We start from the raw sequence: 55,991 nt of genomic DNA, 5'->3' as shown, positions 1-55,991 counted from the left end.
CCGTGTGCCGGCCCCGTCTTGCCACATGCTTCGCCCCACGCCTATCTCATCCCCGACCAAGTGGTACCTGGCCCGGAATGTTGGGATTGCGCACAGGAGTGCCCACCCGGGTCGAACGTAAGTGAAACTGTAACAAGGCCAGCATGTCATGCTCTGCCGCAGAAGCGCTACCGCAACACCCGCCGAGTCCGGCTGGTGGACTATCCAGGGTTGCTGGACGGACCCGCTCAGCCCTTGTCGTTGTCCTGGCCGGCCAGGTACTGGGAGAAGCGGGCGGCGATCTCATCGGCGCTGGGGACCTCCTCCGCCTCCACCACCGGTGTGCCCAACGCCTCGTCCCCGGTCGCCTCGGCGAAGGAGTCGAACTGTTCTTCCAGCGCCCGGACCACCGCGCCAACCTCCTCGGAGGCACCGACCTGCCGGTCGATCTCGGTCTGGATCCGCACGCCGTCGGCTTCCAGGTCACCGATCGGGAGCCCGAGACCGGTCACCCGGGTGATCTGGCGCACCAGTTCGGCGGCGGCCTGCGGATAGTCGGACTGAGCGAGGTAGTGCGGGACGTGCGCGGCGAAACCGAGGGCGTCGTGGCCGCGCCCACCCAGGCGGAACTCCAGTAGTGCCGACGCCGAACCCGGCACTCGCACCGAACTGATGTAGTCGGGGTAATCGGCCACCAACTCGGGCCGCGTCCCGTGGGCGGTCACGGTGATCGGGCGGGTGTGGGGTACCCCCATCGGGATCCCGTGCACTCCGACGGTGGTGCGCACACCGAACTCCTCGATCAGGCCGGTGATCGCGTCGATGAACAGTTCCCACTTCAGATCCGGCTCCAGGCCGTGCAGCAGCAGCATCGCCTGGCCCTCGTCGTCCCGCAGCAGGTCCAGCGTCAGGACCGGCTCGTCATAGGTGGTCCAGGCCCCGTCCTCGTACGTCATCACCGGCCGGCGGGAACGGTAGTCCAGCAGCGCATCGACATCGAAGGTCGCCACCCGGCGGGTGCTGAGCTTGGCGGTGAGGTGCTCGGCGAGCAGCGCTCCGGCGTGTCCGGCGTCGATCGAGCCCTGCAAGGCGTGCACCAGCACCGCGACCTCGCCCTCGGGCAGGTCGGTTACCTCGGTCTCGCGGGTATACAAATCGCGCGGATCAGCAGCCATGGACGTCCCTTCCTCGTTCACCCCATACTCAACGCTTCCTGCGGTGGTCACATTCCAGCCGGCTCCGCACCGGCAGCAGGGGTGCACCACACCCCAGGGTAGAGGCATAATGAACGGTCGCCCGGTTCCCCACGCCTTCCGAGCCGCTGGGGCCCCGGCGTACCGGCCACGATTACCGCAGCGGAGTACCAACCTATTGTGACCAGCCCTGAAGTCGGCCCACGCAACGCCCTGGAGGTCGAGCAGTCCTACGTCGACCTCGTCTACGCCCGCCTGGACGAACTACGCGCGGGCGCCCGGAAGCGGTTGGCCAAGATCCGCCGTGAGGGACCCAGCGGGTCACCGCAGAACCGGTCCGAACGGGATGCCTTCGCGACCATGTACGAGGACCGGGTGTCCGCGCTGGACGCGGTCGAGGACCGCCTGGTGTTCGGACGGCTGGACCTGCGCGACGGCGATCGGCGGTACGTGGGCCGGATCGGCGTCTCCGACGCCGAGCACTCCCCCGTGCTCACCGACTGGCGGGCACCGGCGGCACGTGCCTTCTACCAGGCCACCGCGCACGCTCCCGGGGAGGTGACGCTGCGCCGGCACCTGCAAACCAGGCATCGCCAGGTGGTGGCGATCGAGGACGACGTGCTCGACCTCGATGCACTTGACCCGGACACCCAGGTGGAACTGGCCGGCGAGGGCGCGCTGATGGCCGCGCTGAAGGCCTCCCGCACCGGACGGATGGGTGACATCGTCGCCACGATCCAGGCCGAGCAGGATGCGATCATCCGCTCCGACCTGGGCGGGGTTTTGGTGGTCCAGGGCGGCCCGGGCACCGGCAAGACCGCTGTGGCCCTGCACCGGGCGGCCTATCTGCTGTACTCCCACCGGGAACGCCTGGAACGCTCCGGCGTGCTGCTCATCGGCCCGAGCCGGGTGTTCCTGCGCTATATCGAACAGGTGCTGCCAGCCCTGGGCGAGACCGGGGTGGTCTCCTCGACGCTGGGTGATCTGATTCCTGGGATCAGCGCCACCGCCATCGAGGAACCGCGGGTCGCCAGGATCAAGGGGCGCCGCGCCTGGGCAGGGATCATCTCCCGGGCGGTCAGGGCCAAGCAGCGGGTGCTGGGGCCCCAGGAACTCAAGGTGGGATCGGTGGTGCTGCAGTTGCGACCGGATGAGGTGCGGGAGGCTCAGGCCCGCGCCCGACGGTCCGGGCACCCGCACAACCGGGCCCGGGTCACGTTCGTCCGCGCGATGCTGACCTCACTGGCTACCCAGTACCTGGAGCAGATCGGCGGCGCCGGGGAGGAACCGGCCGAGGTGGTCGAGGAGATCCGCAGTGCCCGGGACGTGCGGGTGGCGTTGAACCTGTGCTGGCTGCCACTGACGGCTACCGGCCTGGTGGCCGAGTTGTTCGCCAAACCCCACAAACTCGAAGCTGTGGCCGGACGGATGCCGGCGGCCGACCGCGAGGTGCTGGTGCGGCCGGTCGGGTCGGAGTGGACGACGGCGGACATCCCCCTGATCGACGAGGCCGCCGAACTCATCGGTTCCGATGACGAGACCGAGCGCGCCCAGGCGCGCATGGAGGCCGCGCGCCGGGAGCAGGAGGTCGCCTACGCCCGGGAGGTTCTCGCCTCGGTCGGCAGCAGTGACGATCCCGTCGCTGCCCGCGATCTGGTGTCGGCGGAGACCTTCGCTGGACGGTTCGCTGAGGCGGGGCCACGGTTGACCACCGCCGAACGCGCCTACCGGGACCGGTCCTGGACCTACGGGCACGTCGTGGTCGATGAGGCACAGGAGCTCTCGGAGATGGCCTGGCGGGCCCTGCTGCGACGCTGCCCCAGCCGGTCGATGACGGTGGTCGGCGACGTCGCACAGACCTCCTCCCCCGCAGGTACCCGCGAGTGGTCCCAGCGCTTGGACACGATGCTCCGCCGGGACTGGCGGGTCGCCGAACTGACTGTGAACTACCGCACGCCGGCCGCGGTGATGCGGGCGGCCCGGGCTGCTGTGACCGCCGCCGATCCCAAGCACCCGCCCGCACCCCTGCAATCGGCCCGCGAGGTCCCCGACGCACTGGTCCTGACCGCAGCGAACAGCCTCGGTGAGACCGTGGCAGCGGTGCTGGAGGACGAAGTGGCCGCCGTGGGCGAGGGCACCGTGGCCGTCATCACCGCGGCAGCCCGCCAGGATGAACTGAGCAGGGTGCTGGACATCCCGGCCGGCCCGGTGGACCTGACCGCTCAAGTGGTGCTGCTGGATCCGTCCGGGGCCAAGGGACTGGAGTTCGATCGAGTGATCGTGGCCGAGCCCGGGGCGATCCTGGCCGAGGGCGAGCCCGCGGATCTCTACGTGGCGATGACGCGGCCCACCCAGCGTCTGCACGTGGTGCACGCCGAGGAACTGCCGCCCGGTTTCGCAGCCGCAATGGACCAGCCGATGTCCGACAGATGAGACGCCTGGCTACCGGCGAGGAAGAAGAAGGACGATGAGCACTGTGGTCAAGGCACTGCTCCTGGAGAACATCCATCCCCTGGCACTCGATCTACTCGAGGGATCCGGCGCGGACGTCTCCACCGTGCCCGGTTCCCTGGACGAGGACGAACTGATCGAGGCCCTGGCAGGTGTGTCCGTCCTGGGCATTCGGTCCAAGACCAACGTCACCGAACGCGTCCTGTCGCGGAGTCCGGACCTACAGGCGATCGGTGCCTTCTGCATCGGCACCAACCAGATCGATCTGGATGCCGCCGTCCACCACGGGGTGGCCGCCTTCAACGCCCCGTTCTCCAACACCCGCTCGGTCGTGGAACTGGCCCTGGCCGAGATCATCGCGCTCACCAGGCGGTTGACCGAGAAGGACAAGTCACTGCACGCGGGCCTGTGGGACAAGTCCGCCAACGGTGCGCACGAGGTGCGTGGGCGCACCCTGGGCATCGTGGGGTACGGCAACATCGGCACCCAGCTCTCCGTCGTCGCCGAGGCCCTGGGGATGCGGGTGGTCTTCTACGACAGCGCCGAGAAACTCGCCCTCGGCAACGCCCGCCGCATGCCGGACCTGGATTCCCTGCTGGAGGTCTCCGATGTGGTCACCCTGCATGTCGACGGCCGGGCCGGTAACGCCGGGATGTTCGGGCCGGCGCAGTTCGCCAGGATGAAGCACGGTGCCATCTTCCTCAACCTCTCCCGCGGGTTCCTGGTGGACTATGCCCACCTGCGCGATGCGATCAGGGCCGGGGATCTGGCCGGCGCCGCGGTGGATGTCTTCCCCGACGAGCCCAAGCGCAACGGCGACCCGTTCGAATCCGAACTGCGTGGGCTGCCCAACGTGATCCTGACCCCGCACGTGGGCGGCTCCACCGAGGAGGCGCAGCAGGACATCGGGGTGTTCGTGGCCGGAAAACTCCGCGACTACATGCGCTCGGGCTCCACAGCCCTGAGCGTGAACCTGCCCAGGCTCACGTTGGACACGCCCGGGCCGGGTCGCCAGCGCATCGCCCACCTGCACCGGAACGTGCCCGGCGTGCTGGCCGCGGTGAACCAGGCGTTGTCCTCCGGTGGGGCGAACATCGATTCCCAGATGCTCGCCACCACCGGTGACGTGGGTTACTCGGTGACCGACATCAGCGGCACCCTGCCGCGGCAGGCAAGGGACCACCTTCGTGAGATCGAGGGCACCATCAGTGTCCGCGAACTCAACGGGTCGGTCTAGGCACCCTTCGGACCGGGCACCGAGCGAGGAACTCAGCCGGTCTTACGCGGCCGGAACGTCCGTTTGGGCTCGCCGACCACCTCCGGCCCGTGCACCGACCCGGTGTTCCGGACTCCATCTGCGGTGGGGTGCTCACCCGCGTTCTTGCGATCGAGCGCCTCGCGCATCTTCGCCTTGGCATCGGCCATCAGCCGATCGGGGCTTTCGGATCCGTTCTTCTTCGATGACATCAACAGTCCTCCCTGAACTCACCACGGACCGGGACCTCGTCCCGGGGTGGCTCATCCGCAACCTTGCCGGGTCCGGCGCGAACACGCCAGCGGATAAACCCCCGGCCATGCAACCTCAGGCGTACTGCTCCGAGGCAGGATTGCGGTCCAACTTCAACGCGGTGATCGCAGCCTCGAAGTCCTCGAGGGAGGTGAAGTTCTGGTAGACGCTGGCAAAGCGCAGGTACGCCACCTCGTCCAGCGCCCGCAGCGGCCCCAGCGTCGCCAAACCGACCTCGTGGGAGTCGATCTCGGCCACGCCGGTGGCGCGGATGGACTCCTCCACCTGCTGGGCCAGCAGCGCCAGGTCATCGGCGGAGACCGGGCGACCCTGACACGCCTTGCTCACCCCGGCCACGACCTTCTCCCGGCTGAACGGCTCCATCGCCCCCGATCGCTTGATCACCGTGAGGCTGGTGCTCTCCACCGTGGTGAAGCGGCGCGAGCACTCGGGACAGTGCCGCCGGCGGCGGATACTGCCGCCATCGTCGGCGGTGCGGGAGTCCACCACCCGCGAGTCGGGGTTACGGCAGTACGGGCAATGCATCGGCGCGTCCCTTCCCGGCTTGGTGACGGCGTGCTCGGTGCACACACAATGCCACATATGGCTACCGGTGTGGGACGTCGCCCTCCAGCGGGTTCCTCAGCCCTACGGGACGCTCAACTCCTGGCCGGCGTGCACGGTGGAGTGCTCCAGCCCGTTCATGCCGCGGATGGTCTCCACCACCTGGCGCAGGTCCTGCCCCGGATCGGCGATCTCACTCGCGATCACCCACAGGCTCTCGCCCGGCTGGACCACCACGGTGGAGACCTCGGCCGGCGTCTGCGCATCCGGGGCCAGCAGGGTGCCGAGCCCACCGCCCACGGCGATCGCCAGCGCGAAGCCAAGCGCGACCAGTACCCGCCGTCCGCGGGTGGTCAGCCGCAGGGGGGCGTGTTCGCGCGCCCTGGCCGGGCGAACCGGTGCAGCCGGGCGAACCGGTGCCGCCGGGCGAACCGGTGCTGCCACCAGGGGCGTCACGGGACGGGTCCGGCCGACCGAGCCCTCGGTCCGCTGGGGTACGAGGGCACTCAGCCCGTCGCGCTGCGGCGCAGCCTTCGGGGCCTCCGGGGCCGAAGCCGCTCCGGGTGCCGAGGAGACTGCGGGAACCACGCTGAGGTGACAGGTCGAGTTACGTGCAGGTCCGGCGTGCCCGCAGGGGCGCGTCCGCGACCGCCGCAGGGCTGCCCGCCGGGTCGAGGTGCTGGGGTGGATCGCCAGTGCACTCATCGGATTACTCCTCGGGCCACGTCCGGGACTGGCAACCGGCCGATCCTCGAACTGATGTTCTGCGAACACATGTATGGACAGTAACACAGCCGTTCGATAGAGTCGACACGCCAGTCGAACAGATGTTTCCTGTTCGGCGCCGTAACGCCTAGGCTTGGGAACGTCATGGGGAACACCCCACCACCGACCCCTGACATCGCGGTGACGGGACCATGGCAGAGCCGCTCGCAACCGCACCGAACCGCAGGAGGACACGATGGCCGAGGGACCCAAGGACGCCAGCCAGCAGCACCCGGACCAGACCGGCCACTCCCCCGGTCTGACCGCCCGGCAACAGCGGATCATGGACTCGATCCGCACCAATATCGAGACCAAGGGGTACCCGCCGACGATGCGCGAGATCGGCACCGCCGTGGGCCTGGCCAGCCCGTCATCGGTGAAGTACCAGCTCCAGGTCCTGGAGGAGAAGGGGTACCTGCGCCGGGACCCGATCTCCACCCGCGCGATCGAGATCCTGGATCCCCACGGCACGGCTCCGGCGCAAGAGAGCCCGGCACCGGCTTCGGCCCGCGGCCCGAAACAGTTCTTCAGCACCGACTCCGAGGAGCAGGTGGACGCCTCGCCCAGTTACGTCCCGGTGGTCGGGCGGATCGCAGCGGGCGGCCCGGTGCTGGCCGAGCAGTCGGTGGAGGACGTCTTTCCGCTGCCGCGCCAATTGGTCGGCGACGGCGACCTGTTCCTGCTCAAGGTCACCGGCGACTCGATGATCGACGCCGCGATCTGCGACGGCGACTTCGTCGTGGTGCGTCAGCAGCCGGTGGCCGAGAACGGTGAGATCGTCGCGGCGATGATCGACGGTGAGGCCACGGTCAAGACGCTCAAGCGCACCGAGGGCGAGGTCTGGCTGATGCCGGCCAACTCCGCCTACTCCCCGATCGAGGGATCCGACGCCCAGATCCTGGGCCGGGTGGTCAGCGTCCTGCGCTCGGTGTGACCCGCCCGTCCGGTCCGATCCGCAGGCACACCTCGTCGTCGTAGGTGCGTCGCTCGATCCGAAGCACCCGGTAGTGCGAGTCCAGGACCGGGAAGGCGTGGATCGGCTGCAGCGTCAACCGGGCTCCGGTCCCGGTGCGCTCGAGATTGATGTCCAGGTAGCCGTAGTGCTTGCCACCCTCACGCAGCACCGGGTTGCCGTCGCCGGCCACCTCCCAGCGCTCCGGAGCGTCCTGGTCGGCCGTCCAGGCCCGGTGCGGGTTGTACCGCAGGAGCTCCCCATCACCCCCTCGCAGTTCGCCACCCAGGCTGTCCCCGGCCACACCGACGTCGTAGTAGAGCACCCCGGGTGAGCCTTCGTCGCCGTCGGGCACTACCGAGCGCTCGAACAGTTCACTGTGCCCGCAGAGCACCGCGGCCACGCCGAATTCACTGAACATCCGATGGAACCTGCGCATCGGGGTCCCGCCCTGGCCGGTAGAGAACTCGTGATCCATCGGTAGGCCGTGCGCGCCGCTGGAGTAGGGCACGTGGTGGAACTGGACCAGGATGATCCGGCCCTGCGCCCGGGCGTCGGCCAGATTCTCCTCGGCCCAGCGCCACTGCGGCCTGCCGGGGGCGATGTCGTTCAGGTCCGTGCCACCGGCGGCGGTGTACTCCGCTGCGGTGAAGTGGTCCTGGGTATCGGCGCCCGGGCCTCGGTAGGCCCGTCCGGTGAGGGGCTGGGCGTACCGGGACCGATGGTCGTCGGGCTCGCCGTTCGAGGAGTCCAGCGTCAGGATCGTGAGTGGTCCGTGGTCGAGGCGGTAGTAGCCCCGGCCCCTCGCCCCGTCCGGGCCCGGGAAGTGGGCGTGGTACTTGGCCCGGGCCCGCACCACCGGGGAACGGTCCGACGGCGTGCCGTACCGGCCGTTGCGGGCGCCGAAGTTCTCCCAGTTTCCCAGCGCAGGCAGGAGCGGTGCCCGCGAGAGCAGGCCCGAGGGGGCGTTGATCGTGAAGAACTCATCCCAGGCGGGCTGGTAGCCCCCGCCGCCGACCAGGTCACCGGGATGCAGGATCAGGTCCGCCTCCTCCTGGGCGATCATGCTCACCACCGCCCGGTAGCCCTCCGTCTTGGTGAGCGGGTAGCGCAGGACGGGCCGGCCGGCGGTGTGCTCCGCCACGCCGAAGACCTCCCGCCACAAGCCGTGCGGGTCGGGGCGGGACTCCCCGCCGGGGCCGGCCGGCCAGGAGCGATGCGTCACCCGCCCGGCCGGTGCGGTCTCGGAGTCCGAGAGCGCCACCAGGTGAATCTGCTGCCAGGACCCGTCGGTGGGAGCGGTGCGGAAGGCGGCACGGTGCTGCTCGCCGTCCTGGGTGACCGTGTAGGCGTACCGCGTGTGTGGCCGCAATCCGGTCAGGACGACGACGTGGCGGACGTTCCCGTCCGGGTACAGCCAGGAGCCGGGCGCCAGACCCTCGATGAGTTCGGTGCGCTCGGCCTCGGTAGGGCTCAACACGTCGAGGGCCTCGGGCCGGGACGTGACCGGCCCGGGCGCGCCCGGTCCGGTCACAACGACTTCTCCGGGTTCATCGGTGTGGGAGAACCAGATGATCGTCATGCCGGTGCTGCTCGGTGCGTGCAGGTAGGGCCGGACGCGGAAACCGAACGTCATGCCGGTGCCTCCCCACCACCGGACAGCCTGCGCAGCGCGGCCCGGACCAGGTCACCGTCGGTGGTGGGCCACAGCGGCGGGAGCGACTTGGCCAGGAAACTGCCGTAGCGCGCCGTTCGCAGCCGGGGGTCGAGCACAGCCACCACGCCACGATCGGCCACCCCACGCACCAGCCGGCCCGCGCCCTGGGCCAACAGCAGAGCCGCGTGGCTGGCAGCCACCGCCATGAAGCCGTTGCCACCTCCGGCAGCCACCACCTCCTGGCGCGCCTGGCGGATCGGGTCATCGGGGCGCGGGAACGGGATCCGGTCGATGACCACCAGCTGGCAGGCCTCCCCCGGCACGTCGACGCCCTGCCACAGCGACAATGTGCCGAACAGGGAGGTGGCGGGTTCGGCGGAGAACCGGCGCACCAGGGCCGGAATCGAGTCCTCGCCCTGTAACAAGATCTCGGTGTCCAGCCGCTCCCGCAGCGCCTCGGCCGCAGCCTGCGCACCGCGCCGGGAGGAGAACAGCCCGAGGGTGCGCCCGCCGGCGGCCTCGATCAGTCCGGCGAGTTCGTCCAGGGCCTCCTGGGCCGTGCCGTCGCGGCCCGGCGGCGGCAGGTGCGAGGCCACGTAGAGGATGCCCTGCTTGCCATAGTCGAACGGGGAGGACACCTGCACGGCCCGGTGGGGCCCGAAGCCCATCCCGACGCTGCGCACGGCGTGGTCGAAGGTACCACCGAGGGCGAGGGTGGCCGAGGTGAGCACTGCGGCCCGCTCGGCGAAGAGTTCGGAGGCGATCGGGCCGGCCACGTCCAGCGGTGCGATCTTCAGCCGCGAACCCTCCCCCGGTGCGCGCCCGCGCTCGCACCAGAGCACGTCGATCCGCTCCGCCACACTGTCGGAGAGCAGGCGGTCGGCGATCTCGAACAGCACTAGCAGCGCCGACGTCGCCATGGCTCGGCCACCGGCTTCCTCGGCCTTGCCCTGGCCCTGGGTCTGCTCGGTGCGCACCGCCGTCATCGCCTCCCGGCACGCCTCGGCGATGGAGCGCACCGTGGGCACCAGTTCGGCCGGCAGGCCCTGGGGCAGGCGGCCCTCGGGCACCAGACCAAGGTTGGTGCGCAGATGGGTGGCGGCATCCTCCAGGGCGGACAGCGCGATCCCGGCGTGGCGGCGGGCCAGCCGGGCGGTGCGTTCCACGGACGCGGCGGACAACTCCACCGTGGCCTGGGCGGTGACCCGGTCGGCGAGTTCATGCGCCTCGTCCACGATGAGCACCTGGTGTTCGGGCAGCACCTTCGGGGAACCCGAGGCGGCGATCCCCAGCATCGCGTGGTTGGTCACCACCAGGTCCGCCTCACGGGCGGCGCGGCGGGCGTGTTCGGGGAAGCAGTCGGTCAGCAGCGGGCAGCGTTGCCCCAGGCACTCCAGGGAGGTGAGAGAGACCTGCCGCCAGGCCCGGTCGCTGACCCCGGGCACCAGATCGTCGCGGTCCCCGGTGCTGGTCTCCTCGGCCCACCTGCGCAACAACAGCACCTGTCCGCCCAAGGAGTCGTCCTGTCCCTCGGGGTGCTCCTCCGCGGCCGAGGGGGCCGCGGCTGCGGCATCGAAGAGGGTGCCCTCATCGTCGGACGGGTAGCCGCCGGCCACCTTGTGCAGGCACAGGTAGTTGTGCCAGCCCTTCAGCAGCGCCACCTGGGGCTCCCTGGGCAGGTGCCGCCGTAGGGACTCCGCGGCAAGCGGCAGGTCGTGCCCGAGCACCTGGCGCTGCAGGGCCAGGGTGGCGGTGGAGATGATGGTCCGTTCGTCATTGCTGACCGCGTGCAGCAGGGCCGGGATCAGGTACGCCAACGACTTGCCGGTGCCGGTGCCGGCCTGGACGAGGAGGTGCTCGGCGCCAGCCAGCGCGGCGGCCACCTCGGTGGCCATCTGGTGCTGGCCCTCCCGGCGGGCGCCGCCCATCGCGGCGATGACCTCATCGAGCACGGTATCCAGGTGCGATGGCGGATCGGGACGGCTCACGTCGTCGTCGGTTGGAACAGTACCGCCCGCGTCGCGGCCGGCGTCGTCGGGGCTCATCCGCCGACGGCAGCATCCAGGTCTGCCGCCAGCGCCCCGTCGACCCGTGCGTGCAGCCGGGTCCCGTCCTCGGTGTGTTCGGTACTGATCACCTCTCCGGCCACGTGGGCCCGGTGCACCAGATCGCCGCGCTCATAGGGCACCACCACGTCCACCTCCACCGCCGGGCGGGGAAGTTCGGCGGCGATGTGTTCGCGCAGTTCCCCGATGCCCGCGCCGGTGCGCGCGGAGACGGCGACGGCGCCCGGCTCGCGGGTGCGTAGCGCGGCGATGGTCTCGGCATCGGCAAGGTCGGCCTTGTTCAGCGCTACGAGTTCGGGGATCTCCGAACTGCCCTCGATCTCCCGCAGCACGTCGCGCACCGCGGCGATCTGACCGGCGGGATCGGGGTGGGAAGCGTCCACCACGTGCACGATCACGTCGGCCTCGGCAACCTCCTCCAGCGTGGAGCGGAAAGCCTCGACGAGCTGGGTGGGCAGGCTCCGCACGAACCCGACGGTGTCGGCCAGGGTGTAGGTGCGCCCGTCCGGGGTCTCGGTGCGCCGCACGGTGGGGTCCAGGGTGGCGAACAACTGGTTCTGCACCAGCACACCCGCGTCCGTGAGGCGGTTCAGCAACGAGGACTTGCCGGCGTTGGTGTACCCCACGATCGCCACCGAGGGCACCGCACCGGCACGGCGGGAGCGGCGCCGCCCGGCCCGGGCCGGGGCCATCTGGGCGATCTGCCGCCGCAGCCGGGCCATCCGGGTGCGGATCCGCCGACGGTCCAACTCGATCTGGGTCTCCCCGGGTCCGCGCGAGCCGATACCGGCGCCCCCGGCCGTCTGCCCACCGGCCTGCCGGGACATTGACTCACCCCACCCGCGCAGGCGCGGCAGCAGGTACTCCAGTTGGGCCAGTTCCACCTGCGCCTTGCCCTCCCGGGACTTGGCGTGCTGGGCGAAGATGTCCAGGATCAGCGCCGTGCGGTCGATCACCTTGACCTTGACCACGTCCTCCAGGCCCCGGCGCTGGGACGGGCCCAGTTCGGAGTCCACGATCACGGTGTCGGCGCCGGTGGCGTGCACCAGTTCGGCCAGTTCGGCCGCCTTGCCCGAGCCGAGGTAGGTGCCCGGTTCAGGATGACGACGCCGCTGCAGCACTCCGTCGAGCACCTGCGACCCGGCCGTCTCGGCCAGGGCGGCCAACTCCCGCAGCGAGACCTCGGCCTGCTCCACGGTGCCCTCGGACCACAGACCCACCAGGATCACCCGCTCCAGGCGCAGCGAGCGGTACTCCACCTCGGTGACGTCGTCGAGTTCGGTGGACAGCCCTGCTACGCGGTTCAGCGCGGCGCGTTCCTCCGCGTCGAACTGGTCGCCGTCGTATTCGCTGGGCGCGGCGTCGTCGGCCTGGATGGCGGTGCCGTGGCGGGCCAGGATGCGGTTCACCACGGCTTGGGCGCGATCCTCGACGGCATCTGTGGGTGAGCCGTTCGTGGCGTGGGTACGTTCTTCTGCCACTGGCCGGTCCTGCGAGGGGGTGTTGGTCATCGTGTCCTGTCGTCGCGGTCCCGGTTGGCTGGGGAGATCGGGTCGCGCCAGGGCCGGGGAATCTGTCGGTTCCACTTTCCCACGCTCATGCGGGGGTTCCAACCGATTTCGCTGAGCGCGTGTGGTCCGGCGTGGTGGTCCGCGTTGAGCCACGACGCCTCGGCCCGGACACCTGCGCCCTTCATGGTCGCCGACGGGCTAACCGATGACGGCGGTCAGGTGAGGTTCGCTGCGCGCGCCGGGTCCCGGGTCCACTTCGGCGGTGAGGTGACCACAGATCTCCTCCACCTACGAATGGCGTGTCAGTCTGGGGGCCACCCCCGCGCGGCTATCCTCGCGGGGTGGCGCACTACTTCGAGTCCCCGACGGCCGGCCCCGCGCGCCGGCGCACGATCTCGGTGAATCTTCGCGGTGAGCAGGTTGAGGTGCACACCGACCGGGGCGTGTTCTCCGGGGACCGGCTCGATCCTGGTACGGCTGTGCTGCTGCGCACGGTCACCGAGCCGCCGGCGTCCGGGGTTCTGGTGGACCTGGGGTGCGGGTGGGGGCCGATCGCGCTCTCGATGGCGCGCGCCGCGCCCCAGGCGCGGGTGCTGGCCGTGGACGTGAACGAGCGGGCGTTGGAACTGACGGCCGCGAACGCCAGGACGCTCGGGCTGGGCAACGTCGAGACCTTCACGCCCGATGCCTTGCTGACGGCAGAGCCCGATCTGGTGATCGATGAGTTGTGGTCGAACCCGCCGATTCGCGTGGGAAAGGCTGTGCTGCATGGGTTGCTCCGCACGTGGCTGCCTCGGCTGCGGTCCGGCGCGCAGGCGCACCTGGTGGTGCAGAAGAACCTGGGGTCGGACTCGCTCCAGCGTTGGATCGCGGCCGACCTCGGCTTCGAGGTGGAACGCCTGGCCAGTTCGAAGGGATTCCGGGTGCTGACAGTGCGCGGTCGCGGCGCGACCGACGGCGCCTGAGTCGCAGACGCCTTCGGTTCGGAGGCTGCTGCGACCTTCCTACCGGGAGCGGCATATTTCTGCGCTTTCTGGGTTCTGGGTCTGGTGGTTGTCGGTGGCCCACGGTAGACTCGTACACATGTTCGACGTACCGCAAGCGGGGCCCGGCCGGCAGGGGAAGCCGGCCGAGGGCGCTGTGCGTGCTGATGCCGAGCAGGCAACTGAGGTTCACGCGCAGACCGGTGCTCGGCCCGAGCCGGCGCCCGGGTCCGCGCCCGGGTCCGCGCCCGGGTCCGCGCCCACGCCCGGCTCCGCGCCCGGGTCCGCGCCCACGCCCGGCTCCGCGTCGGGGTCGGGGTGCCAGTGTGGAGGTTCGCGGGGGTTGGGGCCGGGCGGGCGGTTGCCGCTGTGGAAGATCCCTCAACCGGCTGATGATGAAGTCTCGCCCGGGCCGGAACTGGAAGCCCGGGGTTGGCGTGAGGTGGTGGCGCCTGGATTCGATGCGCCCGATGAGGTGGTCGCAGCGTTCAACGACCCACCCGCGCATGTGCTGCAGGCATGGGCGCAGGATCCACATTTCCCCGCTGCTGAGAGCGAGTTCGACGAGCAGGCTCCGGACTTGGATGAGGACGAACTGGTCGATGCCAATCTGATCGCTGCGGGGGTTTTCACCCAGGTGTGTGCCGACCCGGATCCAACGGGGGTGTTCCCCTTGCCGGCATGGGGTGAGCGGTTGCCGGTGGGGGTGGCCCCGCGCACGGATGGGCACCTGGCCGATGTGGGGGCTCATGCCCGCCGGCGTGGGGATTGGCAGGCTGTATATGACTTGGAGCGCCTGGATGCCGGTGGGATGGATGCCTACACGTTGATCGAGGCGGTCGCGGCGTGGCGACGAGTGGAAGCCCTGGCCGCTTATCACCAGCGGATCCTGGCCCATGAGTTGTCCTTGCGTCCGGTGCTGGCCCTGGGTAAGGGCCGGGCCGAGGCGCCCTCGCGGGTGTCGGTCGCGGCCGCACAGTTGGGGGCCCGGGTGGGGTTGACCCGTCAGGGCGCGACCAAGCTGGTGGCCGTCGGGGCTGCCATGCGCGCCGGCACCGGGATCGGTGTCGGTCAGGCGCTGCGCGAGGGGGACATCGATGCGGACAAGGCGGACCTGCTGGTCCAGGCCACCAAACACCTGCCCGAAGAGGTGGCGATGCAGGTCCACGACCAGGTGTTACCCGGTGCAGGCTTGAACACTGTGCCCCAGGTCGAGCGGGAGGTGGCCACGGCGGTGGCTGAGGTAGATCCGGAGGATCTCTCCGCCCGTCACGCCCGGGCGCGGGCCGAGCGGCGAGTGGGCGCACCGCGGGTGCGTCCCGATGGGATGGCCACGACCAGCATCTACTGGCCGGCCACCGATGCCATGGCGTTGCACACCGCCCTGGAAGCGGGCGCGCGGACAGCCAAGAACGACGGCGATGAGCGCACCCTCGACCAACTGCGCACAGATGCCCTGGCCACCATGGCCCACACCGCCCTGGCCACCGGACGCATCGGCCCCTGCCCCAGCGCCACCACACCCGGGCGCGCCCAGACCGGTGACGACAGCGCGAGCGCTGGTGACGGGTGCACCTGCCCACCGGTGTTCAGCACCTCCGAGGAGGCACCGGCCAGGGGGCGGGGCCGCCATGATGGCAGTCCGCTGAGCCCTGGTGAGGTGCTGACGCCGTTCACTCTGGACACTGTGGGTGGAGCCCGGGCCCAGATCCGCATCACCGTGCCCCTCTCCACCTTGATGGGCACCAGCAACGACACCGGTGACCTCGAAGGGTACGGACCCGTGCCGGCCGAAGTGGCCCGCGCCTTCGCCGCCGGGGGCACCTGGAAACGCCTCGTCACCGACCCCCTGACCAACCGGGCCCTGGAAGTAACCGCGAAACGTTACGAACCACCACCGTGGCTACGCGAACAAGTCATCACCAACCAGCCCTTCTGCGTGGCCCCGGGTTGCAACGTCCAAGCCCGGCACACCGACCTCGACCACGGCGTGCCCTTCCCTCACGGCCCCACCGCCGAGTGGAACCTGCACCCACTGTGCCGCCACCACCACCGGTTGAAAACGCACGCCGGATTCACCCATCACAGCCCCACCCCGGGCGTGCACGAATGGACCACCCCGACCGGGCACCGCTACCGCACCGACCACGACGGCACTCACCTGCTCCCACCCCCGGGGCAGACATCGCCTTCCTCCTCCGAGTCAGTCAGGCCACTCAGCAGCGCGCCGCCCAGCACCGCGCCACCGAGCACTGCACCGCCCCACGCCTATCCCAGCCGGGACGACCCACCACCCTTCTGAAGTGGCTCAGAACGGGTGAACCTGCGCCACCAGTTCAGCCGGCCCGGCCAGTTCCACGTGTCCGTCCTCAAGCACGCTCACGCGCAGCCGCCCGCCAGGAACCAAGACGTACCAGACGTTCGGGGCCCCCTCCCCGAACCAGGTCCGGACCGCGAGCGCTGCGGCGCAAGCGCCGGTCCCGCACGACTGGGTCTCCCCCACCCCGCGTTCGTGTACTCGCATCTTGACCACCCCGACCGACTCCGCCCCCACCACGTTTCCGGCCTCGTCGACGATGTCCAGATCCTGCTCGCCCAGCGGCACCACGAGTTCAACGTTCGTACCCTGCGCCGGTTCCGGATCGACCACCGGCACCGTACTCAGGTCCGCCAGTTCCAACTCCTCCGGATTGGTCAGAGCGATCACGGTATGCGGATTCGGTACGGACAGCCGCAACCCCGGCCGCGGAGCGCGGAGTCCCGCGACCTCTACCTGCACATCCGACCCGGCTACCAGCGCCTCAGAACCCCCCGGCGCCGACCACGTCCCCATGTCGACCGCGAACTCCTCCCCCTCCCGGCGCACAATCAGCTCCCCCGCACGGGTCGCGATCGGAACGGCTGCACCGTCGGGAAATTCGAGCAGGCCCTCATCGATGAGGTACGCCACGAACACCCGGACGCCGTTGCCGCACACCTCCGCCACCGAGCCGTCGGCATTGCGGTAGTCCATGAACCACTCGGCGTCACGGACCGGCACATCGGCGAGCGCCCCGCCGGCCGAACTGACCAGTACCGCACGGATCACGCCGTCCGCGCCGATCCCGGTGTGCCGGTCCGTCAGGTCCACGACGTACTCGGCGCTCAGCGTGTGCTGGTCATCCGGGTCGGCGAAGAGGAGGAAGTCGTTGCCGGTGCCATGACCTTTGGTGAAGACCGGATGTGGTTCTGGACCCATACGCGGGAGCCTACTGTGCATCGGAACGGGTCTCGAGATGACCCAGCGCCCGGTGCAGCACCCCGGCGCCGGCCCGGAGCCAGTGCACGCGCGGGTCACGCCGGAACCACTTGATCTGCCGGCGGGCCAACTGCCGCGTGGCCAGGCCGGTGTCGGCCACGGCCTGTGCCACATCGCACTCCCCGCGCAGCACGGCCAGGGCCTGGGCGTAACCCACGGCGCGGTTGGCGGTTCGCCCACGCTCCAGCCCGTTGGCGACCAGTGCGCGGGTCTCGTCGATCAGACCCGCCTCGAACATCGACACGGCCCGCGCATCGATCCGCTGGTCGAGCTGGGCCGCTGGCATCTCCAACCCGATCTGCACCGCCGGGATCGCATACCGGTGCTCGGGCAGATTGGCACTGAACGGCTCCCCGGTCAGGCGGATCACCTCCAGCGCCCGCACGATCCGGCGCGCGTTGCGCGAATCGATCCGCGCAGCCGCCACCGGATCCACCCGGACCAACTCTGCGTGCAGCACGCCGGGCCCCTCGGCCTCGGCCCGGGTCTCCAGTTCGGCACGCACATGCGGGTCGGTGCCGGGGAATCTCATCTCGTCCAGCAACGCCCGCACGTACAGCCCCGAACCCCCGACGACGACGGCCCGGCGCCCCCGGGCGGCGATGGCGGCCAGATCCGCTCGGCCGTACTTCTGGTACGCAGCCACCGAGGCTTCCTGGTGCACCTCGAGCACATCCAACTGGTGATGCGGAATCCCCCTACGCTGCGCGACGGGCACCTTCGCCGTGCCGATATCCATGCCCCGGTAGAACTGCATCGCGTCAGCGTTGACGATCTCAGCCCCCAGATGCTCGGCCAGGTCCAGGGCCAGATCAGACTTTCCCGTCGCGGTGGGCCCCACGATGGCGATCACTGACGCAGACACCCTGGCAACCTACCGCTCGCCCCCGGGCTTATGCTGATCGGTGATGAGCAACCCCGACCACGACCCCGACGAGGGCCGATCCTCCGAGGAAGACCAGGCGCCCGCCGAGGAACCCGTGAACGCGGCCGACTTCGAACTGTCGGAGGAAGACATCGCCGCCGCCGAGGTCCATCCGGTCACCCCGGAGCGCATCCGGACCTGGCTGAAGGAGAAGGGGCACAACCACCTCCTCCGCCCCGACGGCCAGCCGGCCGGGATCTGGAACGGCTCCCTGTTCACATTTACCGTGACCCGGCACGTGCTGCAGATCCGGGGCCAATGGAGCCGCACCATCACCATCGAGCGCCGCGCGGAGTTCATGGCGCTGATCAACCACTTCCACACCCGCAACCCCTGGCCCAAGTGCTTGCTCCACGTCATGGACGACGGCTCCATGCGGTTCACCGCAGACCTGGCCACGCCGATCTCGGCGGGGATGTCCGAGCAGCAACTCACCCGGGCAATACGTCTGGGTATCGGCGCCGGCCTGTCCCTCTTCGCCCAGTTGGATAAGCAGTTCCCCGACCCCTTGATGACCACAGGTGCCGCATGATCGACCCCACTGACCTACCCGGCGTCGGCGACTGGCCCGCGCCGGTGACCGTCGAACGCCTTCATCGAATGGTCGAGTCGGCCGGCGTGACCGTGACCCCTGCCGAGAACCAGATCCTGCGCGCCCGGGTCGGTGACAACCTCGTGGAGATCTCGGTGGCCGCGGGCAAGGCCACCGTGCTGCGGGTCCTGGGACTGGCCTCGACCACCCTGCCCAAGGACGCCGAGTCGGCCCTGGCCACCTATGCCAACAACTGGCACCGCGAGAAGGTCTGGCCCACGTTGCTGTGGACCACCAACGCCGAGGGCAACCTGGCGCTGCGCAGCGTCTACACAGTCGACTTCACCGCCGGTGCCACCGACCAGCAACTCACCACCGCGGTCCGGCTGGGTCTCAGCGCCACCGCCAAGGGCCTGGACTCGGCCCTCGAGGCGCTCCGGAACGGCACCACCGAGCCCGAACTGGGCTGACGGGCTCATGATGAGCCACTGTCCGGAACCCGCGGCGCAGGCCGATTTGCGGACACTGCTCGACTCCGCCGACCGGATCGTCGGCTTCACCGGGGCCGGTGTCTCCACCGAGTCGGGCATCCAGGACTTCCGCTCCGCCGGTGGGGTATGGACCACGTACGATCCGGCCACCTTCGACTTCGCCCGGTTCATCACCGATGCACAGGTCCGCGAGCAGAGCTGGCAGATGCGCCGGGAGTTCTTCGACGCCGATGCTCGACCGAACCCGGCCCACCGCGCCCTGGCAGCCCTGGAACATCAGGGCCGCTGTGCCGGGGTGATCACGCAGAACATCGACGGCCTGCATCAGCAGGCGGGGTCGGTCAACGTCCTGGAACTGCACGGCACCGCCCGGGAGGTGCTGTGCATCGGAACCCATCCTGCTCCCGGCAGCCCGCAAGGTTGCGGGTGGCGGGCGCCGCACGAATGGGCGATGGAGCAGGTCGACTCCGGGCATCCCGACCCGCGCTGCCCCGACTGTGCCGGGATGGTGAAATCCGCGACGATCTCGTTCGGCCAACTGCTCGACCCCGACGTGATCGAGGCGGCCCTGGCCCTGGCCCGGTCCGCGGATCTGCTCATCGCCGCGGGCTCCTCGTTGCAGGTGCAGCCGGCTGCGGGCCTCCCGCTGGAGACCCTCGAGGCCGGCGGCCGCCTGGTGATCATCAACGACGAGCCGACCCCGCTGGACCGGTTCGCCGACGTGGTGGTGCGAGGCCGTGCCGGTGAAGTGCTCGGCGCAGCCGTGCCGCTGTAACGCAGCCGTGCCGATGCACCACGGCGTACCCGCCCGGCTCAGGCCTGCGAGCGCACCTTGGGAATCCCCAGCCCCACCGGGACCGGGCCTGCCGGGGCGGTGCCCGCGGCCCTGGCCCGCTGCGCCGCCTCCCACGCATCACCGGAGCGGGTGCGCCGGACCTCGAACGTGCCACCCCGGACACCGGAGTCGGCGATCAGGTGGTGCGGCGCCGAGGATGTCACCCGCGCGGTGACCATGTCGCCCGGGCGAGGTGCGTCGTCGTCGGGCATTGCCTCCGGCAGCCCGAGGTGCACCAGTCGGTTGTCCGCCGCTCGCCCCGAGAGCCGCTGGGTGGCGGCGTCCTTGCGCCCCTCGCTCTCCGCGATGAGCACTTCGACGTCGGTCCCGACCTGCTTGGCGTTCTCCTCGGTGGAGATGCGCTGCTGCAGGTCCACCAAGCGCGCGTACCGCTCGGCAACCACATCGGCCGGCACCTGATCGGGCATGTCCGCGGCCGGGGTTCCCGGACGCGGTGAGTACTGGAAGGTGAAGGCGCTGGAGAAGCGGGAGGCCTCCACCACGTCCAAGGTGGCCTGGAAGTCCTCCTCGGTCTCCCCGGGGAAGCCCACGATGATGTCGGTGGTGATCGCGGCCTCGGGCAGTTGCGCCCGCACCCGGTCCAGGATCCCGAGGAACTTCTCCGACCGGTAGGACCGGCGCATCGCGCGCAGGATCACATCCGACCCGGACTGCAGCGGCATGTGCAGCGAGGGCATCACATTCGGGGTGGCCGCCATGGCATCGATCACGTCATCGGTGAACGCCGCCGGGTGCGGGGAGGTGAACCGGACCCGTTCCAGGCCCTCGATGTGACCGCAGGCGCGCAGCAATTTCGCGAACGCACCCCGGTCCCCGAAACCCACGCCGTAGGAGTTGACGTTCTGGCCCAGCAGGGTCACCTCGATGGCACCCTGATCCACCACGGCGGCGACCTCGGCGAGCACCTCGCCAGGGCGTCGGTCCCGTTCCTTGCCCCGCAGGCTCGGCACGATGCAGAAGGTGCAGGTGTTGTTGCAGCCCACCGAGATCGACACCCACGCCGCATAGGCACTCTCCCGGCGGGTGGGCAGCGTGGAGGGGAAGACCTTCAGCGACTCCTCGATCTCCACCTGCGCCTCGTCGTTGTGGCGGGCCCGTTCCAGCAGCGCCGGCAGCACGTCGAGGTTGTGGGTGCCGAAGACCACGTCCACCCACGGAGCGCGCTCGACGATGCCGGCCCGGTCCTGCTGGGCCAGGCAGCCTCCGACGGCGATCTGGAAGTCGGGGCGGTCCTTCTTCAGGGAGGCGAGTTGGCCGAGGTTCCCGTACAGCCGGTCTGCGGCGTTCTCCCGTACAGCGCAGGTATTGATGACGACGACGTCGGCCCGGGCGGCCTGCTCCAGCAACGGGCCGCCATGGCCGCCGGCATCGATGTAGCCGGCCTGCTCCAACATGCCCGACATCCGCTCGGAATCGTGCACGTTCATCTGGCAGCCCAGGGTGCGCACCATGTACCGGCGCGGGGTTTCAACACTCACAAGGCCCGATTCTACGGTGCTGCAGGCCGGGCGCGAGGAGCCCGGAGGGCAGGGATCGAGTCCAATTCGTGATCTGCGTACCGACCCCCGGATGGGTACGAGGCATTAGGTTGCAGATATGTCAGAAGCGACTCCAGAACCGCCTGCCCTCACGGCGCCGGCCTCGGATATGGCCGCAGCCGCCGGTGAACCGCTCGTGGTGCTCAGCGACGTGCAGAAGTACTTCGGTGAGTTGCACGTGCTCAAGGACATCGACCTCACCGTGCACCGCGGCGAGGTGGTGGTGGTGATCGGGCCCTCCGGTTCGGGCAAGTCCACGCTGTGCCGCACCATCAACCGGTTGGAACCGATCAATTCCGGTTCGATCACCCTGGACGGTCAGGAACTGCCCGCCGAGGGCAAGGCCCTGGCCGCGCTGCGCGCCGATGTGGGCATGGTCTTCCAGGCCTTCAACCTCTTCGCGCACAAGACGGTGCTGGAGAACGTGACGCTGGGGCCGATCAAGGTCAAGAAGATGAAGACCGCCGAGGCCCGCAAGGTCGCGATGGATCTGCTGGACCGGGTCGGCGTGGCCAACCAGGCCGACAAGATGCCGGCCCAACTCTCCGGAGGTCAGCAGCAGCGTGTGGCGATCGCCCGCGCCCTGGCGATGCGGCCCAAGGTCATGCTGTTCGATGAGCCCACCTCAGCGCTGGACCCGGAGATGGTCAACGAGGTCCTCGACGTGATGGTCTCCCTCGCGAAAGAGGGCATGACGATGGTGGTTGTGACACACGAGATGGGCTTCGCGCACAAGGCGGGCGACCGCGTCGTCTTCATGTCCGAGGGCCAGATCGTCGAGGTTGCCGATCCGGACACCTTCTTCGCCGACCCGCAGACCGATCGAGCCCAGGATTTCCTGAGCAAGATCCTCACCCACTAGTCGCCGCCGACCTGAACACCCCATTCCACTCACAGACATGTGCGACCCACAGGAGGAAACCCACGATGAAGAACACCCGTAAGTCATTGATCGCCCTGGCGGCAGCCGGGCTGCTGATGCTCACCGCCTGCAACGGGGACGACGGCGCTCCCGAGGGCGAGCCGGTCGACCCGGCGGAGTTCCCAGAAGGCAGCACGATGCAGCAACTGCACGACCAAGGCTCCATCACCATCGGCACCAAGTTCGACCAGCCCTTGTTCGGGCTGCAGGGACCGGACGGCACACCGGTGGGCTTCGACGTCTCCATCGGCCAACTCGTCGCCGACGCCCTGGGCGTGGAAGCCGAGTTCGTGGAGGCACAGACCCCGCAGCGCGAGAACCTCATCGAGAACGGCTCGGTGGACATCGTCGTGGCCACCTACACCATCAACGACACCCGCAAGGAGGTCGTCGACTTCGCCGGCCCGTACTACATCGCCGGTCAGTCCCTGATGGTGACGATGGACAACGACGAGATCTCCGGCGACGACGACCTCGACGGCAAGCGCGTCTGCTCGGCTGACGGGTCGACCCCGGCGCAGAACATCGCCGAGAACTACCCGGAGGCCGAGCTGGTCACCTACGGCGCCTACACCGACTGTCTGGACCCACTGCGAAGCGGGCAGGTGGACGCCGTGACCACCGACAACGTGATCCTGGCCGGCTACGTGGACGAGAGCCCGGACGACTTCAAGATCGTCGGGGACCTGTTCACCGAAGAGCCCTACGGCATCGGCCTGGCCAAGGGCGACGACGAGTTCCGCGATTTCATCAACGACGTGATCGAGGAATCGTATGAGAACGGCAACTGGGAGGCCGCGTGGGAGAACACCGCCGGCACGGTGCTGGAACTCCCGGAGCCCCCGGCGGTCGACAGGTACTGATCGCTGCCCACGTTGACACACCTTGACGGTCCGGGGCGCGCTTGCGCTCCGGACCGTCAAGGGTCGGATCGGGAGGACAAGGCATGAATGTTGTCCTGGACAACCTGCCGGCGTTCTGGAACGGATTCCTCACCACGCTGTACCTGTCGGTAACGGCGGGGATCATCTCACTGGTCGTGGGAGTCCTGCTTGCCGCGATGCGGGTCTCACCCCTGTCCACCTTGCGCTGGGTCTCGACGGCGTGGGTCGAGGTCATGCGGAACACCCCACTGACGCTGATCTTCGTGTTCATCTCCGCCGTACTCTTGACGATGGACATTCTGATCCCGATCGGACGTACCCAGGCGATCGTGGCGCTGTCGATCTACACCTCCGCGTTCGTGTGCGAGGCGGTGCGCTCCGGGATCAACAGTGTGGGTGTCGGACAGGCCGAGGCGGCCCGTGCGATCGGCCTGACCGGCGGGCAGTCGTTGAACTTGGTCGTGCTCCCCCAGGCGCTGCGGACCGTGGTGCCACCGATCATCAACGTGCTCATCGCGATGATCAAGAACACCTCCATCGCGGCCGGATTCGCCACGGTGGAACTGACCTCCACCGCCCGCACGCTGGCGCTGGGTAACCCCGGACCGGCGGCCCTGTGGATCTTCGTGGGGATCGCCGTGTTCTACCTAGCGCTGACCGTGCCCTCGGGGCTACTCGCCAACTACATCGAGCGGAAGGTGGCCTTCGCGCGATGAGCAACGTCAGTTCAGTTCTCTACGACATTCCCGGACCGGTGACCAAGCGCCGTCAGCGGCGGTGGTCGGTGGTCGCCGGGCTGGCGATCTTCGCGGTCCTCGGTGCGGGCCTGTTCGCGATGTACCGCAACGGGGTCTTCGATGAGCGCTGGATGGTGCTGATCGATCCACCGAACGTTCGGGGGTTGAACAGCACCGCGGCCGATGTGTGGTGGAACTCACTCATCATGACCGGCCTGATCCAGGGGACGCTTGCCGCGGCTGGGCTGGCCATGCCCATTGCCGGGCTCGTCGCGCTGATCCTGGTGGTGCTACGCACCTCGACCAAGAAGGCCGTCAGCGTCCCCGCCAAGGTCCTCATCGAGGTCTCCCGCGGACTCCCGGTGCTGGTCCTGATGCTCTTCGGGCTGTTCGTCTTCAACTTCAGCGCCTACGTCTCTGTGGCATTCGGGCTGATCGTCTATAACGCCGCGATCCTCGCCGAGATCCTGCGGGCCGGACTGGCCTCGATCGCCAAGGGTCAGGGCGAGGCCGGGATGGCCATCGGGCTGAGCTGGTTCCAGAACTTCTTCATCATCACCCTGCCGCAGGCGATCCGGGTCATGATGCCCAGCCTGATCGCGCAACTCGTGGTGTTGCTGAAGGACACCTCGATCGGTTTCATCGTGGGCTACACCGAACTGCTGCGAACCGGCCAGGTCAACTGGAACTTCTTCGGCAACGAAACCCGCCTGCCCTTCTTCGTGGCGGTGCTGGCGATCTACCTGGTGCTGAACTTCTCCCTCACCCGCATCGCCACCTTCGTGGAGAAGCGGCTCCGTGAGCGTGGCCAGCGCGCCACGCTGCCCGGTGGGATCGCCGCCACGCTCAATCCCAGGGACGCCTGAGCAGCTGCCGCCTCCTAGGAGCCCTCGGAGACCACCAGGTCGGCGTAGTCGGGATGACGCTCGATCCAGGCGGCCACGAACGGGCACACCGGATCCACCCGGCGCCCCTCGGCGCGGACCCAGTCCAGCGCCGTGCGCGCCAGGGCCGAACCCACACCGCGGCCCTCCGCGGCCGGCTCCACGACGGTGTGGCGAAGTGCCACCACGTCTGCCCGGCGCTCGTACTCCAGGCGCCCGAGGTGTTCACCACCGGCGGCGGTCGCCACGAACTGCTGCTGGTCGGATGAATGTGAGATCTGCGGATCAGCCATGACTCACCCTAGGCCGATCACGGGCTCTCCAGGAAACTCTCGGCGTTGCCGGCCGGGTCGGAGTTGCCCTGGTCGACGCCGTCCTCGGCCTGCTCATCCTGGAACAGTTCGCTGATCAGCCGGTGTGCCAACCCCGCCGGGTAGCCCTTGCGGGCGAGCATGCCCATCAGACGCCGGCGGCGCCGAGTCGGATCCAGGCCCTGGGAAGACCGGGCCTTGCGGCGCAACAGGGCCCGCGCCGCGGCCTCCTCGTCCTCGGGCTCGATCGAGCTCAACGCAGCCTCGGCATCCTCACTGCCGATGCCCTTGCGTCGCAGCTCGAGCGCCAGCGCCCTGCGGGCGAGCCCCCGCTCGGACTGACGGCTGCGCACCAGCATCTGCGCGTACTCGGCGTCGTTGATCAGGCCCACCTCGGTGAACCGGTCCAGGACCTTGGTGGCCACCGTCTCGGGGACGTCCTTCTTGGCCATCGCCTCGGCCAGTTGCGAACGGGAACGCGGGGAGTGGGTCAGCAGGCGCAGCGCGATCGCGCGCGCCACCGACTCCGCTTCCGGTTCGGAATCAACCGCCGCCGCGCCCGTGGCCGGGGGTTCACTCACCCGGCCACGGGAGGTACGCGTACCGCGCGTCAGGTCACCGGCGTCGGCTCGCTCGGAGGAAGGCATCCGATACTCAGAAGTCGACCGCCTCGGCGGACTCCGGCACCACCTCGAGTTTGATGCCCACCCCGAGTTTGGTCTTGATCTTGGTCTCGATCTCGTCGGCCAACTCGGGGTTGTCCTTCATGAAGCGGCGCACGTTCTCCTTGCCCTGGCCCAGTTGGTCACCCTCGTAGGTGTACCAGGCACCGGACTTACGCACGATCCCGTGCTCCACGCCAAGGTCGATCAACCCGCCCTCGCGGGAGATGCCCATGCCGTAGAGGATGTCGAACTCGGCCTGCTTGAACGGCGGGGCCATCTTGTTCTTCACCACCTTGGCACGGGTGCGGTTACCCACCGAATCGGTGCCCTCCTTGAGGGTCTCGATCCGGCGCACGTCGATGCGTACCGAGGAGTAGAACTTCAGCGCCTTACCGCCGGTGGTGGTCTCCGGTGAGCCGAAGAACACCCCGATCTTCTCGCGGAGCTGGTTGATGAAGATGGCGGTGGTCCCCGAGGAGGACAGCGCGCCGGTGATCTTGCGCAGCGCCTGGGACATCAGCCGGGCCTGCAGGCCCACGTGGGAGTCGCCCATCTCGCCCTCGATCTCGGCCTTGGGGACCAGGGCTGCGACGGAGTCGATCACCACGATGTCCAGGGCGCCGGAGCGGATCAGCATGTCCATGATCTCCAGGGCCTGCTCGCCGGTGTCCGGCTGGGAGACCAGCAGCGCATCGGTGTCCACCCCCAGACTCTTGGCGTACTCGGGGTCCAGGGCGTGCTCGGCGTCGATGAATGCGGCGATCCCCCCGTTCTTCTGGGCGTTGGCCACCGCGTGCAGCGCCACGGTGGTCTTACCGGAGGACTCCGGACCGTAGACCTCGACGACCCGGCCCCGCGGGAGGCCACCAATGCCCAGGGCCACGTCCAGGGCGATCGAACCGGTCGGGATGACCTCTACCGGCGGACGGGTGTCATCACCCAGCCGCATCACCGAGCCCTTGCCGTAGGCGCGGTCGATCTGGCCGAGAGCGGCTTCAAGGGCCTTCGTGCGATCTGCGTTCGTGCGATCTGCTGCGGAAACAGCCATGGTGTGTCACCTTCGGTTCTGGGCGGTCTCTCCGCCGGATGTGCAAGGGCTGGTCTGTTCGCCACCACCCTCTCCGGGTGGCTTGATGGGGCGTGGAACGAGGCTATGTCCGACCACTGACATCCGGTGCGCCGCGGATCCAGCGTGTGGATCCAGGGCCGCACCGTCCGCGTCCTGTGGACAGCCTAGGACGAACGCGTGTTCGAGGTAAGTCCGACACGCCGAACGCGCGGATTGACCACGACGCAGAGCACGATCGCGGGCCCCGCTCAGGTCAGCAGCAGCCGTTCGATCCGCCGGGTCGCGGCCCACAGACCCAGCGCGCTCATCACCGCCAGGTAGGCCACGTGCGCCCACATACCGGCGTGCACTGCTCCGGTGGTCAGGCTCCGGATCAGTTCTACCCCGTGGTACAGCGGAGTCGCCTGGACCACCCACTGCAGGGCCGGCGGATAGGTACTCAGCGGGAAGAACGTGGCGGAGAACAGGAACAGCGGCAGGATCGCCAGCTGCACGTAGTCGGCGTCATTCCATGAACGCATGTAGGTGGTGGCGGCCATGCCCACCGAGCCGAACGCCAGCCCGATCAGCGAGGCGACCGGGATCGTCAGCACCGCCCAGGCCGAGAGCACGAACCCCGACAGCGTGGCCACCAACAGGAACGCCACGGAGTACACCAACCCCCGCAACAGCGCCCAACCGATCTCCCCCACCGCGACATCGCGCGGGCTCAGCGGGGTGGTGAGCACGGAGTGATAGAGTTTGGCGTCCTTGATCTTGCCGAACACGTTGAACGTGGAGTCCATCACCGCCCCGTTCATCGCGGAGGTGGCCATCATCGCCGGGGCAACGAAGACCGCGTAGGACATCACCTCCCCGTCGACGTCGATGGTGCCCACCAGCGTCCCGATGCCGACCCCGAGGGCGAACAGGTAGAACACCGGCTCGAGGAAGCCGGAGACATAGGTGAACACCGCCCGGCCGGCCGCCCGCGCGTTGCGTTCGACCAGTGCCCACGGCCGCAGCAGCAGCGCGATCATCACACCACCATCCGCTTGGTCAGTCGGCGCACCGCGAGGGCATAGCCGACGGCGATCATCGCCACCAGCACGGCCAGATGCACCCCGAACCGCCACGGTTCCAACCACAGCGGGGAGTCCGGCCCCAGCCCGAACGCCCGGGTCAGCGCCACCGCGTGGGTCAGCGGCGACACCCATGCCACCGCCTGCAGACCGGTGGGCAACTGCTCCAGGGGGAAGAACGTCCCGGAGAACAGGAACATCGGCATGATGACGAAGCGCTGCAGGATATTGAAGCCCTGCCCGGAGTCGGTGATCCCGGCGGAGTAGGCGAAGGTGCAGGCCGCGAAGCCCATCCCGGTCAGCACGGCCACCACGACGACGGCGGGCACCCACGCCCCGCTCATCGCCCCCAACGCAGTGGCCACCGCGGTGAAGACCCCGGCCACCATCGTCATCCGGATCAGGATGTAGACCAGTTGCCCGCGCACCAGGTCCACCACCCTGATCGGGGTGGCCAGCATCGCGTAGTAGTTGTAGGTCCACTTGATCGGCGCCAGCACGTTGTAGGTGGCCTCCCCGGAGCCGGTCATCATCGTCTGGGCCGCGACCAGCCCGGTGGCCACGAACGCGACGTAGGCCACGCCGTTGATCGCGCTGCCGCCGGGGCCATCCACCAGCGACCCGAGCCCATAGCCCAGGCCGGCCAGGTACAGCAGCGGGGCCAGGAAGGAGGAGACCACGGTGGAGGGCCAGATCCGTCGGTAGCGCATCAACCAGTACGTCAGCACCGCCCGCCAGCCGGAGAACGAGGACGAGGAGACCGGGCGCCTCGGATCGGTAGGCAGGCTCGCGCCGGCACCGGGGGCACCTTCCGGGCTGGTCATTCGATCAGGCTCCGCCCGGTCAGCCGCAGGAAGACGTCCTCCAGGCTGGACCGGCGCACCAGCGTGGCCGCCGGGTGGATGCCGCGTGCGGTCACCGTCTCCAGGGCCGCGTCGCCGTCGTGGACGTAGAGCAGGACCCGGTCGGCGAGCACCTCGACGCGATCGGCGAGATCGCGCACCCGGCCGACGACGTCGTCGTCGTGTTCGGCGAACCGCAGTTCCAGCACCTCCCGGGAGGCGTGCTGGGCGATCAGGGAGCGCGGTGAACCCTCGGCCACGATCCGTCCGGCGTCCATCACCACCAGTCGGTCGCAGAGTTGTTCGGCCTCGTCCATGTAGTGAGTGGTCAGCACCAGGGTGACCCCGGAGCGCTTGAGCTGGAAGAGGCGCTGCCACAGGTTGTGCCGGGCCTGCGGGTCCAACCCGGTGGTGGGCTCATCCAGCAGCAGCAGGCGCGGTTCGTTGATCAGGGCGCGGGCGATGGTCAGGCGCCGCTTCATCCCGCCGGACAGGCTCTCGACGACGGCGTCGGCCTTGTGGGTCAGATCGGCGAACTCCAGCAGCGGGCCGGCCCGGCGGGCGGCTTCGGCGCGGGACAGCCCGAAGTAGCGGCCGTACACGAGGAGGTTCTCGGCGACCTTGAGTTCGGTGTCCAGCCAGTCCTGCTGCGGGACCACGCCCAGTTGGGCGCGGATGTCCGGACCGTCGCCGGCCGGGTCCATCCCGAGCACGCGCAGGGTGCCGCCGCTCACCGGCGAGGTGCAACCGATCATCCGCATCGCCGAGGTCTTGCCCGCCCCGTTCGGTCCCAGGAAGCCGAAGGACTCCCCCGCCTCCACCGTGACGTCGATGCCATCCACGGCGGTGAAGTCACCGAAGGTCTTGACCAGGTTGCGGGCTTCGATGAGGGGCATGCCTGGCACTGTAGGACATCGCAGAATTACTAGCACCCTATCTTGCTTGCCTGGGGCGTCAGCGCCATGCCGGGTATCCGGGCAGGTCCAGCGCGCCGTTCCCACCCCACTCCCGCAGCGCCCTGGTGATCGCCTCATCGGCCGCCGCGGCGGTATCGGGGAAGTCATCGGCGGCCTCGGCGATCACCTGGCGCCACCGGCTCACCAGCAGTTGGCGGTGATTCGGCGCAAGCGCACCGGCGGGTCCGATGCTGGCCACCTTGGTCCGGGCCGAAGGAAGCAGCCACGCGGCCGAGACCACGGTGAAGATGACGACGGCGGCGCGCACCTGAGCGGGCCAGTGCGGGTCGGTCGCGAGTTGGGGAAGCTGCCGCGACGCGCCCGCGGTGAACTCGGCCAGCATCGCCTCGCGCAAGCCCGACGGCGGGGTGAACACGCACCAGCAACTGCTGAACGGCTGCAGTGCGTAGGCGGCGTCGATGGCTACCGGATGTACCGCGGTGCCCTCGGTATCCAGGAAGCGCACCGCACGTTCGGTCAGCACCGCGTTGTCCGGGCAGGTGTCTCCGGCTGAGATCACCTCGCGGGTGGAGTCGCCGAGCAGTGCTGTGAATGCCTCGGAGACCTCGGCCCGCGCCGCCTCGGCATGACGCACGCCCCAGTCCGCCATCGCATCGAGCCCAGCGTCCGGCAGGGCGGCCATCAGGCGGCGGTTGGTCTCCTCGGCCGGGCCCAGGTCGGCGCGGAACTGCTGCAGCACGTAAGGGTCGGCCATCACGTGGCCGCCCAGCGCCCGGGCCCAGCGCAGGCAGGCAGTCCAGGCCGCACCCGGGTCGTCACCCACGAGCAGGTCCGCCAGGGTGGGGGCGGCGCCGATGTCCTCCATCACCAAGGTGGTGTTCGGGGCGTCCTCAGCGAGCAGGGCCGGGGTACCCGGCAGGTAGCGCAGCCCGGCGCGTTCGCGCAGGAAGCCCTCGGTGTGCGGGCCCGCGCCGGCATCGGCTTCGTCCGGGGAGCCACCCTCCGGGGCCAGAAAGGTCTTGACGACCACGCTGCTCCCCCACTGCGCCGGTGCCTGGTTCACCCGGTGCCGGCTCACCCGGGAGCGAGCGGAGCCACCCAGTTCGGTGCCGGGAGCCAGGTCGATGTCGTCGGGAAGATTCGGCGGGAGCACGGTGGACATCGGTTTACCCTAGGACAGCGACGGAAGCCGGATGTGCGGATTCGCCGCGTGAGATTACCGCTTGCGCGCCTGAGGTTGGCGGTGGTGCCAACGCACGTGCTCGGGCAGGTCGTTGACCACGCAGATCGCCGACCAGACCTCCCGTGGGGACGTGCCCTGGTCCAGGGCCTCCTGCGCGGTCCGCCCACCCAGTGGCCCCAGCACCATGTCCTTGGCCAGCGATGCGGCGTAGCTGCCGAAGGTGTCGGTCATGGCGGACCAGAATTCCGAGTGCTTCACCCGCCCAGCGTAATATCACCCGGGATGAGTACCGCACTGACCTGGCTGCCCGCACTGGACCACCCCGAGTTCATCGCCGATCCCGTCAGCGCCGCCCTGCGGCAGTGGCCCGATGGCGACGCCGAGGCCGTCCAGGTGGCCGAGATCGACCCTGCGATCGCCGACACCGCCGCCCTGGTCGCCGCGACCGACATCACCCTGGAGTCCAGCGCCAACTGCCTGGTGGTGCGGGCCAGGCGGTCCGGCACCGAGACCCTGGCCGCCGTCCTGGTCCTGGCTACCACGAAGGCGGACATCAACACCGCGATCCGCAAGACGCTCGGGGCGCGCAAGTGCTCCTTCATGTCGATGCACGCCGCCGTGGAGGCCACCGGGATGGAGTACGGCGGCATCACTCCGATCGGACTCCCGCAGGACTGGGCGCTACTGATCGATGAGCGGGTGGTGGCTCAGGACCAGATCGTGATCGGCTCGGGGGTGCGCCGATCCAAAGTGCGGATGCCCGGCCCACTCGCGCAACAGTTGCCCGGGGCCCAGGTGATCACCGACCTCGCGGTGCCGATCGCCTGAGCCTCGGCCGGGGTCTCCGGGCAGGGTGTCGGTACCTACCGTCACAATAGGGCGGTGAGCGGATCCACTGAGCGCGTCCCGGACCCGGGCACCCTCCCGCGGGAGACCACGGCGCCCCTGACCGGGTTCAGCGAGCCGACGACGGCGTGGTTCTCCTCCGCATTCGCCGCGCCGACCGCCGCACAGTCCCAGGCGTGGGAGGCGATCGCCTCCGGCGATCACGCCCTCGTCGTCGCCCCGACCGGGTCGGGGAAGACGCTTGCGGCGTTCCTGGCCGCGCTGGACGGGTTGCTCACCGGCCCGGACCCGGCCGACCCGGGCCTGCGGTGCAAAGTGCTCTATGTGTCCCCGCTCAAGGCACTGGCCGCCGACGTGGAGCGCAACCTGCGCTCACCGTTGGTGGGAATCACCCAGGCCGCCCAGGCCCACGGTCGCTCGGTACGCGAAGTTCAGGTGGGCGTGCGCACCGGGGACACTCCGGCGGCGCAGCGTCGGGCCTTCGCCACCAGGCCCACCGACATCCTGATCACCACTCCGGAGTCGTTGTTCCTCATCCTCACCTCCGCGGCGCGGGAGGGGCTGCGGGGTGTACAGCAGGTGATCCTCGATGAGGTGCACGCCCTGGCCGGCAACAAGCGCGGTGCGCATCTCGCGTTGTCGTTGGAGCGGCTCGATGTGCTCACCGAGCGCCCGGTGCAGCGGATCGGACTGTCGGCCACGGTCCGTCCGCCCGAGGTGGTCGCGCGGTACCTGGCCGGGGCACGCCCGATCGCCGAGGGTGGGCGCGAGGTGCGGGTGGTGGCCCCGCGCATCGCGAAGGTCCTGGACATCGACGTGACCGTCCCGGTGCCGGACCTGTCCGACATCGGCGGGGCACCGAGCAGTGCCGACCCACCGTCCACCGGCGGGGACGAGGAACTGGACCTGTCCGGGTCCGCAGCCGGGCGGCTCCCGGAACTGACCCGCCCGGGCGGAGGGCAGGCCAACTCGATCTGGCCGCACGTGACCGAGCGGATCACAGACTTGATCAACGTCCACCGGGCCACGATCGTGTTCACCAACTCCCGCCGGGGCGCGGAGCGGTTGGCAGCCCGGATCAATGAGTGCCAGGCCCGGCGGCTCGGCCTGGACGATCCCGACCCCGGTGCCGATCAGCCGGCGCAGACACCCGGCCAGTCCGGCTCCCGCACCGACGTACCGCCCGAGGCGGTGATCGCCGCGGCTCACCACGGCTCGATGAGCCGCGAGGAGCGCGTCCGGATCGAGTCCGCCCTGAAATCGGGGACGCTTCCCGCGGTGGTTGCTACGAGCTCACTGGAACTGGGGATCGACATGGGCGCGGTCGACTTGGTGGTCCAGGTCGGTGCCCCGCCGTCGGTGGCCTCGGCGTTGCAGCGCATCGGTCGGGCCGGACACCAGGTCGGGGAGGTCTCCCGCGGGGTGGTCATGCCGACCCACCGCGGTGACCTACTGGCTGCGGTGACCACGGCCGCGCGGGCCGGGACCGGGCAGATCGAGCAGGTGCACATCCCGGCCAACCCACTGGACGTGCTCGCCCAGCAGGTGGTGGCCGCCACCGCGGTGCAGGACTGGGACGAGGCCGAACTTGTGGCGTTGGTACGCCGAGCAACTCCCTTCACCGGTCTCACCGACGGGGTATGGCGTGCGGTGCTGGACATGCTCTCCGGGCGCTATCCGAGTGAGGACTTCGCCGAACTGCGGCCCCGGCTGGTGTGGGACCGTCGCAGTCGGACCCTGACAGCCCGCCCGGGCGCGCTCCGCCTGGCGGCCACCTCCGGGGGCACCATTCCCGATCGTGGGCTGTACGGGGTCTACCTCGTGGGGGAACAGGACCCGCGCCGCGGCGGCAAGCGGGTGGGAGAGTTGGACGAGGAGATGGTGTTCGAGTCCCGCGTCGGGGACACCTTCACCCTCGGCTCGAGCACCTGGCGCATCGAGGACATCACACCCGACCGGGTCCTGGTCTCCCCAGCCCCGGGCCTGCCGGGTCGACTGCCCTTCTGGAAGGGTGACGCCCCGCCCCGCCCGGCCGAGCTGGGCCGAGCCCACGGGGAGATGATCCGCCACCTCGCCACCGACACCGACGGCGCCCACGCCCGGGCGGGGCTGGCCGGCCTGGACGACTGGGCGCGACAGAACCTGCTGACCTACATCGGTGAGCAGGAGCAGTCCACCGGGGCCTTACCGACCGACCGCACGATCGTGGCCGAGCACTTCCGCGACGAGTTGGGTGACTGGAGAATCGCGATCCACTCCCCCTACGGCGCGGCGGTGCACGCGCCCTGGGCGTTGGTGCTCAGCGCCCGGCTGCAGGAGCGGTTCGGCCTGGACGCCCAGGTGATGCACGCCGATGACGGGATCGTGCTGCGATTGCCCGAGACCACCTGGGCCGAGGATGAGGCACGCAGCCCGCTGGACGTTGGCGAGTTGTTGTTGGCGCCGGAGGATGTGCACGCCGATGTGCTCAGCGCCCTGACCTCCTCGGCGCACTTCGCCGCTCGGTTCCGGGAGGCGGCGGCTCGCTCACTGCTCCTGCCCCGCCGCCGCCCGGACCGGCGCCAGCCGTTGTGGCAGCAGCGTCAGCGCAGTGCCCAGTTGCTCTCGGTGGCGGGCCGGTTCGCCGATTTCCCGGTGGTCCTGGAGGCGGTGCGGGAGTGCTTGCAGGACGACTTCGATATCACCGCCCTGACGGACCTGATGCGCGCCCTGGACCGGCGGGAGGTGCGCCTGGTGGAGGTGCAGACTCCCCAGCCCTCCCCCTTCGCCCAGTCCCTGGTGTTCGGGTATATCGCGCAGTTCCTGTACGAGGGTGACGCGCCACTGGCTGAGCGCCGTGCCGCAGCGCTGACCCTCGATGCCCGGCTGCTGACGGAACTGCTCGGCGAGGGTGCCGAGGTGGCCGAACTGCTCGACGTCGACGCGCTGAGTTCGGTGGAGGTCGAGGTGGGTCTACGCACCGAGACGACCCGGGCCCGCGACCTCGAGGCCCTGGTGGACCTGATCAGGCGACTCGGGCCGGTGCCGCAGGACGAACTCACCGCGCGCAGTGCCACGCCGCACGACGTACCCGGCTGGCTGGCGGACCTGGCCGCCGCCCGGCGGGTGCTGCCGGTGCGCGTAGCCGGGCAGGACCAGTGGGTGATCGCCGAGGACGCCGGCCGTGTCCGCGACGCGTTGGGGGTGGCGCTTCCCCCAGGGCTGCCCGAGGACTTCACCGCCCCGGCGCCCGAGGCTCTCCTGGATCTGGTGCGCCGGCACGCTCGCACCCACGGTCCGTTCCGCGCCGGCGAGGTGGCGCAGCGGTTCGGCCTGGGCGTGGCCACGCTCACCCCCGCGTTGACCGCACTGACCGACCAGGGGGTGCTCGCTGCCGGAACGCTGCGTCCGGCGCAGGCCCATACCGCGGCCAGTGCGGCGATGGCCGGGCCGGACTATTGCGACGCCCAGGTGCTGCGCAGGATCCGGCGCCGGTCGCTGGCGGCGCTGCGCGCCGAGGTAGAGCCGGTGCCCGCCGCGGCGCTGGGAATCTTCTCCCCGCGCTGGCACCAGATCGGACGGTTGCGCGGGGTGGAGGGCGTGCTCAGCACGGTGGAACAACTGGCCGGCAGCCCGATCGCCGCCTCGGCATGGGAGTCCCTGGTGCTGCCGGCCCGGGTGAGCGACTACCGCCCGGCGATGCTCGATGAACTCACCGCCTCCGGGGAGGTGGTCTGGGTGGGGGCCGGCGCCGGACCGGGCAGCGATGGCCTGCTCGCCCTGCTGCCGGCCGAGGCTGTTGCGGAACTGGCGCCCCCGCCCGATGACGACGCCGCCCACGGCCGGGTGCATCGGGCCGTCCTGGAGGCGCTGGCAGGTGGGGGCGGAGTGTTCTTCCGGGATCTGGTCGCCGGTGTGCGTTCGGCCTCGCCCGCACCGGAGGAGGACGGTGACGACCAGGAGCTCGCGCAGGTCAGCACCGAGGAGGTGGTACGGGCCCTGTGGGACCTGGCCTGGGCCGGCCATCTGACGAATGACTCCCTGGCGCCGCTGCGCGTGTGGATGTCGGCGGGCGGCGCCCGGCCCGGCACCCATGTCGCCGGCCGGCGGCCCGCCCGGCCGCGGTCGCTGCGGGCCGGGGCGTTGCGTGCAGCAGGCTTCGGGGCAGGCGGCCGGCACACCGGCGGCGCGGTGCCCACGCCTCCTTCCGCGATCGGACGGTGGTCGGCGGTACCGGAACGGGCTCCAACGCCCGAGCGGGCCGTCGCCGCGGTGCTGTCGCTGGTGGATCGGGACGGCGTACTGACCCGTGGCGCGGTCGGGACCCGGGTGCCGGGCGGGTTCTCCGCGGCCTACCGGGTGCTGGCCGAGGCGGAGCAGGGCGGTCAGGTGCGTCGGGGGTACTTCGTGGAGGGCCTGGGGGCTGCCCAGTTCGCCCTGGCTGAGTGCGTGGAGCGGCTGCGTGCCGATGCGGCCGAGGTGGAGCGTGATCGTGGGCAGGCAGTGCTGCTGGCTGCCACCGATCCTGCGCAGCCCTACGGCGGTGCGCTGGCGTGGCCGGAGACGGTCACCACCACGGCTACCGGACACCGGCCGGGCCGGAAGGTGGGGGCCAGCGTGGTGCTGGTGGACGGCCGGTTGGTGCTGTACCTGGAACGCGGAGCCAGGAGCCTGCTCTCCTTCACCTCCGCTCCCGCGGCGCTGCAGGCCGCGGCGACTGAACTGGCCCGGTGGGCCGGCGACGGAGCGCTGGGCAGGTTCACGGTGCAGCGCGCAGACGGCGCCGACGCCCTCACCGAACGGAGCCCGCTGGTAGCGGCCCTGACCGAGGCGGGTTTCATCGCCACCCCACGTGGGCTCCGGCTGCGCGCGGGCTCGGGACTGTCGGGGAGCTCGGGTGCCCGAGGGTGACGTCGTGGCCCGAGTGGCGCGCCACCTCACCCGGGCACTGACGACGGGACCGTTGGTGCGTGCCGAACTACGCTGGCCGGGCCTGGGCGATGCCGACCTTACGGGTCAGCAGGTGAGCGAATGCCTCGGCTACGGCAAGCACCTGTTCATCCGCACCGGGAACGGCTGGAGCCTGCACACCCACCTGCGCATGGATGGCACCTGGCGGGTGCGGCGCACCGCCAGCCCGCCCGAAGCGCTCCGAGGTCGTTGGATCCGTGCGGTGCTCGCCACTGCGCGGTGGACCTGTGTGGGTTCGCATCTGGGCATGATGGACCTGGTGCGTGCTCGCGACGAGCGCCGGCTCATCGCGCACCTGGGACCGGACCTGATGGCGAAGCACCCAGACCTGGATGGGGCCGCGCGGAATCTGCATGCCCAAGGCTCCCGTGGGGTCGGTGAGTCGTTGCTGGACCAACGGGTGGCGGCCGGGATGGGCACCATCTACATGGCCGAGACACTGTGGGAACACCGGCTCAGCCCGTGGTTACCCGCCGACCGGGTGCCAGATCCCCGCGCGCTGTACGCCACGGCGTCGTTCCTCATGCGTCGCAGCGCCGACGCACCCGAACTGACCGCCACCGGGCACCTGGGAGCGGGACTGGGCACCCACGTGCACGACCGGGCCGGGAAACCCTGCCGGCGCTGTGGTGAGATGATTGCCGTGGCCGAGGTTGCTGCGCCACCGTTGGCACGGCCGGCGTTCTACTGTCCGGGTTGTCAGGAACTCAGGCGAGCGGGGGCCGGGTATTGAGGTTGCGGGGGGATCCCATCCTGCCACCACACCTGTGGGTGCAGCGCATGATGCGGTGGGCGGGGAACCGGTCCGGGACGAGGGCTGAGCCCGGGCTCAGACGCCGGCGAGGTCTTCCTGGCCGAACTGCTCGGCCATGGCCATCTGCTCGGCGAAACTGACCGGGACCGTGTCCGGAACGGCGATCCCCTCGACCAGCGCGATGCGGTCGGAGACTTCCCGCAGCACCACCGACAACGGCACGCTCAATGCCGAGGCGATGGAGTTGAGCAACTCCGAGGAGGCTTCCTTCTGTCCGCGCTCGACCTCGGAGAGGTAACCGAGGGAAACCTGGGCGGCCGAGGAGACCTCGCGAAGGGTGCGGCCCTGGCGCTGGCGGATGTCGCGAAGGACATCACCGATTTCTCTGCGAAGAACCACCATGGTGCGTCCCTCCTCTCTCGCCTGCATCGAACTCTTGGATGTGTGTGCCGGTGTTGCAGTATTACCGTACCCCGAGATCGCCCGTGGCACCGTCCGGGGAGTGGACGGACGGCCGGCCGGGCGCCTGGAGCGCGGAGAGTGCATACGTGTGATCATTACTTGCTTCAACGCCCGGGCGCATCTTGTTTGTTCCCGGTGGGCCGGATCGCCGCGGCGCCGAGCGCCAGCGCCAGGTCCACCGAGGACGCGCGCAACTGCTCCCGACCCCCGGCGAGTCGGTAGTGCCGTACCCAGACGCCGCCCGGATGAGCACAGGCCAGATAGATCGTGCCGACTCCCTGCCCGTCCTGGCCGGCCGGGCCGGCCACGCCGGTGGTAGCCAGGGTGAGGTCGGTGCCAAGCAGTTGCGCTGCCCCGGTAGCCATCTGCGCGGCCACCAGCGGATGCACCGGTCCGTGCGCCGCGAGCAGACCAGCGTCCACCCCGAGCAGATCCCGCTTGACGTCGGTGGCGTAACTGACAACCGAGCCCCGGAAGGTCGCCGAGGCGCCCGGGACCTGCACGATCCGGTCGGCGAGCAGCCCACCGGTGAGGGACTCAGCCGCGCCCAGGCTCCAACAGGCCGCGCCCAGCCGAGCCAGGAGCGTCGCGGCCGGGTTCTCCGCCGTCTGACCGATCATGGGCCCGCTACTGCGCGGTGGCACCACTCCGGGCCACCTTGATGGCTCGGATGACGTAGTCCAGCCCGGTGACCACGGTAACCAGCACCGCGGCCAGCATCACGACGAACGCAGCGGTCTCGATCCAACCGCCGAGGGTGGCGCCGAGGAGGCCGACCGCGGGCAGGATCATCAGGGCGATGAAGATCACCTGCATGACCGTCTTGAGCTTGCCGCCCTTGGAGGCTGCCATCACCCACCGGCGCACCATGATGAATCGCAGGATGGTGATCGCTGCCTCCCGGACGATGATCGTGATCGTGGCCCACCAGGGCAGGTCACCGAGCATCGAGAGCATGATGATCGCACCACCGACGAGCATCTTGTCCGCGAACGGGTCGGCGATCTTCCCGAAGTTGGTCACCAGGTTGCGCGCCCGCGCGATCGAGCCGTCCAGTTTGTCCGTCAGCGCGGCGAGCAGGAACACCGCCAGCGCACCAACCCGCGACCAGGTGGTGTCCTGCCACAGCAGCACCATGAAGAAGGGGACCATGACGATGCGGAGCATCGTGAGCATGTTCGGCAGGTTCCAGACCTGGCCGGCATGAGGATTGACCGGTTCACTCGTCACCCGCCCAGGGTAGGGGAGATTCACAGGCTCAGCGGCCGGTGAGTTCCCAGGCATCGGTGGAGTCGGCGTCGGAGGCCTCGTCGTCGTCGTCGGTGGCCTGCGCGTACTCTGCGGCCTGCACGCCGGTGTCCTCATGGGACGTCTGGTGCGGCTCGGCGTCGAATGGGACATCGCCGTCGGACCCGGGGCCGGGCCCGTCGCCGCGCAGCATCGCCAGGGTGGAGGGCAGGTCATCGGGAACCACGAGCACATCGCGTGCCTTGGAACCCTCCGACGGCCCCACGATCTCGCGGGATTCCAACAGGTCCATCAACCGGCCGGCTTTGGCGAAGCCCACCCGGAGTTTGCGCTGCAGCATCGAGGTGGAGCCGAACTGGGTGGAGACCACCAGTTCGGCGGCCTGCAGCAGCAGGTCGAGATCATCGCCGATGTCCTCATCGATCTGCTTCTTGGCCGCCGCGACCGTCACGTCCTCACGGTAGGTCGGCTTGAGTTGGCCCTTGACGTGATCGACCACGCCGTGGACCTCGGACTCACTGACCCAGGCCCCCTGCACACGCATCGGCTTGGAAGCGCCCATCGGCAAGAACAGGGCATCACCCTGGCCGATCAGTTTCTCCGCGCCGGGCTGGTCCAGCACCACCCGGGAGTCGGTCACCGAGGAGGTGGCGAACGCCAGCCGGGAGGGGACGTTGGCCTTGATGAGTCCGGTGACCACATCGACACTGGGACGCTGGGTGGCCAGCACCAGGTGGATCCCGGCTGCCCGGGCCAGTTGGGTGATGCGCTGGATGGAGGCCTCCACATCGCGCGGGGCCACCATCATCAGGTCGGCCAACTCATCGACGATCACCAGCAGATACGGGTACGGGGCGAGTTTTCGCTCACTGCCCGGCAGGGGGGTGACCTTGCCGGAGCGCACTCCGGCGTTGAAGTCATCGATGTGCTTGTAGCCGAACGTGGCCAGGTCGTCGTAGCGGGTGTCCATCTCCCGCACCACCCAGTCCAGCGCCTCGGCAGCCTTCTTCGGGTTGGTGATGATCGGGGTGATCAGGTGCGGGATGCCCTCGTAGATGGTCAACTCCACCCGCTTGGGGTCCACCAGCACCATCCGCACCTCCTCCGGGGTGGCGCGCATCATGATCGAGGTGATCATCGAGTTCACGAAGACAGACTTACCCGCACCGGTGGCACCGGCGACCAGGATGTGCGGCATCTTGGCCAGGTTGGCCACCACGTAGCCACCCTCGACGTCCTTGCCCACGCCCACCACCATCGGGTGCTCATTGCGGCGGGCCGGCCCGGAGCGCAGCACGTCCCCGAGGGAGACCGTCTCGCGGTCGGTGTTCGGGATCTCGATCCCGATGGCCTTCTTGCCCGGGATCGGGGAGAGGATACGCACATCGGCGCTGGCCACCGCGTAGGCGATGTTCTTGCTCAGCGCGGTGACGCGTTCCACCTTCACACCCGACCCCAGTTCCACCTCGTACCGGGTTACCGTGGGCCCGCGGGTGAACCCGGTGACCTCGGCGTCCACGTCGAAGTCGGTGAGCACCGTGGTCAAGGCCTGCACCACCCGGTCGTTGGCCTCCGAGCGGGTCTTGTGCGGGGCGCCCCGGGCGAGCATGTCGTCGGTGGGCAGGGTGTAGGTCAGGTCCGGCGTGAGCATCAACTGCTCAGCGCGCGGTGGTAGCGCACGGGTGGGAGGCGGTTCGATGACCTCGGTGCCCTCGGCCTCGGTGGGTGCCGAGGCGGTCGCCTTCGCCGCAGCGGCCTTGGCCGGCTTCTTCTTCCCGGCCGGAGCACCGGCCCCGGAGACGGACGCGGCACCGGTGCGGGCCTCATCGGTGTCATGGGGATGGCTGAATGCCTCATCGCCCGCGAAGGCGCCGGGGTCGGGCGCCGATCCAGCGCCCTTCCTGCGGCCACGACGGCGACCGGCGCCGCCTGCGGACGCATCCGGACCGGCGCCGTCCGCGCCGTGCGGGGAGCCCGCATCCTCGGTGACATCCGCACCGGTGAGCCACTGCCAGGCTTGCACGAACCGGCGCGGAATGGCCGCCACCGGGGTGGCGGTCACCACGAGCAGGCCGAAGACCGCCAGCAGTACCAGCAGCGGAATGCTCACGTAGGTGCTCAGGGCGAGCGACAGCGGGTAGGCGGCCACGTAGCCGAGCAGACCGCCGGCGCTGAACATCTGTGGCCAATCCGGGGGGCTCGGTAGTCCGCGCGCCACGTGGATCAGACCGCTGACCGCCATGGTCAGGGCACCCAGGCCCACGGTGATCCGTCCGTTCACCTCCCCGCGTTCGGGGTGGCGCATCAGCCGGACCGCCATGAACAGCAGGATCAGCGGGATGACGGCGGCCAGCACCCCCACCGAGCCGGCGACCGCGGCGTGGATGGCGTCCCCGGCCGCGCCGGAGAGGCCGAACCACACCCGCACCGCGATGATGACCGCCAGGCCCAGCAGCAGGAACGCCAGGCCGTCACGCCGATGAGCCGGATCCAGCCCCTTGGCGCTGGATCCGATCGACCGGGCGGCACCGCCGACGACGTGGGCGGTGCCCATCCAGATCCCACGCAGCATCCGCACCGGCAGGGAACGCGTGGGTTCCGAACCCTCACCCTTGGACGCGGTGTCCCTCGTCGCGGTGGTACGCGAGGCCGTCGCTGTCTTCTTCCTACGTCCTGGTGGGGCTGACCGTCCGGGGGAAGTCGTCCGGGTCGCCATGGTGCCTGCTGTCCTCCTGCCCTCGGGCATCGCTTGTACGCACCCGTCGCTGTCCACTGAACCAGAGGAACGGCAGAATCCTGCGGTGTGACACGCACTCCAGGGGCCCATCCCCCGGGACCGGCGCGGCGGGACGGCGCTCAGACGGCGATCAGACCGACGCCGAGCGTCAGCAGACCCGCGATCAGGAAGGAGGCGCCGGCGTAGATCAGCACACTCCACCGGTTCGGCGTGCGCCGGTCCGGGCCCATCGCGGAGAAGAAGAAGCCCGCCGGCATCAGGATCGCCGCGACCAGCACGCCGGTGCGGGCCAGCCAGCCCCAGCCCCCGGTCAGGCCGGTGGCCTCGGTGAGAACCAGGCATACCAGACCCAAGGTGATGAAGACCCCGGCATGGCCGTGCCCCGCCCGGAAGGAGCGGCGCTGGAAGTCGGTGACCGGGGCCTTGCCGGCATTGATGCGCAGCAGGAAGTAGCCGCCGGTGGTGACGGTGGTGGCCGCCAGCACCGCGATACCAGCGGTTCGGGTGGCGGCTTCGGTCAGTTCGAGCATGGGGTACCTCTCGGGGGCTGGGCATCTGTTTTCTAACACTGTTATCTAACGCCGTTAGGAGATGGTCGTCAACCCTTTAGACTCCTCTCATGACCCGCCCGCGCCGTTACGACGACGACCTTCGCCGTCGACTCCTCGATGTGAGTTCCGAAACGATCAGCCACCGCGGTACCCAGGGGCTGAGCCTGCGCGCCGTCGCCGCCGGGGCCGGGACCACCACCGCGGCGGTGTACGCGTTGTTCGGCAGCCGCGATCACCTCATCGAGGCGGTCACGGCCGAGGGACTGGCCCGGTTCGCCGCGCACCTGGATGCGGTGGAACGCACCCATGACCCTGGCGCGGACCTGCTCGCCCTCGGCGTGGCCTACCGCGCCAGCGCCCTGAACGACCCGCACTTCTACCGGGTGCTGTTCGGGTCGACGAGCACGGCCAAGCCCAGCGAGCCCGAGGAGCACGCCACCTTCGATGCCCTGCGTCAGGCGGTCCGCCGGCTCGTCGGCGGTCCGGAGCCCGACGTCACCGAGCACACCTACCGGTTGTGGTCGGTCGTGCACGGCCTGGTGGACCTGGAACTGGGCGGCCTGCTCCCGGGCACGACGACGCAGCGGGCCGACCGCTACATCGCCACCCTGCGCGCCGTGGGTCCGGCGCTGCTGCGCGGGTAGTGCGGGACGATCAGGCTTCCACGACCACCGGGATCAGCATCGGACGACGGCGCAACCGGCGCGAAGCCCACCGACCCACCACCCGCCGGATGATCTGCTGGAGTTGATGGGTGTCCACCTTGCCGCTGGCAGCGGCCTCGGTGAGGGCGTCGGTGATCTCCGGGACGATCTCCGATAGCCGCTCATCCCCTTCGGCGAGGCCGCGGGCCTGCAGGTGCGGTCCGGCCACCACCTTGCCGGTGGAGGAGTCGATCGCGGCGAAGATGCTGATGAACCCCTCCTCGGCGAGGATGCGCCGGTCCTTGAGCTCGGCGTCGGTGATCTCTCCCACCGAGGAGCCGTCCACGTAGACGTACCCGCACGGCACCGCCCCGGCAATGCTCGCCTTGCCGTCGACCAGGTCCACCACCACCCCGTCCTCGGCCAGGACCACCCGCTGGGGGTCCACCCCGGTAGCCACCGCGAGCGCACCGTTGGCCACCAGGTGGCGGATCTCGCCGTGCACCGGCATCACGTTCTTGGGCCGGACGATGTTGTAGCAGTACAGCAACTCCCCGGCCGAGGCGTGACCGGAGACGTGCACCCGGGCATTGGCCTGGTGCACCACCTTCGCGCCGAGCCGGATCAGGCCGTTGATCACCCGGAACACCGCGGTCTCGTTGCCCGGGATCATCGAGGAGGCCAGCACCACGGTGTCCCCCGGGCCCACCGAGACCCGGTGGTCCTGGTTGGCGATCCGGGACAGCACCGCCATCGGCTCCCCCTGCGAGCCGGTGCTCATCAGCACCACCTGGTCATCGGGCAGGCTATCGACCTTCTTCTGATCGATGAGCACCCCGGATGGCACCTCGAGGTAGCCCAGGTTCTCAGCGATCCTCATGTTCCGCACCATCGACCGGCCCACCAGGGCGACCCTGCGGCCGTGGGCGTGGGCGGCGTCGAGCACCTGCTGCACGCGGTGCACGTGCGAGGCGAAGGACGCCACCACCAGCCGGCCCTCTGCAGTCGCGAAGACGCCGTCGAGCACCGGGCCGATCTCCCGCTCGGAGACGGTGAACCCGGGCACCTCGGCGTTGGTGGAGTCGGTCATGAACAGGTCCACACCCCGCTCCCCCAGCCGGGCGAAGGCACGCAGGTCGGTGATGCGACCGTCCAGCGGCAACTGGTCCATCTTGAAGTCACCGGTGTGCAGGACGGTGCCGGCCGGGGTGTGCACGGCCACGGCCAGGGCATCGGGGATCGAGTGGTTCACCGCGACGAACTCACAGTCGAACACTCCGGCCTGGAAGTGCTGGTCCTCGGCGACTTCGCGGGTGACCGGCTTGATCCGGTGCTCGGTGAGTTTGGCCTCCAGGAACGCCAACGTCAGTTTCGACCCGACCAGCGGGATGTCCTGACGCATCCGCAACAAGTAGGGCACCGCCCCGATGTGATCCTCGTGGCCGTGCGTCAGCACGATCGCCTCGACATCATCCAGCCGATCGGCGATGTAGTCGAAGTCAGGCAGGATCAGGTCCACTCCGGGCTGGTGGTCCTCGGGGAAGAGCACACCGCAGTCGATGATCAGCAGCCGGCCGTCGTACTCCAGCACTGCCATGTTCCGGCCGACCTCGCCCAGCCCGCCGAGCGGAACGATCCGCAAGCCCCCCTTCGGCAGCGGCCCGGGCAGGTCCAGATCGGGATGGGGATGACTCATGAGCGGTCCTCTTCTTCCAGCCCGTGCAGGCGCAGGGCGGTACGTAGATCAGCAAGTTCTGCCTCGTTGGCGGCGACCAGGGGCGAGCGCACCGCGAGGCTGGGTAGGCGCCCCTGCAGGTACAGTGCGGCCTTGGACATCACCGCGCCCTGCCCGGTGCCCATGATCGCATCACACACCGGGGCCAGGTCCGCCGAGAGGTCCCGGGCGGTGAACAGGTCACCGTCGTCGATCGCTTTCACCATCTGGGCGTACTGACCGGCGACGACGTGACCGACCACCGAGACCACGCCGGAGGCCCCATGGGTCAGCCAGGCCAGGTTCAGCGCGTCGTCGCCGGAGTAGTACTCCAGACCGGTGCGGCGCATCCGGTCGAAGCCCGCCGGGACATCACCGGTGGCGTCCTTCACGGCGCGGATGCGGGGGTGCTCGGCGAACCGGTCCAGGATCTCGTCCCCGATCGCCACTCCGGTGCGGCCGGGGATGTCATACAGCATCGCGGGCAGGTTGACCGAGTCCACGATCGTGCAGATGTGCCGGTAGACACCCTCCTGGGAGGGGCGGTTGTAGTAGGGCGAGACCACCAGCAGGCCGTGGGCGCCGTTGCGCTCTGCCGCCTTGGCGATCCGGGTGGCGTGCGCGGTGTCGTTGGATCCGGCTCCGGCGATGACCATGACCTCCGACCCGACCTCGTCGACGACGGCGGCCACCAGGTCGTCCTTCTCCGGCTGGTGGGTGGTGGGCGATTCTCCGGTGGTGCCGTTGACCACCAGGGCGTCGCACCCGGAGGTCACCAGATGCCGCGCCAGGACGCGGGCGCTCGGCACGTCGATGCTGCCGTCGGGATGCATCGGGGTGACCATCGCCACCGACACCGAACCGAACGTGCGCGGTGGCACCCTGCGGATGTTCTCAGCCATGCCTAGACGGTACCGCGCCGGGGTCGCGCTCAGATGAATTGACGCCAGGTACATCCGTGCCACGCCGTCGAACACGCCGGCCATGGAGTCCAGATTAGTGCCGGGCCGGGAGCCGGTCGGCGAGGAGGTAGCCTGAGCGGTGATGACTGCCCACTCCCACGGCCCGACCGCCGACGTCTCGGTGCGGCCGGCCATCGCCGAGGACGCCGACCACCTCGGCCGCATCCAACTCGACTCCTGGCGGGCCAGGCACCGTGACCATCTGCCCGAACAGGTCCTGGCCGGGCTCGATGCCACCGACTTCGCCGCCGCATGGCGCAGCGCGATCACCGACCCGCCCTCGCCCAAGCACCGGGTGCTGACGGCTACCGCCGGACCGCTCGTGGTGGGGTTCGCGGCCCTGGCCCCCGGGATCGACGGCGACCCGACCGGTGAGGTGGTGGAACTGGCCGTGGACACCAATCACCTGCGCCAGGGGCACGGCTCCCGCCTGCTGGCGGCCTGCACCGACGTCCTCAAGGGCACCGGCGCCGCCAAGACCCGGATCTGGCTGGTCGAGGGCGATGAGGTGCGTGAGGCCTTCCTCACCGACGCCGGCTTCGGCCCCATCGGGGTTCGCCGGGTGCTGCAGGTGGGCCAGGCTCAGGTGAGCGAGCATGCCTGGGCTGCCGACCTGCACGGCTGAGATCACCTGGGCACACCCACCGCCGGCCCCGCACTCAGTCCTGCAGGTCGCGCTCCAGCACCGGAGCGAGCCGGAACGGGATCAACTCACCCATCGCCAGCCACGTCTCGGTCCGGATCACCCCGTCGCAGGCCAGCACCAGTTTGTTCACCCGGTACAGGTCCTCGGCGTTGGTGCACACGCACCGCACCAGGATGTCGCCCCGGCCGGACAGGCCGTGCGCCTGCACCACCTCCGGGATACCTCGCAACTGCTCCACCACGTACTCCAGCCGGGGCTGATCCACCTCGGTGGCCATGAACACCGTGAGCGGATAACCCAGGGACGCCGCGTGCAGCCGGCGGTCGAAGCCCTGCAGCGCAGCGCTGGCCTCCAGGGCCTGCACCCGCGCCTGCACCGTGTTGCGGCTCAGGCCCAGTTCCGCCGCGATCGCCACGATGGTGGCGCGGGGATTGGCGGTCATCGCGAGCAGGATCCGTCGGTCGGTGTCATCAACAGTGACCATAATGACCAATCATAGCGCGCAACTGCGGGACATACTGAACATTATGCTCAACTGATCCGCTACAGATTGCACCTAATGCCCTACAGGAGTACCGTCGAACCAAGGCTGGACCTGGCCGCATTGGGGCGCCCACAAGGCACCCGGGATCATGGAGGTTCTCACCATGTCGACAACGATGTCTCCACCGGATTCCTCGCTCGTGGAGGGTTTGAAGGAACCATTGCAGGTGCTCGCACCCGATGGCACCCGCACAGCGAATGAACTGCTCGACCCCCACCTGGGCGATATCGATGAGACGGTCCTGACCGACCTGTTCATCGACATGTCCATCGTGCGCCGGATCGACACCGAGGCGGTCGCGCTGCAGCGTCAGGGTGAACTGGGTCTGTGGCCCCCGCTGCTGGGCCAGGAAGGCGCCCAGATCGGGCTGGCCCGGGCCATCAACGACGACGACTTCATCTTCTCCTCCTACCGCGAGCAGGCACTGGCCTGGTGCCGCGGCGTGGAGCCGGCGGAGATGCTCAGCGTCTGGCGCGGCACCACCTTCTCCGGGTGGGACCCGCACCGACGTCACATGACCACCCCGCAGATCATCATTGGTGCCCAGGCCCTGCACGCCGCCGGCTACGCGATGGCGATCACCGGCGCCGGCGGCAGCGAGATCGCCATCGCCTGCTTCGGTGACGGTGCCACCAGCCAGGGAGACCTCAACGAGGGTCTGGTCTTCGCCTCTGCCTTCAACGCCCCCGTGGTGTTCTTCTGCCAGAACAACCAGTACGCCATCTCCGAACCGGTCGCGGTGCAGAGCCGGGTTCCCCTGGCCCTGCGGCCGACCGGGTTCGGCATCCCCTCCTTGCGGGTGGACGGCAACGACGTGCTGGCGGTGCGGGCAGCAACCCGAATCGCCGCCGACCGGGCCCGCAGCGGGGGCGGTCCCACCTTCATCGAGGCGGTCACCTACCGGATGGGCCCGCACACCACCAGCGACGACCCGACCCGCTACCGCGACCAGGCGGAGTTGGAGCACTGGGCCGCGCGCTGCCCGATCGCCCGGGTGGAATCGCACCTGGAGAGCACCGGCGCACCGATCGAGTCCATCCGTGCTGAAGCCCGGATCCGGTCCGACGCGGTGGCCAAGGATCTGCGCGCGGCCATCACCACGATGACCCCGCCGCCCGCGCACACCCTGTTCGAGCAGGTCTATGCCAGCGAGCACGCCCCGTTGCGCCGCCAGCGCCGCGAGGCCGAACTCCTCGAGGCCTCGCTGGCACCGGAGGGCTCATGACCACGATGACGTTGGCGGGCGCCCTGAACGCGGCCCTGCGGGAGCGGCTCGAGGCCGATGACTCGGTGGTGCTGATCGGTGAGGACATCGGCGCCCTCGGCGGGGTGTTCCGGGTAACCGACGGCCTGCAGCGCGACTTCGGCCGGCAACGGGTGATCGACTCCCCGCTGGCCGAGTCCGGCATCATCGGGACCGCGGTGGGGATGGCCTACGCAGGGCTGCGGCCGGTGTGTGAGATCCAGTTCGACGGGTTCGTCTACCCCGCCTTCGACCAGATCGTGGCGCAGGTGGCCAAGCTGCATTACCGCACCCGCGGCACGGTCCGCATGCCCCTGACGATCAGGATCCCCTACGGCGGCGGCATCGGTGCCGTGGAACACCACTCCGAGTCCCCCGAGGCCTACTTCGCGCATACGGCGGGCCTGCGCGTGGTGACCGCCGCCAGCCCGCAAGAGGCCTACCAGACCCTGCGTGCGGCAATAGCCTCGGACGATCCGGTGCTGTTCCTCGAGCCCAAGGCCCGGTACTGGACCAAGGGGGAGGTGGACCCCGGAGCCGAGGCGGACCTGGAGACCGCCCAGGTGGTGCTGCCCGGGCGGGACGCCACCGTGGTGGCCTACGGTCCGACGGTGGCCACCGCCCTGGACGCCGCGATCGCCGCGAGCGACGAGGGCATCAGCCTGGAGGTGATCGACCTGCGCGCCATCTCCCCGATCGACCGCGCTACGGTGGCGGCGAGCGTGCGGCGCACCGGCCGCCTGGTGGTGGCCCATGAGGCCGCGGGCAGTTTCTCGGTCGCTTCGGAGGTGATCACCTGTGCCGTGGAGGACTGCTTCGAGTACCTACAGGCGCGCCCCGAGCGGGTCACCGGGTACGACACCCCGTATCCGCCGGCGGCCCTGGAGGAGGTCTTCCTGCCCGGGATCGACCGCCTCCTGGACGCGGTGGACCGCACCCTCGGGCGCAGACACTCCCGCAGCGGTCAGGGGGTGCCGGCATGAGGTCCACCTTCCGACTGCCCGATCTGGGCGAAGGTCTGACCGAGTCCGAGATCGTCACCTGGCTGGTCGCCGAGGGAGATGAGGTGGAACTGAACCAGATCCTCGCCGAGGTGGAGACCGCCAAGGCGGTGGTGGAGTTACCGAGCCCTTATGCCGGCCGGATCGCCACCCTGCACGCCGAGCCGGGGCAGACCGTGGCGGTGGGGGCCCCGCTGGTCGAGTTCGACGTGAACGGTGCCGACGACGAGGCACACCCGGGCGCGGACGCGCCGGTGGCCGAGGAGCCGGGCGAGGCCGACGCAGGAGATGCCGAGGCAGTACCGACCGGGACGGCGGACAGCGCGCCGGCTGAGCAGACTCCCGCAATCGAGCGCCAGTCGGTCCTGGTGGGGTACGGGCCCAAGGTGACCGGTGATGCGCGCCCGGCGCGCCGCCGTCGCACATTCGAGACCACGCCGTACCGGGGCGAGGACGACGGCGGCGAGGAGCCGGCCGGGCCGACCCCGCCGGCGATGCCCCCGGTCCGCGCCTTGGCCCGCCGGCTCGGGGTGGACCTGCGCGCCGTCACCGGGTCCGGACCCGACGGGCTCGTGCTGCGCGCCGATGTGCAGCGCGCCGCCGGCCAGGGCCCGGAACCGGACGGGCGGGCTGACGCCCCCACCGGCCCGGCCGCACCCGGCTCCACGTTCATCCCCGTCAGTGGGCTGCGCAAGCACACCGCGCAGGCGATGACGGACTCGGCCTTCACCGCACCGCACGCCAGCGTGCAGTCCACCATCGACGTCACCGCCACCCTGGACCTGCTCCGCCGGGTGCGCGAACAGGCCCGGGGCGAGCGGTCGCCGTCGTTCCTGTCCCTGGTGTGCCGGGCCGTCCTGCGGGCGGTGCGCGCCACACCGAGTGCGAACTCCCACTTCGATACCGACGCGGGCCGGATCGAGGTGTTCGGCCACGTCAACCTCGGGATCGCGGTGTCCACCGACCGCGGTCTGGTGGTGACCGGCGTGGAGGGTGCCCAGGACCTGGACGCCCGGGCCCTCACCGAGCAGATCGCCACCCAGGCGAGCAGGGCGCGGGATGGGTCGGCGGAGTTGGCCGAACTTACGTCCTCGACCCTGACCGTGACCAATGTGGGCGTGTTCGACGTCGACTCCGGGGTACCGATCCTCAACCCCGGGGAGAGTGCGATCGTGGCGGTCGGCGCGATCCGCACCCGCCCTTGGGAGCACCAGGGCCAGGTGGCACTGCGCCAGGTGGTCACGATCACCGTATCCTTCGACCACCGCGTGCTCGACGGCGCGGAGGCTTCGGCCTTCCTGTCCGACATCACGGCGGTATTGTCGGATCCGGCGATCGCACTGATGGGGTGAGCGTGGAGGTACTGAGCACGGCGGTGGCGCCCGAGGTCGCCGCGGACCGGGCGCGGGCGATGGAGCAACTGGTCACCGAGTTGCGCGAGGTGACTGCCCGCACCGCCATGGGTGGGTCGGAGCGCGCCCGGCAACGGCACGTCGATCGCGGAAAACTGCTGCCGAGGGAGCGGATCGACCACCTCCTCGATCCCGGCACGCCGTTCCTGGAACTGAGTCCGCTGGCCGCGCACGGGATGTACGACGACGAGGCCCCCGCGGCCGGGATCGTCACCGGGATCGCTGTGGTCGCAGGGCGGCACGTGATGATCGTGGCCAACGACGCCACCGTCAAGGGCGGCACGTACTTCCCGATGACGGTCAAGAAGCACCTGCGGGCCCAGGCCGTCGCGGAGCAGAACCGGCTGCCGTGCGTGTACCTGGTGGACTCCGGTGGTGCCTTCCTGCCGATGCAGGACGAGGTCTTCCCCGACCGTGAGCACTTCGGGCGCATCTTCTACAACCAGGCGCGGATGAGCGCGGCCGGGATCGCCCAGATCTCGGCGGTGCTGGGCTCCTCCACCGCCGGCGGGGCCTACGTGCCCGCGATGAGCGACCAGACCGTGATCGTCCGCGAGCAGGGCACCATCTTCCTCGGGGGTCCGCCGCTGGTGAAGGCCGCCACCGGGGAGGAGGTCAGCGCCGAGGAACTCGGCGGGGGTCAGATGCACACCTCGGTCTCCGGGGTGGCCGATCACCTGGCCGACGACGACGAGCACGCCCTGGACATCGTCCGTGACATCGTGGCCACGCTCCCGGTTGCCGAGACCGTCCGGCCGGTCGAACCGGTGCGGGATCCGGTGGTGCCGGCCGATTCGGTCAGTTCGGTGGTGCCGACGGATCTGACCACTGCCTATGACGTGCGCGAGGTGATCGCCCGGCTGGTGGACGGCAGTACGTTCGCCGAGTTCAAGCCCACCTACGGCGCAACGTTGGTGACCGGGTTCGCCCGGATCCACGGCTACCAGGTGGGCATCGTGGCCAACAACGGGATCCTGTTCAGCGAGTCCGCTCTCAAAGGTGCCCACTTCATCCAGTTGTGCGACCAGCGCGGCATCCCGCTGCTGTTCCTGCAGAACATCGCCGGGTTCATGGTGGGCGCGGAGTATGAACGCGGCGGAATCGCCAAGGACGGGGCCAAGATGGTCACCGCGGTCGCCACGACGCGGGTGCCGAAGTTGACCGTGGTGATCGGCGGATCGTTCGGGGCCGGGACGTACTCGATGTGCGGGCGGGCCTATGATCCGCGGTTCCTCTGGTTGTGGCCGAACGCCCGCGTCTCGGTGATGGGCGGGGCGCAGGCTGCAGCGGTTCTGGCCACGGTCAAACGCGACCAGATCGAGGGTGCGGGCGGCACCTGGAGTGCTGCGGAGGAGGCCCGGTTCACCGCTCCGATCACGCAGCAGTACGAGGCGCAGGGCAATCCGTACTACGCCACCGCCCGACTCTGGGACGACGGGGTGATCGAACCGGACCAGACCCGCACCGTGCTGGGCCTGGCCCTGGACGTGATCAGCCGGACTCCGCTGCCGCCGCCCCGGTTCGGCATCTTCCGGATGTGACCGGGACGATGACAAGGCTGTTCGATGCGGTGCTGGTGGCCAACCGCGGCGAGATCGCGGTACGGATCATGCGCACCCTCACCCGGATGGGAATCACCTCGGTAGCGGTCTACACCGAGGCCGACGACGACGCCCCGCACGTGCGGGCGGCGACTCGGGCGGTGCCGGTGCCCAGTTACCTCGACGCCGATGCGCTCGTGGCGGCCGCCCGCGGGGCCGGTGCGCAGGCGATACACCCCGGGTACGGGTTCCTGGCCGAGAACGCCGGCTTCGCCCGCGCCTGCGCCCGGGTCGGGCTGGTGTTCATCGGGCCGGGTGCGGAGGCGATCGAGACGATGGGCAACAAGATCGCCGCCCGCGCCGCCGTGGCGGCCCGCGGGGTGGCCACCGTGCCCGGCCTGGCCGAGCCGGGCCTGGACGATGCGGCACTGGTCGCCGGCGCCCAGCAGGTCGGGTTCCCGCTGCTGATCAAACCGGCTGCCGGTGGTGGCGGCAAGGGCATGCACCGGGTGGACGATCCTGCGGACCTCCCGGGCGCACTGGCCACCGCGCGCCGGGAGGCCGGTGGGGCCTTCGGTGACGACTCCCTGTTCCTGGAACGGTTCATCACCACCCCGCGCCACATCGAGATGCAGGTGCTGGCCGATACCCACGGGAACGTGGTGCACCTGGGTGAGCGGGAGTGCTCGCTGCAGCGGCGCCACCAGAAGGTGGTCGAGGAGGCGCCCAGTCCGCTGCTCACCCCGGCGCAGCGCGAGCACCTGGGGCGGGCTGCGATCGAGACCGCACGCGCGGTGGACTACGTCGGCGCCGGGACGGTGGAATTCATCGTGTCCGGGGCCGATCCCGACGAGGCGTTCTTCATGGAGATGAACACCCGGCTGCAGGTGGAGCACCCGGTGACCGAGGCCATCACCGGAATCGACCTGGTCGCCGAACAGGTGCGCATCGCCGCCGGGGCGCCGGTGGGCATCACCCAGGAGGACCTGGTGATCCATGGGCACGCCATCGAGGCCCGCATCTACGCCGAGGATCCCGACTCCGGGTTCCTACCGACCGGTGGGCACGTGCTGCGGGTGTCCATGCCCCGGGGCAACGGGGTGCGGGTGGACCACGCACTGATCGCCGGTATGCACGTGGGCAGCGACTACGACCCGATGCTGGCCAAGGTGATCGCCCATGGCCCGAGCCGGCCGGATGCACTGGCGCGGCTGGATCGGGCGCTCAGCGCCACTCATGTGCTCGGGGTGGTCACCAACACCGCGTTCCTGCGGTCGCTGCTGGGGCACGAGGACGTGGTGGCCGGTGACATGGACACCGGGCTCATCGAACGGCACCTGGGCGACCTCACCCGGACCGAGGCGACCCCGAGCGATTACGCGGTGGCGGCGCTGGTGCGGTGGCAGCACCTGCACCAGGGAGCGACCGCCCAGGGTGAGCCGGATCTGTGGCACACGCCGTCGGGGTGGCGACTGGGTGGGCAGGCGCCGTTCGTGGTGCGCTTCGCCGCCTCTGCGGGTTCCAGCAGCGAGCCCGTGCGGGTTGCCCTGACCGGAACGCCCCGCGATGCGCGCGCCCGGGTGAACGGGGCGAAGCTCGATCTCGGTCTGCGCGAGGCAGCGGTGCGGGTGGACGGCCGGCAGCGGCCGCTGCTCTGGCACGTCCGGGACCGGGTGGTGTGGATCAGTACACCGGGCGGGGACCGCGCGTTCGAGATGCACACCCCCACCCGCCGCAGCGGGAGCACCGAGGCGGTACCCACGCTGGAGTCCCCGATGCCCGGCACCGTCGTAGCGGTCCTGGTGCAGGACGGAGCGCCGGTGCACGCCGGTACCCCGGTGATGGCGGTGGAAGCGATGAAGATGGAGCACGTGCTGCGGGCCCCCACCCACGGCGTGGTGCACCTGCATGTGCGACGGGGGCAGACGGTAACCCGCGGGCAGCAACTGGCACAGGTTCAGGCTCAGGAAGAAGGCAATGATGACTGACGGCGACCGGCCCGAGGCCGGCTCGAGCGATCAGGGCGGACGGCGATTCGTCCAGCGCGGCTTGTATGCCGGTGAGATGCAGATCGGGGCGGTCTACGCCCATCGACCGGGGCGTACCGTGACCGAAGCGGACAACACGTTGTTCTCCACGATGACGATGAACCCCCAGGCGTTGCACCTGGACGCCGCATTCAGCGAGAGTACCGAATTCGGCCAGCGGCTGATGAACTCGATGTTCACCCTGGCCACGATCGTCGGCGCCTCGGTCTCCCACCTCACACAGGGCACCTTGGTAGCCAACCTCGGCTTCACCGAGGTGACCTTCCCGCACCCGTTGTTCCACGGCGACACGCTGTATTCGGAGACCGAGGTGAACGCGATCCGAGCCTCGAGATCCCGCCCGGGTCAGGCGATCGTGACGTTCATCCACACCGGGCGCAACCAACACGGCGATATCGTGGCCCGGGCGGTGCGCAACGCGTTGATGTACCAGGAGGAGCCGTGAGCACCGCGGCATCCGGCGCCGTCGAACCCTTCGCGCTGGGCCCGGCCCTGCTGTTCTGCCCCGGCGACCGCCCCGACCGGTTCGCCAAGGCCGCGCAGCGGGCCGATGCGGTGATCCTCGACCTGGAGGACGCGGTGGCCTCCGAGGCCAAACCGGCGGCCCGTGCCGCCGTCGCGGCCGCCGACTTCGACGTCAGGCGAACCGTGGTGCGTCTCAACGCCTGCGGCACTGAGGATTTCGCGGCGGACGCGGACGCACTGGCCGGCACCGGGGTGCGGTACGTGATGCTGCCCAAGGTCGAACACCCCGACGACATCGCGACCGTGGTCGCTGCGCTTCCGGCGGTGTCGGTGGTGGCCCTGTGCGAGACCGCCCGCGGGGTGCTGGCGGCGCCGGAACTGGCCGCTCAGACCGGTGTGGTGGCGCTGATGTGGGGTGCGGAGGACCTCATCGCCTCCCTCGGCGGGACCTCCTGCCGGCATCAGTCCGGCACCTACCGGGACGTGGCCCGGCACGCCCGCTCCGCCGTGCTGCTGGCGGCCCGGGCGCACGGGCGCGGCGCGATCGACGCGATCCGCACCGATATTGCCGATGCTGACGCGCAGTACGCCGACGCTCTCGATGCCGCTGCCAGCGGCTTCACCGCCACCGCCTGTATCCACCCGGATCAGGTGCGCGCCATCCGCTCTGCCTACGCCCCCACCGCTGAGCAACTCGACTGGGCCCACCGCCTCCTGACCGCCGCCGAGGAAGCGGGCACCGGCGCCTTCCGGTTCGAGGGCGCCATGGTCGACGAACCCATCCTTCGCCATGCCCGGCTGCTCGCCTCGCGGGGGTGAATAGGTCTCCTAGAGGGCGAGGTAGTCGTCCAGGCCCACGGTCAGGCCCGGATGGTCGGCCACCTGGCGCACCGCCAGCAGCACCCCGGGCATGAACGAGGACCGGTGATAAGAGTCGGTCCGGATGCTCAGTTGCTCACCCGGATTGCCGAACAGGATCTCCTCGTGGGCCACCAGTCCCCGCAACCGGACCGCATGCACGTGTACACCGTCCACCACGGCACCACGGGCGCCGTCCAGGCTCGAACTGGTGGCATCGGGTGCCCGGTCCAGGCCGGCCTCGGTGCGGGCAGCGGCGATGCCCTGCGCGGTATGCACCGCGGTGCCGGAGGGGGCATCAACCTTGTCGGGGTGGTGCAGCTCGATCACCTCGGCCGATTCGAAGTACCGGGCGGCCTGGGCGGCGAAGCGCATCGCCAGGACCGCTGACAGTGCGAAGTTCGGGGCGATCAGCACCCCGACTCCAGGTCGCTCACTGAGGTGCTCGCGCACCCGGCCCAGTGACTCCTGTGTCCAGCCGGTGGTGCCCACCACCACGTGCACGCCCTGGTCGATCAGGGTGTGCACGTTCTGCTCGGTGACGTCCGGGACGGTGAAGTCCACGGCCACGTCGGTGGACTCCGGTGCCACCTGGCCGAGATCATCGCCGGCATCCAGGCGG

The 55,991-nt window shown here is 69.8% G+C and carries 51 protein-coding genes (1 of these 51 cut by a window edge); 24 read left to right on the top strand and 27 right to left on the bottom strand.

What is annotated here, in order from left to right; genetic code table 11:
- Positions 1–227 precede the first annotated feature (227 nt).
- Entirely contained in the window at positions 228–1,154 is a 927-nt protein-coding gene (locus tag ACO0LU_RS10810) for a proteasome assembly chaperone family protein (protein ID WP_424791367.1), read from the bottom strand.
- A 198-nt stretch (positions 1,155–1,352) separates the two neighbouring features.
- On the opposite strand from ACO0LU_RS10810, the gene ACO0LU_RS10805 reads away from it, so the two are divergent.
- Together ACO0LU_RS10805 and serA are read left to right on the top strand one after the other, a co-directional pair.
- Entirely contained in the window at positions 1,353–3,605 is a 2,253-nt protein-coding gene (locus ACO0LU_RS10805) for a HelD family protein (RefSeq protein ID WP_424791366.1), read from the top strand.
- A 43-nt stretch (positions 3,606–3,648) separates the two neighbouring features.
- Positions 3,649–4,860, top strand: coding sequence for a phosphoglycerate dehydrogenase (serA, locus tag ACO0LU_RS10800; protein WP_424791535.1), 1,212 nt, complete (start codon positions 3,649–3,651; stop codon positions 4,858–4,860).
- A 32-nt stretch (positions 4,861–4,892) separates the two neighbouring features.
- On the opposite strand, the gene ACO0LU_RS10795 is transcribed toward serA, so the two are convergent.
- The 3 genes from ACO0LU_RS10795 to ACO0LU_RS10785 all read right to left on the bottom strand — a co-directional run bounded on the left by ACO0LU_RS10795 (position 4,893) and on the right by ACO0LU_RS10785 (position 6,282).
- Entirely contained in the window at positions 4,893–5,090 is a 198-nt protein-coding gene (locus ACO0LU_RS10795) for a DUF5302 domain-containing protein (protein WP_424791365.1), read from the bottom strand.
- A gap of 115 nt (positions 5,091–5,205) precedes the next feature.
- Positions 5,206–5,676 (bottom strand): transcriptional regulator NrdR, encoded by a 471-nt coding sequence (gene nrdR, locus ACO0LU_RS10790; protein ID WP_424787948.1) that lies wholly within the window; start codon positions 5,674–5,676, stop codon positions 5,206–5,208.
- A 102-nt stretch (positions 5,677–5,778) separates the two neighbouring features.
- The gene (locus tag ACO0LU_RS10785) at positions 5,779–6,282 is read right to left on the bottom strand and encodes a LysM peptidoglycan-binding domain-containing protein (RefSeq protein ID WP_424791364.1); all 504 of its coding nucleotides are present in this window, start codon (positions 6,280–6,282) and stop codon (positions 5,779–5,781) included.
- A 373-nt stretch (positions 6,283–6,655) separates the two neighbouring features.
- Between ACO0LU_RS10785 and lexA the strand changes: the two genes are divergently transcribed.
- Complete coding sequence (lexA, locus tag ACO0LU_RS10780; protein ID WP_424791363.1) at positions 6,656–7,393, top strand: transcriptional repressor LexA; 738 nt, start codon at positions 6,656–6,658, stop codon at positions 7,391–7,393.
- Here lexA and ACO0LU_RS10775 read toward each other — a convergent pair.
- Genes ACO0LU_RS10775 through hflX form a run of 3 tightly spaced genes read right to left on the bottom strand, consistent with a single transcriptional unit; the run spans position 7,371 to position 12,645 of the window.
- On the bottom strand, positions 7,371–9,047 hold the full coding sequence (locus ACO0LU_RS10775) for a metallophosphoesterase family protein (protein WP_424791362.1): 1,677 nt from the start codon (positions 9,045–9,047) through the stop codon (positions 7,371–7,373). The two genes, lexA and ACO0LU_RS10775, sit on opposite strands and share 23 nt — an antisense overlap.
- The gene (locus ACO0LU_RS10770; RefSeq protein ID WP_424791361.1) at positions 9,044–11,113 is read right to left on the bottom strand and encodes an ATP-dependent DNA helicase; all 2,070 of its coding nucleotides are present in this window, start codon (positions 11,111–11,113) and stop codon (positions 9,044–9,046) included. The genes ACO0LU_RS10775 and ACO0LU_RS10770 overlap by 4 nt, the downstream gene beginning before the upstream one ends.
- On the bottom strand, positions 11,110–12,645 hold the full coding sequence (gene hflX, locus ACO0LU_RS10765; RefSeq protein ID WP_424791360.1) for a GTPase HflX: 1,536 nt from the start codon (positions 12,643–12,645) through the stop codon (positions 11,110–11,112). Before hflX ends, ACO0LU_RS10770 begins: the two co-directional genes overlap by 4 nt.
- 341 nt (positions 12,646–12,986) lie before the next feature.
- On the opposite strand from hflX, the gene ACO0LU_RS10760 reads away from it, so the two are divergent.
- Together ACO0LU_RS10760 and ACO0LU_RS10755 are read left to right on the top strand one after the other, a co-directional pair.
- Positions 12,987–13,610, top strand: a complete 624-nt coding sequence (locus ACO0LU_RS10760) for a class I SAM-dependent methyltransferase (RefSeq protein ID WP_424791359.1) — start codon at positions 12,987–12,989, stop codon at positions 13,608–13,610.
- A 463-nt stretch (positions 13,611–14,073) separates the two neighbouring features.
- On the top strand, positions 14,074–15,930 hold the full coding sequence (locus ACO0LU_RS10755) for a DUF222 domain-containing protein (protein WP_424791358.1): 1,857 nt from the start codon (positions 14,074–14,076) through the stop codon (positions 15,928–15,930).
- A gap of 6 nt (positions 15,931–15,936) precedes the next feature.
- Here ACO0LU_RS10755 and dapF read toward each other — a convergent pair whose 3' ends face one another.
- On the bottom strand, positions 15,937–16,866 hold the full coding sequence (dapF, locus tag ACO0LU_RS10750) for a diaminopimelate epimerase (protein WP_424791357.1): 930 nt from the start codon (positions 16,864–16,866) through the stop codon (positions 15,937–15,939).
- A gap of 10 nt (positions 16,867–16,876) precedes the next feature.
- The gene (miaA, locus tag ACO0LU_RS10745) at positions 16,877–17,791 is read right to left on the bottom strand and encodes a tRNA (adenosine(37)-N6)-dimethylallyltransferase MiaA (protein ID WP_424791356.1); all 915 of its coding nucleotides are present in this window, start codon (positions 17,789–17,791) and stop codon (positions 16,877–16,879) included.
- Between the two features lie 43 nt (positions 17,792–17,834).
- On the opposite strand from miaA, the gene ACO0LU_RS10740 reads away from it, so the two are divergent.
- Genes ACO0LU_RS10740 through ACO0LU_RS10730 form a run of 3 tightly spaced genes read left to right on the top strand, consistent with a single transcriptional unit; the run spans position 17,835 to position 19,649 of the window.
- Positions 17,835–18,383 (top strand): YbjN domain-containing protein, encoded by a 549-nt coding sequence (locus tag ACO0LU_RS10740; RefSeq protein ID WP_424791355.1) that lies wholly within the window; start codon positions 17,835–17,837, stop codon positions 18,381–18,383.
- Positions 18,380–18,853 carry a YbjN domain-containing protein gene (locus tag ACO0LU_RS10735; protein WP_424791354.1) on the top strand — a complete coding sequence of 158 codons (474 nt, stop codon included), beginning with the start codon at positions 18,380–18,382 and terminating at the stop codon, positions 18,851–18,853. Before ACO0LU_RS10740 ends, ACO0LU_RS10735 begins: the two co-directional genes overlap by 4 nt.
- Before the next feature lie 10 nt (positions 18,854–18,863).
- A complete protein-coding gene (locus ACO0LU_RS10730; protein ID WP_424791353.1) occupies positions 18,864–19,649 on the top strand; it encodes an SIR2 family NAD-dependent protein deacylase in 786 nt (261 codons plus the stop codon).
- 38 nt (positions 19,650–19,687) lie between these two features.
- Here ACO0LU_RS10730 and miaB read toward each other — a convergent pair whose 3' ends face one another.
- Complete coding sequence (gene miaB, locus ACO0LU_RS10725; protein ID WP_424791534.1) at positions 19,688–21,181, bottom strand: tRNA (N6-isopentenyl adenosine(37)-C2)-methylthiotransferase MiaB; 1,494 nt, start codon at positions 21,179–21,181, stop codon at positions 19,688–19,690.
- Between the two features lie 196 nt (positions 21,182–21,377).
- Here miaB and ACO0LU_RS10720 point away from each other — a divergent pair, with 196 nt between their 5' ends.
- The 4 genes from ACO0LU_RS10720 (at position 21,378) to ACO0LU_RS10705 (ending at position 24,677) form a co-directional block, all read left to right on the top strand.
- Positions 21,378–22,130 (top strand): amino acid ABC transporter ATP-binding protein, encoded by a 753-nt coding sequence (locus tag ACO0LU_RS10720; protein WP_424791533.1) that lies wholly within the window; start codon positions 21,378–21,380, stop codon positions 22,128–22,130.
- Between the two features lie 65 nt (positions 22,131–22,195).
- Positions 22,196–23,053, top strand: coding sequence for a glutamate ABC transporter substrate-binding protein (locus tag ACO0LU_RS10715; protein WP_424791352.1), 858 nt, complete (start codon positions 22,196–22,198; stop codon positions 23,051–23,053).
- An 83-nt stretch (positions 23,054–23,136) separates the two neighbouring features.
- Entirely contained in the window at positions 23,137–23,790 is a 654-nt protein-coding gene (locus ACO0LU_RS10710) for an amino acid ABC transporter permease (RefSeq protein ID WP_424791351.1), read from the top strand.
- Positions 23,787–24,677: an amino acid ABC transporter permease gene (locus tag ACO0LU_RS10705; protein WP_424791350.1), complete on the top strand. Its 891-nt coding sequence runs from the start codon at positions 23,787–23,789 to the stop codon at positions 24,675–24,677. The genes ACO0LU_RS10710 and ACO0LU_RS10705 overlap by 4 nt, the downstream gene beginning before the upstream one ends.
- Before the next feature lie 14 nt (positions 24,678–24,691).
- Here ACO0LU_RS10705 and ACO0LU_RS10700 read toward each other — a convergent pair whose 3' ends face one another.
- From ACO0LU_RS10700 to ACO0LU_RS10665, 8 genes are all read right to left on the bottom strand, one after another.
- Entirely contained in the window at positions 24,692–24,988 is a 297-nt protein-coding gene (locus tag ACO0LU_RS10700) for a GNAT family N-acetyltransferase (protein WP_424791349.1), read from the bottom strand.
- Positions 24,989–25,005: 17 nt separating this feature from the next.
- Positions 25,006–25,653 carry a regulatory protein RecX gene (locus ACO0LU_RS10695; RefSeq protein WP_424791348.1) on the bottom strand — a complete coding sequence of 216 codons (648 nt, stop codon included), beginning with the start codon at positions 25,651–25,653 and terminating at the stop codon, positions 25,006–25,008.
- A 7-nt stretch (positions 25,654–25,660) separates the two neighbouring features.
- Complete coding sequence (gene recA / locus ACO0LU_RS10690) at positions 25,661–26,719, bottom strand: recombinase RecA (protein ID WP_424791347.1); 1,059 nt, start codon at positions 26,717–26,719, stop codon at positions 25,661–25,663.
- A gap of 269 nt (positions 26,720–26,988) precedes the next feature.
- Positions 26,989–27,759: an ABC transporter permease gene (locus tag ACO0LU_RS10685; protein WP_424791346.1), complete on the bottom strand. Its 771-nt coding sequence runs from the start codon at positions 27,757–27,759 to the stop codon at positions 26,989–26,991.
- On the bottom strand, positions 27,759–28,625 hold the full coding sequence (locus ACO0LU_RS10680) for an ABC transporter permease (protein ID WP_424791345.1): 867 nt from the start codon (positions 28,623–28,625) through the stop codon (positions 27,759–27,761). The genes ACO0LU_RS10685 and ACO0LU_RS10680 overlap by 1 nt, the downstream gene beginning before the upstream one ends.
- Positions 28,622–29,539 (bottom strand): ABC transporter ATP-binding protein, encoded by a 918-nt coding sequence (locus tag ACO0LU_RS10675; protein WP_424791344.1) that lies wholly within the window; start codon positions 29,537–29,539, stop codon positions 28,622–28,624. The genes ACO0LU_RS10680 and ACO0LU_RS10675 overlap by 4 nt, the downstream gene beginning before the upstream one ends.
- Positions 29,540–29,597: 58 nt before the next feature.
- The gene (locus ACO0LU_RS10670) at positions 29,598–30,722 is read right to left on the bottom strand and encodes a hypothetical protein (RefSeq protein WP_424791343.1); all 1,125 of its coding nucleotides are present in this window, start codon (positions 30,720–30,722) and stop codon (positions 29,598–29,600) included.
- Positions 30,723–30,776: 54 nt separating this feature from the next.
- Positions 30,777–31,001 (bottom strand): DUF3046 domain-containing protein, encoded by a 225-nt coding sequence (locus ACO0LU_RS10665; RefSeq protein ID WP_424791342.1) that lies wholly within the window; start codon positions 30,999–31,001, stop codon positions 30,777–30,779.
- Positions 31,002–31,025: 24 nt separating this feature from the next.
- Between ACO0LU_RS10665 and ACO0LU_RS10660 the strand changes: the two genes are divergently transcribed.
- From ACO0LU_RS10660 to ACO0LU_RS10650, 3 genes are read left to right on the top strand one after another with little or no spacing between them, the layout of a single operon-like run.
- Positions 31,026–31,571, top strand: a complete 546-nt coding sequence (locus tag ACO0LU_RS10660) for a YbaK/EbsC family protein (protein WP_424791341.1) — start codon at positions 31,026–31,028, stop codon at positions 31,569–31,571.
- 54 nt (positions 31,572–31,625) lie between these two features.
- Positions 31,626–36,479, top strand: a complete 4,854-nt coding sequence (locus ACO0LU_RS10655; RefSeq protein WP_424791340.1) for a DEAD/DEAH box helicase — start codon at positions 31,626–31,628, stop codon at positions 36,477–36,479.
- On the top strand, positions 36,466–37,272 hold the full coding sequence (locus ACO0LU_RS10650) for a DNA-formamidopyrimidine glycosylase family protein (RefSeq protein ID WP_424791339.1): 807 nt from the start codon (positions 36,466–36,468) through the stop codon (positions 37,270–37,272). Before ACO0LU_RS10655 ends, ACO0LU_RS10650 begins: the two co-directional genes overlap by 14 nt.
- 96 nt (positions 37,273–37,368) lie before the next feature.
- Here the strand turns inward: ACO0LU_RS10650 and ACO0LU_RS10645 are convergent, their stop codons facing one another.
- The 5 genes from ACO0LU_RS10645 to ACO0LU_RS10625 form a co-directional block, all read right to left on the bottom strand.
- On the bottom strand, positions 37,369–37,695 hold the full coding sequence (locus ACO0LU_RS10645) for a helix-turn-helix domain-containing protein (RefSeq protein ID WP_424787976.1): 327 nt from the start codon (positions 37,693–37,695) through the stop codon (positions 37,369–37,371).
- Between the two features lie 164 nt (positions 37,696–37,859).
- Positions 37,860–38,375 carry a CinA family protein gene (locus ACO0LU_RS10640; protein ID WP_424791338.1) on the bottom strand — a complete coding sequence of 172 codons (516 nt, stop codon included), beginning with the start codon at positions 38,373–38,375 and terminating at the stop codon, positions 37,860–37,862.
- Positions 38,376–38,382: 7 nt separating this feature from the next.
- Complete coding sequence (pgsA, locus tag ACO0LU_RS10635; protein ID WP_424791337.1) at positions 38,383–38,985, bottom strand: CDP-diacylglycerol--glycerol-3-phosphate 3-phosphatidyltransferase; 603 nt, start codon at positions 38,983–38,985, stop codon at positions 38,383–38,385.
- Between the two features lie 28 nt (positions 38,986–39,013).
- The gene (locus ACO0LU_RS10630) at positions 39,014–41,575 is read right to left on the bottom strand and encodes a DNA translocase FtsK 4TM domain-containing protein (RefSeq protein ID WP_424791336.1); all 2,562 of its coding nucleotides are present in this window, start codon (positions 41,573–41,575) and stop codon (positions 39,014–39,016) included.
- 284 nt (positions 41,576–41,859) lie between these two features.
- Positions 41,860–42,270, bottom strand: coding sequence for a hypothetical protein (locus tag ACO0LU_RS10625; protein WP_424791335.1), 411 nt, complete (start codon positions 42,268–42,270; stop codon positions 41,860–41,862).
- An 89-nt stretch (positions 42,271–42,359) separates the two neighbouring features.
- Between ACO0LU_RS10625 and ACO0LU_RS10620 the strand changes: the two genes are divergently transcribed.
- Positions 42,360–42,935: a TetR-like C-terminal domain-containing protein gene (locus ACO0LU_RS10620; RefSeq protein WP_424791334.1), complete on the top strand. Its 576-nt coding sequence runs from the start codon at positions 42,360–42,362 to the stop codon at positions 42,933–42,935.
- Positions 42,936–42,945: 10 nt separating this feature from the next.
- Here the strand turns inward: ACO0LU_RS10620 and ACO0LU_RS10615 are convergent, their stop codons facing one another.
- On the bottom strand, positions 42,946–44,631 hold the full coding sequence (locus ACO0LU_RS10615; protein WP_424791333.1) for a ribonuclease J: 1,686 nt from the start codon (positions 44,629–44,631) through the stop codon (positions 42,946–42,948).
- Positions 44,628–45,551, bottom strand: a complete 924-nt coding sequence (gene dapA / locus ACO0LU_RS10610; protein ID WP_424787983.1) for a 4-hydroxy-tetrahydrodipicolinate synthase — start codon at positions 45,549–45,551, stop codon at positions 44,628–44,630. Before dapA ends, ACO0LU_RS10615 begins: the two co-directional genes overlap by 4 nt.
- A gap of 142 nt (positions 45,552–45,693) precedes the next feature.
- Between dapA and ACO0LU_RS10605 the strand changes: the two genes are divergently transcribed.
- Positions 45,694–46,236: an N-acetyltransferase family protein gene (locus ACO0LU_RS10605; protein ID WP_424791332.1), complete on the top strand. Its 543-nt coding sequence runs from the start codon at positions 45,694–45,696 to the stop codon at positions 46,234–46,236.
- 34 nt (positions 46,237–46,270) lie between these two features.
- Here ACO0LU_RS10605 and ACO0LU_RS10600 read toward each other — a convergent pair whose 3' ends face one another.
- Entirely contained in the window at positions 46,271–46,741 is a 471-nt protein-coding gene (locus ACO0LU_RS10600; protein WP_424791331.1) for an Lrp/AsnC family transcriptional regulator, read from the bottom strand.
- A 175-nt stretch (positions 46,742–46,916) separates the two neighbouring features.
- Here ACO0LU_RS10600 and ACO0LU_RS10595 point away from each other — a divergent pair, with 175 nt between their 5' ends.
- From ACO0LU_RS10595 to ACO0LU_RS10565, 7 genes are read left to right on the top strand one after another with little or no spacing between them, the layout of a single operon-like run.
- Positions 46,917–48,026 carry a thiamine pyrophosphate-dependent dehydrogenase E1 component subunit alpha gene (locus ACO0LU_RS10595; RefSeq protein WP_424791330.1) on the top strand — a complete coding sequence of 370 codons (1,110 nt, stop codon included), beginning with the start codon at positions 46,917–46,919 and terminating at the stop codon, positions 48,024–48,026.
- Entirely contained in the window at positions 48,023–49,027 is a 1,005-nt protein-coding gene (locus ACO0LU_RS10590; protein ID WP_424791329.1) for an alpha-ketoacid dehydrogenase subunit beta, read from the top strand. The genes ACO0LU_RS10595 and ACO0LU_RS10590 overlap by 4 nt, the downstream gene beginning before the upstream one ends.
- Positions 49,024–50,397 (top strand): dihydrolipoamide acetyltransferase family protein, encoded by a 1,374-nt coding sequence (locus ACO0LU_RS10585; RefSeq protein ID WP_424791328.1) that lies wholly within the window; start codon positions 49,024–49,026, stop codon positions 50,395–50,397. The genes ACO0LU_RS10590 and ACO0LU_RS10585 overlap by 4 nt, the downstream gene beginning before the upstream one ends.
- 59 nt (positions 50,398–50,456) lie before the next feature.
- Positions 50,457–51,998, top strand: coding sequence for a carboxyl transferase domain-containing protein (locus ACO0LU_RS10580; protein ID WP_424791532.1), 1,542 nt, complete (start codon positions 50,457–50,459; stop codon positions 51,996–51,998).
- A gap of 8 nt (positions 51,999–52,006) precedes the next feature.
- Positions 52,007–53,986, top strand: a complete 1,980-nt coding sequence (locus tag ACO0LU_RS10575) for an acetyl/propionyl/methylcrotonyl-CoA carboxylase subunit alpha (RefSeq protein ID WP_424791327.1) — start codon at positions 52,007–52,009, stop codon at positions 53,984–53,986.
- Positions 53,979–54,491: a MaoC family dehydratase gene (locus tag ACO0LU_RS10570; protein WP_424791326.1), complete on the top strand. Its 513-nt coding sequence runs from the start codon at positions 53,979–53,981 to the stop codon at positions 54,489–54,491. The genes ACO0LU_RS10575 and ACO0LU_RS10570 overlap by 8 nt, the downstream gene beginning before the upstream one ends.
- On the top strand, positions 54,488–55,330 hold the full coding sequence (locus ACO0LU_RS10565; RefSeq protein WP_424791325.1) for an HpcH/HpaI aldolase/citrate lyase family protein: 843 nt from the start codon (positions 54,488–54,490) through the stop codon (positions 55,328–55,330). The genes ACO0LU_RS10570 and ACO0LU_RS10565 overlap by 4 nt, the downstream gene beginning before the upstream one ends.
- 9 nt (positions 55,331–55,339) lie before the next feature.
- On the opposite strand, the gene dapB is transcribed toward ACO0LU_RS10565, so the two are convergent.
- On the bottom strand, positions 55,340–55,991 hold the 3' portion of the coding sequence (dapB, locus tag ACO0LU_RS10560; RefSeq protein WP_424791324.1) for a 4-hydroxy-tetrahydrodipicolinate reductase. Its footprint extends 101 nt past the window's final position; only the last 652 of its 753 coding nucleotides appear in the window; its start codon lies beyond the right edge, outside the window; its stop codon occupies positions 55,340–55,342.

Source organism: Pseudactinotalea sp. Z1748 (genome assembly GCF_049725185.1).
GTDB lineage: Bacteria > Actinomycetota > Actinomycetes > Actinomycetales > Beutenbergiaceae > CALKWS01.
The sequence above is the reverse complement of the archived record's forward strand: the minus strand, read 5'-3'. Positions and strand labels throughout refer to the sequence as shown.

What these genes read in the sequence shown, in the direction of transcription:
- ACO0LU_RS10705 (WP_424791350.1), top strand. Translation starts at nt 23,787, where the DNA reads ATGAGCAACGTCAGTTCAGTTCTCTACGACATTCCCGGACCGGTGACC.
- ACO0LU_RS10810 (WP_424791367.1), bottom strand. Translation starts at nt 1,154, where the DNA reads ATGGCTGCTGATCCGCGCGATTTGTATACCCGCGAGACCGAGGTAACC.
- ACO0LU_RS10660 (WP_424791341.1), top strand. Translation starts at nt 31,026, where the DNA reads ATGAGTACCGCACTGACCTGGCTGCCCGCACTGGACCACCCCGAGTTC.
- ACO0LU_RS10585 (WP_424791328.1), top strand. Translation starts at nt 49,024, where the DNA reads ATGAGGTCCACCTTCCGACTGCCCGATCTGGGCGAAGGTCTGACCGAG.
- ACO0LU_RS10770 (WP_424791361.1), bottom strand. Translation starts at nt 11,113, where the DNA reads ATGAGCCCCGACGACGCCGGCCGCGACGCGGGCGGTACTGTTCCAACC.
- ACO0LU_RS10615 (WP_424791333.1), bottom strand. Translation starts at nt 44,631, where the DNA reads ATGAGTCATCCCCATCCCGATCTGGACCTGCCCGGGCCGCTGCCGAAG.
- ACO0LU_RS10630 (WP_424791336.1), bottom strand. Translation starts at nt 41,575, where the DNA reads ATGCTGCGTGGGATCTGGATGGGCACCGCCCACGTCGTCGGCGGTGCC.
- dapA (WP_424787983.1), bottom strand. Translation starts at nt 45,551, where the DNA reads ATGGCTGAGAACATCCGCAGGGTGCCACCGCGCACGTTCGGTTCGGTG.
- lexA (WP_424791363.1), top strand. Translation starts at nt 6,656, where the DNA reads ATGGCCGAGGGACCCAAGGACGCCAGCCAGCAGCACCCGGACCAGACC.
- ACO0LU_RS10715 (WP_424791352.1), top strand. Translation starts at nt 22,196, where the DNA reads ATGAAGAACACCCGTAAGTCATTGATCGCCCTGGCGGCAGCCGGGCTG.
- ACO0LU_RS10710 (WP_424791351.1), top strand. Translation starts at nt 23,137, where the DNA reads ATGAATGTTGTCCTGGACAACCTGCCGGCGTTCTGGAACGGATTCCTC.
- ACO0LU_RS10700 (WP_424791349.1), bottom strand. Translation starts at nt 24,988, where the DNA reads ATGGCTGATCCGCAGATCTCACATTCATCCGACCAGCAGCAGTTCGTG.
- ACO0LU_RS10675 (WP_424791344.1), bottom strand. Translation starts at nt 29,539, where the DNA reads ATGCCCCTCATCGAAGCCCGCAACCTGGTCAAGACCTTCGGTGACTTC.
- ACO0LU_RS10695 (WP_424791348.1), bottom strand. Translation starts at nt 25,653, where the DNA reads ATGCCTTCCTCCGAGCGAGCCGACGCCGGTGACCTGACGCGCGGTACG.
- ACO0LU_RS10600 (WP_424791331.1), bottom strand. Translation starts at nt 46,741, where the DNA reads ATGGTCACTGTTGATGACACCGACCGACGGATCCTGCTCGCGATGACC.
- ACO0LU_RS10720 (WP_424791533.1), top strand. Translation starts at nt 21,378, where the DNA reads ATGGCCGCAGCCGCCGGTGAACCGCTCGTGGTGCTCAGCGACGTGCAG.
- ACO0LU_RS10740 (WP_424791355.1), top strand. Translation starts at nt 17,835, where the DNA reads ATGAGCAACCCCGACCACGACCCCGACGAGGGCCGATCCTCCGAGGAA.
- ACO0LU_RS10645 (WP_424787976.1), bottom strand. Translation starts at nt 37,695, where the DNA reads ATGGTGGTTCTTCGCAGAGAAATCGGTGATGTCCTTCGCGACATCCGC.
- ACO0LU_RS10640 (WP_424791338.1), bottom strand. Translation starts at nt 38,375, where the DNA reads ATGATCGGTCAGACGGCGGAGAACCCGGCCGCGACGCTCCTGGCTCGG.
- ACO0LU_RS10620 (WP_424791334.1), top strand. Translation starts at nt 42,360, where the DNA reads ATGACCCGCCCGCGCCGTTACGACGACGACCTTCGCCGTCGACTCCTC.
- dapF (WP_424791357.1), bottom strand. Translation starts at nt 16,866, where the DNA reads ATGGGTCCAGAACCACATCCGGTCTTCACCAAAGGTCATGGCACCGGC.
- ACO0LU_RS10570 (WP_424791326.1), top strand. Translation starts at nt 53,979, where the DNA reads ATGACTGACGGCGACCGGCCCGAGGCCGGCTCGAGCGATCAGGGCGGA.
- hflX (WP_424791360.1), bottom strand. Translation starts at nt 12,645, where the DNA reads ATGACCAACACCCCCTCGCAGGACCGGCCAGTGGCAGAAGAACGTACC.
- ACO0LU_RS10580 (WP_424791532.1), top strand. Translation starts at nt 50,457, where the DNA reads ATGGAGCAACTGGTCACCGAGTTGCGCGAGGTGACTGCCCGCACCGCC.
- ACO0LU_RS10590 (WP_424791329.1), top strand. Translation starts at nt 48,023, where the DNA reads ATGACCACGATGACGTTGGCGGGCGCCCTGAACGCGGCCCTGCGGGAG.
- ACO0LU_RS10730 (WP_424791353.1), top strand. Translation starts at nt 18,864, where the DNA reads ATGAGCCACTGTCCGGAACCCGCGGCGCAGGCCGATTTGCGGACACTG.
- ACO0LU_RS10685 (WP_424791346.1), bottom strand. Translation starts at nt 27,759, where the DNA reads ATGATCGCGCTGCTGCTGCGGCCGTGGGCACTGGTCGAACGCAACGCG.
- ACO0LU_RS10575 (WP_424791327.1), top strand. Translation starts at nt 52,007, where the DNA reads ATGACAAGGCTGTTCGATGCGGTGCTGGTGGCCAACCGCGGCGAGATC.
- ACO0LU_RS10680 (WP_424791345.1), bottom strand. Translation starts at nt 28,625, where the DNA reads ATGACCAGCCCGGAAGGTGCCCCCGGTGCCGGCGCGAGCCTGCCTACC.
- ACO0LU_RS10595 (WP_424791330.1), top strand. Translation starts at nt 46,917, where the DNA reads ATGTCTCCACCGGATTCCTCGCTCGTGGAGGGTTTGAAGGAACCATTG.
- recA (WP_424791347.1), bottom strand. Translation starts at nt 26,719, where the DNA reads ATGGCTGTTTCCGCAGCAGATCGCACGAACGCAGATCGCACGAAGGCC.
- ACO0LU_RS10735 (WP_424791354.1), top strand. Translation starts at nt 18,380, where the DNA reads ATGATCGACCCCACTGACCTACCCGGCGTCGGCGACTGGCCCGCGCCG.
- nrdR (WP_424787948.1), bottom strand. Translation starts at nt 5,676, where the DNA reads ATGCATTGCCCGTACTGCCGTAACCCCGACTCGCGGGTGGTGGACTCC.
- ACO0LU_RS10605 (WP_424791332.1), top strand. Translation starts at nt 45,694, where the DNA reads ATGACTGCCCACTCCCACGGCCCGACCGCCGACGTCTCGGTGCGGCCG.
- ACO0LU_RS10670 (WP_424791343.1), bottom strand. Translation starts at nt 30,722, where the DNA reads ATGTCCACCGTGCTCCCGCCGAATCTTCCCGACGACATCGACCTGGCT.
- miaB (WP_424791534.1), bottom strand. Translation starts at nt 21,181, where the DNA reads ATGGTGCGCACCCTGGGCTGCCAGATGAACGTGCACGATTCCGAGCGG.
- ACO0LU_RS10795 (WP_424791365.1), bottom strand. Translation starts at nt 5,090, where the DNA reads ATGTCATCGAAGAAGAACGGATCCGAAAGCCCCGATCGGCTGATGGCC.
- ACO0LU_RS10625 (WP_424791335.1), bottom strand. Translation starts at nt 42,270, where the DNA reads ATGCTCGAACTGACCGAAGCCGCCACCCGAACCGCTGGTATCGCGGTG.
- ACO0LU_RS10775 (WP_424791362.1), bottom strand. Translation starts at nt 9,047, where the DNA reads ATGACGTTCGGTTTCCGCGTCCGGCCCTACCTGCACGCACCGAGCAGC.